We start from the raw sequence: 57,450 nt of genomic DNA, 5'->3' as shown, positions 1-57,450 counted from the left end.
CTTCGCGAGCCCCAGAGCCGAGGCCACATCGGACAGACCGAGCCGTCGCTCACCCCCTGCGAGCAGCCGCAGCATCGCCGCCGCCCGTTCGAGCGACTGGATGGTCCGAGCCATCGAGCAACCTCCTCACATGCCGTTCGGCAATGCTGAACACTATCGGCCGATGCCGACCAAGGGGTAGCTGACCGCGGACCCTTCCATGATCGCTGAGAGCGCGGGGCGGCTCGCACCAGGGCTCCGACCAGCCAGTATCGACCGGCTGTTTTGCGCCGCACCAGTCCGCCCGTCAGGTGAGATGCCCTCTCCCATCCGTGGTGGTGCCAGCTACGCTGACGACGTGCGCCTTCTGCCGGAAGGCGTAAAGCCGACAGCCGTCGCAACCCCGGGAGCACTTCCATGGCCTCGTACACGCCATCGACCGCCAGTTCCGCCCGAGCCTCCGCCCTGCGTGAGGCGCTCGCCACCCGCGTCGTGGTGGCCGACGGGGCGATGGGCACGATGCTCCAGGCGCAGGACCCCAGCCTCGAGGACTTCCAGCAGCTGGAGGGCTGCAACGAGATCCTGAACGTCACACGGCCCGACATCGTGCGCTCGGTGCACGAGGAGTACTTCGCCGTCGGCGTGGACTGCGTGGAGACCAACACCTTCGGCGCCAACCTCGCCGCCCTCGGCGAGTACGACATCCCCGAGCGCATCTTCGAACTGTCGGAGTCGGGCGCGCGGATCGCCCGCGAGGTCGCGGACGAGTTCGCCGCGCGCGACGGCCGCACCCGCTGGGTGCTCGGCTCCGTCGGCCCCGGCACGAAGCTGCCGACCCTCGGCCACGCCCCCTACGTCAAGCTGCGCGACGCCTACCAGCAGAACATCGAGGGCCTGATCGCCGGCGGCGCCGACGCGATCCTGGTGGAGACCACTCAGGACCTGCTCCAGACCAAGGCGTCCGTCATCGGAGCGCGCCGCGCCCTGAAGGCGGCCGGCGCGGATCTGCCGCTGCTGGTCCAGGTGACCGTCGAGACGACCGGCACCATGCTGCTCGGCTCGGAGATCGGCGCGGCGCTCACCGCCCTGGAGCCGCTGGGCATCGACATGATCGGCCTCAACTGCGCGACCGGCCCGGCGGAGATGAGCGAGCACCTGCGCTACCTCTCCCGCCACGCCCGCACCCGGGTCTCCGCGATGCCCAACGCCGGCCTGCCGGTCCTGGGGAAGAACGGGGCGCACTACCCCCTGACGCCCGCGGAGCTGGCGGACGCGCACGAGACGTTCGTCCGGGAGTACGGGCTCTCGCTCGTCGGCGGCTGCTGCGGCACGACCCCCGAGCATCTGCGACAGGTCGTCGAGCGGGTCCGGGACATGCGGCCCACCGAGCGGCAGCCGCGGCCCGAGCCGGGCGCCGCTTCGCTCTACCAGACGGTCCCCTTCCGCCAGGACACCTCCTACCTGGCCATCGGCGAGCGGACGAACGCCAACGGCTCGAAGAAGTTCCGCGAGGCCATGCTGGAAGGCCGCTGGGACGACTGCGTCGAGATGGCCCGCGAGCAGATCCGCGAGGGTGCCCACCTGCTCGACCTCTGCGTCGACTACGTCGGCCGGGACGGCGTCGCGGACATGGCGGAGATCGCGGGCCGGTTCGCCACCGCCTCCACGCTGCCGATCGTGCTGGACTCCACCGAGCTGGAGGTCATCCGGGCGGGCCTGGAGAAGCTGGGCGGCCGCGCCGTCATCAACTCCGTCAACTACGAGGACGGCGACGGGCCCGAGTCCCGCTTCGCCAAGGTCACCGAGCTCGCCGTCGAGCACGGCGCGGCACTCATCGCGCTGACCATCGACGAGGAGGGCCAGGCCCGCACCGTCGAGCACAAGGTCGCCATCGCCGAGCGGCTCATCGACGACCTCACCACCAACTGGGGGGTGCTGGAGTCGGACATCCTCATCGACTGCCTCACCTTCACCATCTGCACCGGCCAGGAGGAGTCCAGGGGCGACGGCATCGCCACCATCGAGGCGATCCGCGAGCTCAAGCGCCGCCACCCCGAGGTGCAGACCACGCTCGGCCTGTCCAACATCTCCTTCGGCCTCAACCCGGCCGCCCGGATCGTGCTCAACTCCGTCTTCCTGGACGAGTGCGTCAAGGCCGGGCTCGACTCGGCGATCGTGCACGCCTCGAAGATCCTGCCGATCGCCCGCCTGGAGGAGGAGCAGGTCAAGGTCGCGCTGGACCTGATCTACGACCGCCGCGCCGAGGGCTACGACCCGCTGCAGCGGCTCATGGAGCTGTTCGAGGGCGTCAACACCAAGTCGATGAAGGCCGGCCGGGCCGAGGAACTCCTCGCCCTCCCGCTGGACGAGCGGCTCCAGCGCCGCATCATCGACGGCGAGAAGAACGGCCTGGAGACCGACCTCGACGAGGCGCTCACCACCCGCCCCGCCCTGGACATCGTCAACGACACGCTGCTGGAGGGCATGAAGGTCGTCGGCGAGCTGTTCGGCTCCGGCCAGATGCAGCTGCCGTTCGTCCTCCAGTCCGCCGAGGTCATGAAGACCGCCGTCGCCTATCTCGAGCCGCACATGGAGAAGAGCGACGCGGAGGGCAAGGGCACCATCGTGCTGGCCACGGTCCGCGGCGACGTCCACGACATCGGCAAGAACCTCGTCGACATCATCCTTTCCAACAACGGCTACAACGTCGTCAACCTCGGCATCAAGCAGCCCGTCTCCGCGATCCTGGAGGCCGCCGAGGAACACCGGGCGGATGTGATCGGCATGTCCGGGCTGCTGGTGAAGTCCACCGTGATCATGAAGGAGAACCTGGAGGAGCTGAACCAGCGCAAGCTGGCGGCCGACTACCCGGTGATCCTCGGCGGGGCCGCACTGACCCGCGCCTACGTCGAGCAGGACCTGCACGAGATCTACGAGGGCGAGGTCCGCTACGCCCGTGACGCGTTCGAGGGCCTGCGGCTGATGGACGCCCTGATCGCCGTCAAGCGCGGCGTGCCCGGCGCGGCGCTCCCCGAGCTGAAGCAGCGCCGGGTGCCCAAGCGCGAGACCGCGGTCGTCGAGGAGGAGGAGCCGGAGGGCTCCGTGCGCTCCGACGTCGCCGTCGACAACCGCGTCCCCGAGCCGCCGTTCTGGGGCACCCGGGTCATCAAGGGCATCCCCCTGAAGGACTACGCGTCCTGGCTGGACGAGGGCGCGCTCTTCAAGGGCCAGTGGGGCCTCAAGCAGGCCCGCGCCGGCGGCCCCACGTACGAGGAGCTGGTGGAGACCGAGGGCCGGCCCCGGCTGCGCGGCTGGCTGGACAAGCTCCACACGGAGAACCTGCTGGAGGCGGCCGTCGTCTACGGCTACTTCCCGTGCGTCTCCAAGGGCGACGACCTGATCCTGCTCCACGAGGACGGCACCGAGCGCACCCGCTTCACCTTCCCCCGGCAGCGCCGCGGGCGCCGGCTGTGCCTCGCGGACTACTTCCGCCCGGAGGAGTCCGGCGAGACGGACGTCGTGGGCCTGCAGGTCGTCACGGTCGGCTCGCGGATCGGCGGGGCCACGGCCGAGCTGTTCGCCGCCGACGCCTACCGCGACTACCTCGAGCTGCACGGGCTGTCGGTGCAGCTGGCCGAGGCCCTCGCCGAGTACTGGCACGCGCGGGTCCGCTCGGAGCTCGGCTTCGCGGGCGAGGACCCGGCGGACGTGGAGGACATGTTCGCGCTCAAGTACCGCGGCGCCCGCTTCTCCCTCGGCTACGGCGCCTGCCCCAACCTGGAGGACCGCGCGAAGATCGCCGACCTGCTGGAGCCCGAGCGGATCGGCGTCCAGCTCTCGGAGGAGTTCCAGCTCCACCCGGAGCAGTCCACGGACGCCATCGTCATCCACCACCCGGAGGCGAAGTACTTCAACGCGCGGTAGCGCGGGGAAGCGGCTGGGGCCCGGGGTTATCCCCGGGTGGGCACGGCAACGCGCGGTAGCGCGGGGAAGCGGCTGGGGTCCGGGGTCATCCCCGGGTGGGCACGGCAACGCGCGGTAGCGCGGGGAAGCGGCTGGGGTCCGGGGTCATCCCCGGGTGGGCACGGCAACGCGCGGTAGCGGCTGCCCTGGAGCCCGCCCGGCCCGACGAGTCCTGAATATCGAAGTGACGCACGGTAATGACCGCCGTACACTTGTCGGTCCGGTGAAGGCCGGTTCGCCCCACGTGGCGGACCGGCCTTCTCGTCCCCCCTGGAGGTGTGCCCGTATGACCAGCAGCATTCCCGCTGTCGACGCCCGCCCGGCAGCCGGCTCGGCCCTTCAGGCCGTCCTTCTCGACATGGACGGCACCCTCGTCGACACGGAGGGTTTCTGGTGGGACGTGGAGGTCGCGGTCTTCGCCGAGCTCGGGCACCAGCTCCTCGAGGAGTACCGCCAGGTCGTCGTCGGCGGCCCCATGACCCGCAGCGCCTCGTTCCTGATTCAGGCCACCGGCGCCAAGATCGCCGTCACCGAGCTGACCGTCCTGCTCAACATGCGCTTCTCCGAGATGATCGGCCAGGGCGTGCCGCTGATGCCGGGTGCCAGACGGCTGCTCGCGGAGCTCGCCGCGCACGGCGTCCCGACCGCCCTGGTCTCCGCCTCGCACCGGCACATCATCGACCGGGTGCTGCTCACCCTCGGTGCGGAGAACTTCGCCCTGACCGTCGCGGGCGACGAGATCGCGCGGACGAAGCCGCACCCGGACCCGTATCTGGAGGCCGCCGCCAGGCTCGGTGTGGACCCGGCGCGGTGTGCCGTGATCGAGGACACCATGACCGGTGTCACGGCCGCCGAGGCGGCCGGCTGCCGGGTGCTGGCGGTGCCGTCGGTGGCCCCGATCCCGCCCGCCGCGGGGCGCACGGTGGTCGGTTCGCTGGAGGAAGTCGATCTCACTTTCCTGCGCGGACTGATTACGGGAATGCACTGAACCATGCACTGAGCGTGCCCCGCGTAATGACCAAGGAACTCTCGGCGCCGGAGTGATTGTTTTCCGTGACGAATGCGCTGGCTGAATTCCCGTAGCCGGCCCTGAAGCCGAATGAGTGACGTTCGTCACCGGATTCGGGGGTGTCCGGCATGCCTCCGGCCCCCCGGAAGTGCTCCCGTGGGGGCCGGAGCGCACCCTTGTGTCCCGATTAATGATCTCCTGCGTGAATCGTTCCGGCGTCCGGATATCGGTGATCCGTCGGCTGTTATCACCGCGTGATATTCCTTCAACTTCGCCGTGTTCCGGGGGCAGTGGCCTCGCGCACTAATCTTTTCGCGAGAACTTCACGGCTGCCCGGGTGACCAGCACAACCGACATCGGTATGGTCCCGGGACCGATCGCATCGCAGGGAGAACCCCAGACAATGAACCGCAAGACGTTGGTGCTGCCGACCGTGGCAGGCCTGCTGGCCCCCGTCCTCGTCGCATGTGGCGGGACCGACGGAGCCGGAGCGGGCAAGAGCGCCATCGTCATCGGCACCACCGACCGGTTCGAGGAGACGACGGACGCCCCGGCGCCCTTCGACCCCGCCGTCGCGTACGACATCGGCGCCTGGAACGTCCTGCACAGCACCTTCCAGACACTGCTGCGGCTGCCCCGCTCGGGCACCGCCCCGATCGCCGACGCCGCCTCCAAGTGCTCCTTCGGGGACCGCCGCAACGAGCAGTTCCGCTGCACGCTGCGCAGCGGGCTGAAATTCTCCAACGGCCACGCGCTCACCGCCGAGGACGTCAAGTTCTCCATCGACCGCGCCCGCGCCATCAACTTCGAGAACGGCCCGGTCTCGCTGCTCAACAACATCGACTCGGTGGAGACGCCGAGCGAACTCGAGGTCGTCTTCCACCTCAAGTCGCCCGACGCGACGTTCCCGCAGAAGATCGCCACTCCGGCCGCGGCCATCGTCGACAGCGAGAGCTACTCCAAGAACAAGCTCGACAACGGCTTCAAGGTGACCGGCTCCGGCCCGTACACCCTGGAGACCGAGCAGAAGGACGGCCGGGTCGTCAAGGCCGTCTTCAGCAGGAACAAGGACTACCAGGGCCCGCTGAAGCTGCAGAACGACAAGGTCGAAATGCGCTTCTACGACGACTCGCAGTCGATGGAGAAGGCGCTCAAGTCCGGCGACATCGACATCATCAACCGGACGCTGTCCCCGCAGCAGATCAGCCGGCTGCGGTCCACCACGACCAAGGGCGTCCGCTTCATCGAGGCCCCGGGCCAGGAGATCAGCATCCTCGCGTTCAACACCGAGGACGCGGCGGTCAAGCCGAAGGCCGTGCGCCAGGCCATCGCCCAGCTGGTCGACCGGCAGTCGCTGGCCAAGGAGGACTCCGACCGCACGAACGACCCGCTGTACTCGATCGTGCCCAGCGGCATCACCGGTCATCAGAACTCCTTCTCCAACCGGTACGAGGCGCCCAGCGTCGACAAGGCCCGCGCCATCCTGCGCGCCGCGCACATCGACGCCCCGGTGCCGCTGACCCTCTCGTACACCACGGACCACTACGGCGAGGCCACCGGCAAGGCCTTCAAGAACCTGCAGAAGCAGCTGAACTCCAGCGGGCTCTTCAAGGCGAAGCTCCAGGGCGTGAAGTGGTCGGAGTTCCGCCCCAACGCCTCGGCCGGCAAGTACGCCGTCTACGGCATGGGCTGGTTCCCCGACTTCCCGGACCCGGACAACTTCGTCGCGCCGTTCATCGGCAAGGACAACTTCCTGCAGTCCCCGTACCGGAACGCGAAGATCAGCAACGAACTGATCCCGCAGTCCCGTCAGGTGACCCAGCGGGACGCGGCAGCCAAGTACTTCCAGCAGGCCCAGGACATCGTGGCCGAGGAAGTCCCGGTGCTGCCGCTGTGGCAGGGCAAGCAGTACGTGGCCGCCCGGGACCGGGTCACCGGTGCCGAGTGGGCGCTCAACTCCGCCTCCGAGATGCAGCCGTGGGAGCTCGGCCGCGGCAAGTGAGGCACAGCTGTTCAGTCCCATCCTTCCGATCTCTTCAGACGATCAAGAAACTGTGAGGAACGTGCACGTGAGGAAACGTGACCAGTGGCTTGCCGCCCCGCTCGGCGCGGGGCTCGCCGCCGCCCTGCTCACCGGGTGCGGTTCGGACGACGGCGAGGCGGCCGGCACCGGTGAGTCGGTGGTCATGGGGATGTCCGACGAGGTCGTGTCCACCGACCCGGCCTCCGGCTACGACCCGGGCTCCTGGCTGCTCTTCAACAACGTCTTCCAGTCGCTTCTGAGCTTCCCCAAGGGCAGCACGACGCCCCAGCCGGAAGCCGCCAAGGAGTGCAGCTTCAAGGACGGGGGCAGCACGGTCTACCAGTGCAAGCTCCGGGACGGCCTGAAGTTCAGCAACGGCCACGACCTCACCTCCGAGGACGTCGCCCACTCCTTCCGCCGCACCCTGAAGATCAACGACAAGAAGGGTCCGGCGTCCTCCCTGCTCTCCTCGATCAAGGAGATCAAGACCCCGGACAAGGCGACGGTCGTCTTCCAGCTCAAGCGGCCCGACGCGACCTTCCCGCAGAAGATCGCCTCCGGCGCCGGCTCCATCGTGGACCACCACGAGTACCCGATGGACAAGCTGCGCACCGACGGCAAGGCCGTCGGCTCGGGTGTCTACAAGCTCGAGTCGTTCGACAAGCAGCAGGCCAAGTTCTCGGTCAGCAGCACCTACCAGGGTGCCGCGAAGGTCCAGAACCGCGGCGTCACGATGAAGTTCTTCCACGGCCAGCAGGAGGAGCTGAAGAACGCGGTCCAGAAGGGCGACGTCGACATCGCCTACCGTGGTCTGGCCATGAAGGACATCGCCGACCTCGAGGCCGCCGAAGCCGGCGACAAGAAGAACCTCGAGGTCGTCGAAGGCAGCAGCGCCGAGGTCCAGCACCTGGTGTTCAATACCAAGGACCCGGTGGTCGGCAAGGTCGGCGTGCGCAAGGCCATCGCGTACCTGATCGACCGCAGCACCCTCGTCCGTGACGTCTACAAGCGGACCGCCGAGCCGCTGTACTCGATCGTCCCGAGCGGTATCACCGGCCACAAGACGCCGTTCTTCGAGGCCTACGGCGACCGCCCGCAGCCCGAGAAGGCCGCCGCGGCCCTGCGGTCCGCGAACGTCTCCGGCAAGGTCAAGCTCACCCTGTGGGCCACGCCCATCCGTTACGGCCCGGGCACCGTGCCCGCGTTCAAGGAGATCGCCAAGCAGCTCAACGCGAGCGGCCTCTTCGACGCGGACGTCCAGAGCGTCCCGTTCGACGAGTACGACAAGGGCATCACCGAGGGCAAGTACGGCGTCTACGTGAAGGGCTGGGTCCCCGACTACCCGGACCCGGACAACTTCACGGCGCCCTTCTTCGGCAAGGACAACGTGCTCTCCAACAACTACGAGTCGAAGGAGATCACGGGGAAGATCCTGCCGACGACCGCCGCCCAGGGCAGCCGCCCGGCGACCGTCCCGGACTTCGCCCGTCTGCAGACCACCGTCGCCCAGGACCTGCCGATCCTGCCGCTGTGGCAGGGCAAGCAGTACGCGGTGGCCAACAAGCGGATCACCGGTCTGCAGTGGACCCTGGACTCCTCGACCGTCTTCCGGTTCTGGGAGATCAGCAAGTCCGCCAAGGACTGACCGAGCACGACTGAGAGGGGCCGGATACGCCGTCGACGGCGTATCCGGCCCCTCTCGGTTTTCCCGCTCCGCTACGAGCTCCCCGCGGTCCGGAACGCGTCCGGACCACTGCCCGCCGGGCGGCTACTGCGCGCCGGGGCGCACCAGGCCGCTCTCGTAGGCGTAGACCGCGGCCTGGACCCGGTCCCGCAGCCCCAGCTTCGTCAGCACATGCCCCACGTGCGTCTTGACCGTCGTCTCGCTGACGAACAGATCCGCCGCGATCTCCGCGTTCGACAAGCCGCGGGCCACCAGCTTCAGGACCTCGACCTCGCGGTCGGTCAGCGTGTGCAGCGTGTCCGGCAGCGGCTCCTCGCCCGACGGCAGATGCCCGGCGTACTTGTCCAGCAGCCGCCGGGTGATGCTCGGCGCCAGCATCGCCTCGCCGCCCGCCACCACCCGGATCGCCTGCACCAGCTCATGGGCCGGCGCGTCCTTGAGCAGAAAGCCGCTGGCCCCCGCCCGCAGCGCCTCCACCACGTACTCGTCGAGGTCGAAGGTGGTCAGCACCAGGACCTTGGCCGGGCCGTTCCGCTCGGGGCCGGTGATCTGCCGGGTCGCCTCGACGCCGTCCATCCGCGGCATCCGGATGTCCATCAGCACCACATCGGGCTGCAGCGCCCGGACCTGGTCCAGTGCCTGGAGACCGTCCCCGGCCTCGCCGACGACCGCGAGGTCCTGCTCGGCCTCGAGGATCATGCGGAAGCCGGTGCGCAGCAGCGGCTGGTCGTCGACCAGTAGGACGCGGATCGCCACAGGAACTCCTTCGCTAGACCGGGTCCATTCTGCCCTGAGCCTCCCCGTCGGCCACCACCCGGCCGTCGGCGTCCGCCCCGGTCTCCCCAGCGGCCTCGGCACCGGTCTCCCCAGCGGCCTCGGGGGCGCGCTGTGCGGGCAGGGGCAGCGGGTACGGCGGGGGAGTGCCCCCGAACTCAGGACAGACGGCCTGGTGGTCGCACCAGCCGCACAGCTTGGTGGGCCGCGGCCGCCAGTCACCGGTCTCCGTCGCCAGCGAAATGGCCTCCCACAGCGCGCGCAGCCTGCGCTCCACGGCCAGCAGCTCCGCCTCCGTCGGGTCGTACGTCAGCACATCGCCACTGCCCAGGTAGACCAGCTGGAGCCGACGCGGGACCCGCCCGCGCAGCCGCCACATCACCAGGGCGTAGAACGTCATCTGGAACAGGGCCTCCGACCGGTACTGCGGAGCGGGGGCCTTGCCCGTCTTGTAATCGACGATCCGCACCTCGCCCGACGGCGCCACGTCCACCCGGTCGATGAAGCCGCGCAGCGTCAGCCCCGCCTCCCCGGCGGCCCCCTCGCCCCCGCCGCCCTCGAGCACCGTCTCCACATACAGCTCACGGTCGGCGGGCTCCAGGCGCGTCGGGTCCTCCAGCGTGAACCACCGCTCGACCAGCCGCTCCGCGTCCGCCAGCCAGCGGGCCAGCCGCTCGCCGTCCTGCTCCCCGTCCTCCCCCTGGAACAGCTCCGCCAGCTCCGGCCGGGCCGCCAGCAGCTTCTCCCACTCGCCCGGCACCAGGCCCTTGGCCCGCCCGGCCGTGCGCTCGGCCGCCGGGGCGTCGAAGAGCCGCTCCAGCACCGCGTGCACCACCGTGCCCCGCGTCGCCGCCGCGCTCGGCTTCTCCGGCAGCTTGTCGATCACCCGGAAGCGGTAGAGCAGCGGACACCGCATGAAATCGGCCGCGCGCGACGGCGACAGCGCGGCCGGCCGCGCCGCCCCGGCAGGCCTGGCGGCAGGCCCGGCGGACCGGTCGGCCGCGCGCTCGGAGCCCGGCCCGGTGGAATTGTCGGTGGCGATACCCATGACAGAGAACCCTACGGCCCGTCACTGACAGCCGGGCGAATACCATCGACGACAGACCCCCTCGCACTGCATGATCAGTGAACGGCACCAGCGGTGCGGGGGCCGCAGCCGACGAGGGGACACCGTGGACAACAGCGGGAAGGGCCAGTCCGGCGGGGGCGCCGGTCACGGGGCCGGGCCCGGCGACGGCAAACCGGGACGGCCGCGGACGGGCGGCGGCATCCTCATGGGCCGCCCCTTCGGCGTCCCCGTCTACGTCGCCCCCAGCTGGTTCCTCGTCGCCGCCCTCATCACCTGGGTCTTCGGCGGCCAGCTCGACCGGGTGCTGCCCGAGCTCGGCCGCGCCCGCTATCTCGTCGCCCTCTTCTTCGCCGTGGCCTTCTACGCCTCGGTGCTCGTCCACGAACTCGCGCACACGGTCGCCGCCCTCCGCTTCAAGCTCCCGGTGCGCCGCATCCAGCTCCAGTTCTTCGGCGGCGTCTCCGAGATCGAGAAGGAGACCGAGACCCCCGGCCGCGAATTCGTCCTCGCCTTCGTCGGCCCGCTGCTCTCCCTCGTCCTCGCGGGCGTCTTCTACCTCGGCATGCAGGGCGTCGAGCCCGGCACCGTCCCCGGCGTCCTGCTCGCCGGCCTGATGATCTCCAACCTGCTCGTCGCGGCCTTCAACCTGCTGCCCGGCCTGCCGCTGGACGGCGGCCGGATGCTCCGCGCCGTCGTCTGGAAGATCAGCGGCAAGCCCATGACCGGCACCGTCGCCGCCGCCTGGGTCGGCCGCGCGCTCGCCGTCGCCGTGCTCATCGGCCTCCCGCTCCTCACCCACGCCCGCGGCGGCCTCGGCGACGGCGACTCCGAGAGCCTCGGCGGCCTCGACTCGCTCACCGACGCCCTGCTCGCCGCCATCCTCGCCGCGATCATCTGGACCGGGGCGGGCAACGCCCTGCGCATGGCCCGGCTGCGCGAGCGGCTGCCCCACCTCAGCGCCCGCACCCTCACCAGGCGAGCCGTGCCCGTGGAGGCCGCCACCCCGCTCTCCGAGGCCCTGCGGCGGGCCAACGAGGCGGGGGCCCGGGCCCTGGTCGTCGTCGACGGACAGGGCCGGCCCGCCGCCCTCGTCCGCGAAGCCGCCATCGTCGGTGTCCCCGAGCACCGCCGCCCCTGGGTCGCCGTCAGCGGCCTGGCCACCGACCTCAAGGACGGCATGCGGGTCTCCGCGGAACTCTCCGGCGAAGAGCTCCTCGACACCCTCCGAGCCACCCCCGCCACCGAATACCTCGTGGTCGAGGAGACCGGCGAGGTCTACGGCGTCCTCGCCACCACCGACGTCGAGCGGGCCTTCGTCTCCGCCATGGCGCGGCCCTCCTCCTGACACCCGCCGACGGCCCCGCGGCGGCCCCGCGACGCCCCCGCGGCGGCTCGGCGGCGGCTCGGCGGCGGCTCATGCGGGCCGGCCACCCCCGCCGTGGTCAACAGGCGCCGCGCACGCCCGGTAGTCTGGTCACATGTCCGAACCGACCGGTGCCGCCCGCCGACGCGGGCCCTTCCAGGTCGGGGACCAGGTCCAGCTCACCGACCCCAAGGGACGCCACTACACCTTCACGCTCGAAGCCGGGAAGCAGTTCCACACCCACAAGGGTGCCTTCCCACACGACGAGCTGATCGGTGCTCCCGAGGGCAGTGTTGTCCGTACCACGGGAAACGTCGCCTACCTCGCGCTGCGCCCCCTGCTCCCCGACTATGTCCTGTCCATGCCGCGCGGAGCCGCCGTGGTCTACCCCAAGGACGCGGGGCAGATCCTGGCGATGGCCGACATCTTCCCCGGCGCCCGCGTCGTGGAAGCGGGTGTCGGCTCCGGCTCCCTCAGCAGCTTCCTGCTGCGCGCCATCGGCGACCAGGGCATGCTGCACTCCTACGAGCGCCGCGCCGACTTCGCCGAGATCGCCACACAGAACGTGGAGCGCTACTTCGGCGGCCCCCACCCCGCGTGGCAGCTCACCGTCGGCGACCTCCAGGACAATCTGTCCGACACCGACGTCGACCGGGTCATCCTCGACATGCTCGCCCCCTGGGAGTGCCTGGAGGTCGTCCGCAAGGCACTCGTGCCCGGCGGCATCCTGTGCTGCTACGTGGCGACCACCACGCAGCTCGCCCGGACCGTCGAGTCCATCCGTGAGATCGGCTGCTTCGCCGAGCCGTCGGCGTGGGAGTCCATGGTCCGCACCTGGCACGTCGAGGGCCTGGCCGTACGCCCCGACCACCGGATGATCGGCCACACCGGCTTCCTGCTCACCGCCCGCCGCCTCGCGGACGGCGTGGAGCCGCCGCTGCGCCGCCGCCGTCCCGCCAAGGGCGCCTACGGCGACGACTACACCGGCCCCGGCAGCGCCAGCGGATCCGCCGAGCGCTGACCCCTCATCGACCCCGGTGCCGCCACCGGGTTCCGCACGCCTCCCGCGCGCGGAACTCGGCGGCGGCACTTCTGCGTTGAGGCGCGCCGAAGGCACATCCGCGGCGGCACCTCCACGGCGCCCGGCCGAGGAAACCCCATCGGGCGGCACCCCGCGCCCGCTGTTCCCCGGCACCGGACCGTATGGCACGATGCTGGGCACCCCCCGCAGCCACAGCTCTCACAGGAGTTCAGCCCGCGTGCAGCCTCCGGCCGGCCCCGAATCCTTCCCGCCGCCCCACTCTGCGTCCTTCCCGCCGCCCCGCCCTGCGTCCTTCCCGCCGCCTTCCGCCCCGCCGGCCCCCGAAAGACCCGCGCACAACCGCAGCCGCCCCGTGCACTGGATCGCGACCGCCGCGGCACTGGCCGCCGTGCTCCTCGGCGCCGCGCTCCTCGGCCCCGGCGACGCGACGGCGACCACCACCGTCACCGCTTCCGCGCCCGGTTCGGCGCCCGGCTCCGTGCCCGGTGCGGGCGCCCCGCCCGCGGCGGCCCCCGATCCCCGGGCGGCGCGCTATCCGGTCGACTGCGGCGGAACACCGGTGGACGTCGTGCGACAGGCCGCGGCCGACCTCGACGGCGACGGACGGCCGGAGACGGTCGCGGTGGTGCGCTGCCACTCGGAGACGGGCACCCGGCCCAGTGGGATCTACGTCCTCGCGCCGCCGCCCGCGCGGGGCGCCGCGCCGCGTGTCACGGCGACCCTGGTCGACCCCGGGCAGCGGATGAGCGTCACCGGCTTCGCGGTGAGCGGCACCGGTACGGTTTCGGCCACGCTGCTCGGCTACTCCGACGGGAAGGTGCCGCGTTGCTGCCCGGATCTGCGCCGGGCCGTCGAATGGCGGTGGAAGGGCGGCAAGTTCGCCCTCACGGCACTCCCCGTCGCGGGGAGTGTGTGAGACGTCACTCGGCGTCGGGGCCGTAGACCTCGACCTTGTCGGCGACGCGGCGGACGTGGATGCAGTCCCCCGGGCACTCCTTCGCCGAGTCCCTGACATCGCTCAGCAGCGGCAGCGGCACGGGCGTGGTGGCACCCTTGTCCTGCAGCAGCTCGTCGTCCGCGCTCTTCACATACGCCAGCCCGTCGATGTCCAGCTCGAAGACCTCGGGGGCGTACTGCACGCAAATGCCGTCGCCCGTGCACAGGTCCTGGTCGATCCAGACTTCCAGCTCGTCGAGGCCTTCGTTCCGCACGGTCATCTCGCCTGCCGTTTCCTACCTACGTGAACCAATTGGAGCCAGCACTGACGGGTGTTGACCGACTCGACGATACAACCGCCCGCTTTCCGATGTTGATGGGTGGGTATTCCCCTGACGTGAGGACGTGCGCAAGGGTGAAGATCGGACACACTCCGACCGGGTTTGTGATCTAGGGGTTTCAACCTGCACCAGCCCAGGTAGGGTCTGGAAGCGTCCAGCTCCCCTTGGAGGAGGTGAGGACCGTGGCAGCCCACGACGACGACATGAACCGCGGCATCCGGCCCGGGCGAGGGTCTGACGACCCCGCGGGCCAGGTTGCCTATCTCGAGCAGGAGATCGCCGTCCTGCGGCGCAAGCTCGCCGACTCTCCGCGTCACACGAGGATTCTCGAAGAGCGGATCGTCGAGCTCCAGACCAACCTGGCCGGGGTGTCCGCTCAGAACGAGCGGCTCGCCAACACCCTCCGCGAGGCCCGCGACCAGATCGTGGCCCTCAAGGAGGAAGTGGACCGGCTCGCACAGCCGCCGGCCGGCTTCGGCGTCTTCCTGCAGACCAATGAGGACGGCACGGCGGACATCTTCACCGGAGGCCGGAAACTCCGGGTCAATGTCAGCCCGAGCGTCGAGGCCGAGGACCTCAGGCGTGGCCAGGAGGTCATGCTCAACGAGGCGCTCAATGTGGTCGAGGCCATGGCCTTCGAGCGGGCCGGGGACATCGTCACCCTCAAGGAGATCCTCGAGGACGGCGAGCGGGCCCTGGTCATCGGGCACACCGACGAGGAGCGGGTGGTGCGGCTCGCCGAGCCGCTGCTGGACGTCACCATCCGCCCCGGCGACGCCCTGCTGCTCGAATCCCGGTCCGGCTACGTCTATGAGGTCATCCCGAAGAGCGAGGTCGAGGAGCTCGTCCTCGAAGAGGTCCCGGACATCGACTACACGAAGATCGGCGGACTGGGAAACCAGATCGAGCTGATCCGCGACGCGGTCGAGCTGCCGTACCTCTACCCCGACCTCTTCAAGGAGCACGAACTGCGCCCGCCCAAGGGCGTGCTGCTCTACGGCCCGCCCGGCTGCGGCAAGACGCTCATCGCCAAGGCGGTGGCCAACTCCCTTGCCAAGAAGGTCGCCGAGGTCACCGGCAAGCCCGCGGGGAAGAGCTTCTTCCTCAATATCAAGGGCCCCGAACTGCTCAACAAGTACGTGGGGGAGACCGAGCGGCACATCCGGCTCATCTTCCAGCGCGCCAGGGAGAAGGCGAGCGAGGGCACGCCCGTCATCGTCTTCTTCGACGAGATGGACTCCCTCTTCCGCACCCGCGGCTCCGGAGTCAGCTCGGACGTGGAGAACACCATCGTCCCGCAGCTGCTCTCCGAGATCGACGGCGTGGAGGGCCTGGAGAACGTCATCGTCATCGGCGCCTCGAACCGCGAGGACATGATCGACCCCGCGATCCTGCGGCCCGGCCGGCTCGACGTCAAGATCAAGATCGAGCGTCCGGACGCCGAGGCGGCCAAGGACATCTTCTCCAAGTACCTCACCGAGACCCTGCCGGTCCACGGGGACGACCTGGCCGAGCACGGCGGGTCGGCCAGGGCCGCCGTCGCCGGCATGATCCAGTCGGTCGTCGAGCAGATGTACGCGGAGTCCGAGGAAAACCGCTTCCTCGAGGTCACGTACGCCAATGGCGACAAGGAAGTCCTGTATTTCAAGGACTTCAACTCGGGCGCGATGATCCAGAACATTGTGGACCGGGCGAAGAAAATGGCCATCAAGGCATTCCTCGACCAGAACCAGAAGGGCATTCGCGTCTCCCATCTGCTCGCCGCCTGTGTGGACGAGTTCAAGGAGAACGAGGACCTTCCCAACACCACCAACCCGGACGACTGGGCCCGGATCTCCGGCAAGAAGGGCGAGCGGATTGTCTTCATCCGCACCCTCGTCACCGGAAAGCAGGGCGCGGACACCGGTCGCTCGATCGACACCGTGGCCAATACCGGCCAGTATCTGTAACACCGTCGTCCGGCTGCGGATGTCCTCGTCCCGCCCTTGGCGCCCCGGTGCCGGGGCGGGGTGCTCCGGGGGCGTCCGCAGCCGGACGCTTTTGCGCCGGTCGGGCCCCGGCGCGTCCGGAAATCACCCGGGAGGCCCCGGCGGGCACGAGGCGGCCCGGCCGGGCCGGGCGCGGCACGAACCGGAGCAATGACTGTAATGATCTCCCCACCGCCGCAAAGCCGTTCTAGGCTCTTCGGTACCGGGCCACGAAGCACGTGGGGGAAGCGCACGGACCGGAAGAGCAGCGGTACTTGAGCGGCGACCCCACCACGGGGCGCCGCCGGGCTAGGAGGGCCGCATGACCGTACGGCGAGTAATGGGCATCGAGACGGAGTACGGGATCTCCGTCCCCGGTCACCCGAACGCCAATGCCATGCTCACCTCGTCCCAGATCGTCAATGCCTACGCGGCTGCGATGCACCGGGCGCGACGAGCCCGCTGGGACTTCGAGGAGGAGAACCCGCTGCGGGACGCCCGCGGCTTCGACCTCGCCCGCGAGGCCGCAGACTCCAGCCAGCTCACCGACGAGGACATCGGCCTGGCCAATGTCATCCTCACCAACGGCGCGCGGCTGTACGTGGACCACGCCCACCCCGAGTACAGCTCGCCGGAGATCACCAATCCGCGTGACGCCGTGCTGTGGGACAAGGCGGGCGAGCGCATCATGGCCGAGGCCGCCGAGCGCGCCGCCCAGCTGCCCGGCGCGCAGCCGATCCACCTCTACAAGAACAACACCGACAACAAGGGCGCCTCCTACGGCACCCATGAGAACTACCTGATGAAGCGGGAGACCCCCTTCTCGGACATCGTGCGCCATCTGACGCCGTTCTTCGTCTGCCGGCAGGTCGTCACCGGCGCCGGCCGCGTCGGCATCGGCCAGGACGGCCGTGAGCACGGCTTCCAGCTCAGCCAGCGCGCGGACTACTTCGAGGTCGAGGTCGGCCTGGAGACCACCCTCAAGCGGCCCATCATCAACACCCGCGACGAGCCGCACGCCGACGCCGAGAAGTACCGCAGGCTGCACGTCATCATCGGTGACGCCAACCTCTCCGAGATCTCCACCTACCTCAAGCTCGGCACCACCGCCCTGGTGCTGTCGATGATCGAGGACGGCTTCATCGCCGCCGACCTGGCGATCGACCAGCCGGTCCGCACCCTCCACCAGGTGAGCCACGACCCCACGCTGCGCCGGCTCATCACGCTCCGTAGCGGCCGTACGCTCACGGCCGTACAGCTCCAGATGGAGTACTTCGAGCTGGCCCGCAAGTACGTCGAGGACCGCTTCGGCGCGGACGCGGACGAGCAGACCAAGGACGTCCTCGGCCGCTGGGAGGACGTGCTGAACCGGCTGGAGCGCGATCCGATGAGCCTCGCCGGCGAGCTGGACTGGGTGGCCAAGCGCGAGCTGCTGGAGGGCTACCGCCGCCGGGACACCCTGGACTGGGACGCCGCCCGGCTGCACCTGGTGGACCTCCAGTACGCGGACGTACGCCCCGACAAGGGCCTGTACAACCGGCTGGCGGCCCGCGGACGGATGAAGCGGCTCCTGGAGGAGGACGAGGTCCAGCGGGCCATCACGGCCCCGCCGGAGGACACCCGGGCCTATTTCCGCGGCCGCTGCCTGGAGCAGTACGCGGACGACGTGGCCGCCGCCTCCTGGGACTCGGTGATCTTCGATCTGCCCGGTCGTGACTCTCTGCAACGGGTGCCCACGCTGGAGCCACTGCGGGGGACCCGCAATCACGTCAAGGAGCTCCTGGACCGCTGTCGCACGGCCGAGGAACTGGTCCGCGTCCTGTCCGGGGGCTGAGGGGGGTCTGAGGAGACTGCGTTCTGGGAATCATCACGGTGGTCCCGGGATGTTGTAGCAAGTGCGGGGCCGATCGCGGACCCTGCTTGTAGGGTCTGAACAGGTACATCCGATCTTGTACGTCGAACCGAGCGGGGTGAGGGATATGGCGACCAAGGACACCGGCGGCGGGCAGCAGAAGGCCACGCGTTCCACGGAGGAGGTCGAGGAGCAGGCACAGGACGCGCAGGCTTCGGAAGACCTCAAGGAACGCCAGGAGAAGCTGTCGGACGACGTGGACTCCGTGCTGGACGAGATCGACGATGTCCTCGAGGAGAACGCCGAGGACTTCGTGAGGTCATTTGTCCAGAAGGGTGGAGAGTAGTAGGTAATGTCCGAATTGCATCCAGGAAAGAAATGCTCCCGATGCAAGCGGACGTTGCCTCGTGATGCCTTCGCCTCCAACCAATCGATCAGTGACGGCCTTCAGTCGTACTGCCGAGTGTGCTCTGCCGACTACTACAAGCGGCGTCAGGAAGCCAAGGGGCGCGTGGTGCGGGTTAAGGTGCCCGTTCCGCGGGGGCACAAGCGGTGTCCACAGTGCGAGAAGGTGAAGCCGCACAGTGAGTGGGAGCGAAACAAGACATCTTCGGACGGCTGGTCGAGCTACTGCCGCGAGTGTCGGGCGGGGCGTAACCGGGATAGCTGCTTCCGCCGCAAGTACGGCTTGAGTCAGGACCAGTTGCGTGACTTGGTGAAGCGGCAGGGCGGTGTGTGCGTGATCTGTCTCGTTGCCCCGGCCGAGCATGTGGATCATGATCACGAGACGGGTAAAGTCCGGGGCGTACTGTGCTTCAACTGTAATTCGGCACTCGGCAAGTTGAGAGATGATCGTGGCGCGATGCGTCGGGCGATCGCTTATCTGGAAGGAAACGCGTGGAAGCCAACACTCGTAGCATCGGGCGTCTGCCGGCTGCCTTCCTGACGCCCGGCTCGTCGTCCTTCATGGACTTCCTCGGTACGCACCAGCCGGACCTGCTGCCGGGCAATCGGCAGCTGCCTCCGCTGAAGGGCGCCGTCGAGGCGCCGCACGGCACGACGATCGTCGCCGCGTCCTTCCCCGGCGGTGTGGTGCTCGCCGGCGACCGGCGGGCGACGATGGGCAATGTCATCGCGCAGCGGGACATCGAGAAGGTCTTCCCGGCCGACGAGTACTCGGCCGTCGGCATCGCCGGCACGGCCGGGCTGGCCGTCGAGATGGTCAAGCTCTTCCAGCTCGAGCTCGAGCACTTCGAGAAGGTCGAGGGCGTCCAACTCTCCCTGGAGGGCAAGGCGAACCGGCTGTCCACCATGATCCGCAGCAATCTCGGCATGGCCATGCAGGGCCTCGCCGTGGTGCCGCTCTTCGCCGGCTGGGACGTCGATCGCAACAAGGGTCGCATCTTCTCCTACGACGTGACCGGCGGGCGCTCCGAGGAGCACGGCTTCGCGGCGACCGGCTCCGGCTCGGTCTTCGCGCGCGGTGCGCTGAAGAAGCTCTTCCGGGAGAACTTGACGGAGGATCAGACCACCACGCTCGTCGTCCAGGCGCTGTACGACGCGGCCGACGACGACTCGGCGACCGGTGGGCCCGACCTCGCCCGCCGTATCTATCCGATCGTCACCGTCATCACCGACGAGGGGTTCCGGAAGCTGACCGACGCCCAGTGCGCCGAGGTCGTCCGCGCGATCCACGAGCGGCGCCTGCAGGAGCCGGACGGTCCGCGGGCCGCACTGCTCTGACGCCCTACGGAACCTTTACCCGCCACTGACAGAAAGGGACGGACAGCCGGTGTCGACGCCGTTCTATGTCTCACCCCAGCAGGCCATGGCCGACCGCGCCGAGTACGCCCGCAAGGGCATCGCCCGCGGCCGTAGCGTCGTCGTACTCCAGTACACCGACGGCGTTCTCTTCGTCGCCGAGAACCCGTCCCGCGCCTTGCACAAGGTCAGCGAGATCTACGACCGCATCGCCTTCGCCGCGGTGGGGAAGTACAACGAGTTCGAGAACCTGCGGATCGGCGGGGTGCGCTACGCCGATCTGCGCGGCTACACCTACGACCGCGACGATGTGACGGCCCGCGGTCTCGCGAACGTCTACGCCCAGACGCTGGGCACGATCTTCTCCAGCGCCGCGGAGAAGCCCTACGAGGTCGAGCTGATCGTCGCCGAGGTCGGGCCGGGCCCCGAGGACGACCAGATCTACCGGCTGCCGCACGACGGCTCGATCGTCGACGAGCACGGATCGGTCGCGGTCGGTGGCAACGCCGACCAGATCAGCAGCTATCTCGACCAGCGGCACCGGGACGGGATGACCCTCGCCGAGGCGCTCAAGCTCGCCGTCGAGTCGCTCACCCGTGACAACAACGGCGGTGAGCGCACGCTGACCGCCGAGCAGCTCGAGGTGGCGGTCCTGGACCGGACGCGACCGCAGCAGCGGAAGTTCAAGCGGCTGCTGGGCCGTCAGCTCTCGCGTCTGCTCGAGGGGCACGCCACGGATGTGAGCGTCGACGAATCGGAGGAGGCGGCTCCCGGGCCGGGGGCGGACGAGGCGCCGGGCGCGTCCTAGGACGGCGGTGCCCTCGAACGCCGGACGGGCTGGTTGGCTGAGTTCAGCCAAAACCAGCCCGTCCGGCGTTCGAGGACGTGCCCTCAGGGCGCCCGCCGCCGCAGGCGGCAAAGACGTGCCCGCAGTCGCAGACACGCCGGACGCCGCCTAGCCCGCCGTTACTCCCTCGCCAGTGCGAGCGCCATCGTGGGAGGACGAGCCCCGGGCGATGAGCTCCACCGGCAGCGTCGTGGGGGCGGCGGGCCGGCCGTCCAGGACGGTCATCAGGGCCCGCATGCCCGCCTCGCCCACGGCCTCGGCCGGCAGCCGCACCGTCGTCAGTTCCGGCTCGACGGCCGTCGCCAGCGGAAGATCGTCGAAACCGGTCACCGAGACGTCGTCGGGCACGCGCAGCCCCAGCCGCCGGGCCGCCTTGCAGGCGCCCGCCGCCAGGATGTCGCTGTCGCAGATCAGCGCGGTGGGCCGCGGCCCGGGGCCGGTCAGGGCCCGCTCGGCGGCCGCCCGGCCCGCCCGCACATCGAGGGCCGCGGGCTCCGTCGTCAGACCCGCGTCCGCGACCCCGCTCAGGGTGCCGGCCAGCGCCCGGGCCCGTTCGTGGAAGGTCCAGGAGTCGACGTCGGCCGCGAGGTGGGCGAACCGGCGGTGGCCGAGCCCCAGCAGATACTCGGTGACCTGGCGCATGCCGTCGGCGATGTCGAGGTTGACGGTCGCCGACGCCTCCGTCCGCCCGGGGTCGCTGTCGAGCATGACCAGCGGCAGATCGCCGTCGCGGATGTCGGCCAGGGCATCCACCGCCATGGAGGAGGCGATGACGCCGTCGAGAGTCGCGCGGGCGGAGGCGAAGGGGTCACGGGCGGGCCCGATGCCCTCCGGGGAGGGGTAGAGGACCACACCGACGCCGTGCTCGGCCGCGGCCCGGGCGGCACCGGTGTAGACGCGGGCGAAGAATTCATTGGTGAGCGCGGGGACCACCAGCAGCGCCGTGCGGGTGCGGCCCAGCCGCAGATTGCGCGCCGCGAGATTCGGCCGGTAGCCCAGCTCCCGCGCGGCGGTGCGCACGGCCTCGGCGGTCCGCTCGGAGACCCGGCCGCGCCACTTGTCGCCCATGACCAGCGAGACGGTGGCCTGTGACACCCCCGCGGCGCGCGCCACGTCCCGGCTGGTGACCCGTGCGCGCGGCTGGCCCAGCTCCCGGACGTTCGGCCACCGCTCGTCACCGCGCGCCGCCGCCCGCCCGCGCCACGACCCCTGCTCTGTCTCCGCCACCGGTCCGCGCCCCTTTTCCCGTTCCCCGCCTGATTCCCGCCTCCCCGCGAGTGGACCCGCGGGTTGCCGACATGGTACGTATAACGCCGAAGGTTATACGTAAAACCCGAGGGTGTCTCGGTCAGCGAAGGTGGACAGATGATGGCGGCCGGCTACGGCGAAATGCTCAGGACGCGGCACGCGGCGCGCTTGCTCGCGGGCACGCTGGTGGGGCGGCTGCCGAGCGCCACCGCCGCTCTGGCGATCGTGCTCTTCGCCCGTGCGGAGGGCGGCAGCTACGCCCTCGCGGGCGCGCTGTCGGCCGTCTACGGCGTGGGCAACGCCATCGGCCAGCCGCTGCTGGGCCGGGCCGTGGACCTCTTCGGCCAGCCCCGGGTGATGCTGCCCTCCGCCGTGCTCTCCGCGCTCGGCATGGTGCTGTTCTGCCTGATCGGCCTGGAACCGCTGCCGCTGGCCTACGCGGCCATGGTCGTCGCCGGATTCTTCACCCCGCCCCTGGAGGGCGGTCTGCGCGCCCTGTGGCCGGACGTCCTCAAGCGCGAGGACCGCATCCACGCCGCGTACGCGCTCGACGCCATCGCCCAGGAGGTCATGTACGCGGTCGGCCCGCTGGCCGTCACCCTGATCGTCGCCGCCTGGTCCGAGGCCGCCGCGCTGCTCGTCATCAACGCGATAGGCGTCCTCGGCGCCCTGGCCGTGGTCACCTCCCCGCCCTCCCGCAAGTGGCGCAGCGCGCCCCGTGAGGCGCACTGGCTCGGGGCGCTGCGCTCGCGCGGGCTGCTCGTGCTGCTCGGCGCGTTCTTCTTCGTCGGCTCGGCCCTCGGCTCGATATCCGTGGCGTCGGTGGCGTACGCCGACGAGCACGGCGGCGGGATGGTCTCCAGCTATCTGCTGTCCGCCCTCGGTGTCGGTGCGCTCATCGGCGGTGTCGTCTACGGCGGCCGGCAGTGGGCGGGCGAGCCCGAGCGCCGGCTGCGGATGCTCGTCGCGGGCCTCGCGGTCTGCTATCTGCCGCTCCTGCTCGTCCCGGGCGTCGTCGCCATGACCGTGCTCGCCGGTGTGGCCGGAGTCTTCCTCGCGCCGTCGCTCGCGTGCGCGTTCGTCGTCGTGGACCGCCACGCGCCGCGCGGCACCGTCACCGAGGCCTTCTCCTGGCTGGTGACCGCCTTCGGTGTGGGCGCCTCGATCGGCATCGCCGTCGTCGGCCCGGCCGTGGAGTACGGCGGCTCGAAGGCCGGTTTCGCGGTCGCCGTCGGCGGCGGCGCGGTCGCCCTGCTGGTGCTCCTGGCGGCGCAGCGCTCCTTCGGACCGCCCGTCGCCGTGGCCGAAGCCGGTGCGTTGCCGGAAAATGATCGAATCGGTGCTGTCGAACCCGGTTTCAGCGCAGGGCATCAGGCGTAATGTTCAGACATGGATCGCCGCATTTTCGGGCTGGAGAACGAGTACGGCGTCACGTGCACGTTCAGGGGACAGCGCCGACTGTCACCTGACGAAGTGGCGCGCTACCTCTTCCGCCGTGTCGTTTCCTGGGGCCGCAGCAGCAATGTCTTCCTGCGGAACGGCGCCCGCCTCTATCTGGACGTGGGATCGCACCCGGAATACGCAACACCCGAGTGCGACAACGTGATCGAGCTGGTCACGCACGACAAAGCGGGCGAGCGCATTCTCGAAGGTCTGCTCGTCGACGCCGAGCGCCGCCTGCACGAGGAGGGGATCGCGGGCGACGTCTATCTGTTCAAGAACAACACGGACTCCGCCGGAAACTCCTACGGATGCCATGAGAACTACCTCGTGGCCCGGCACGGGGAGTTCTCCCGGCTGGCGGACATCCTCATCCCCTTCCTCGTCACCCGGCAGTTGCTGTGCGGGGCGGGGAAGGTGCTCCAGACCCCGCGCGGCGCGGTGTACTGCGTCAGCCAGCGCGCCGAGCACATCTGGGAAGGCGTCAGTTCCGCCACCACCCGTTCGCGCCCGATCATCAACACCCGGGACGAGCCGCACGCGGACGCCGAGCGCTACCGCCGGCTGCACGTCATCGTCGGCGATTCGAACATGTCCGAGACGACCATGCTGCTGAAGGTCGGTGCCACCGATCTCGTCCTGCGCATGATCGAGGCGGGCACCGTGATGCGGGACCTGACCCTGGAGAATCCCATCCGGGCCATCCGCGAGGTCAGCCACGACACCACCGGCACCCGCAAGGTGCGCCTGGCCAGCGGCCGGGAGGCCTCCGCCCTGGAGGTCCAACAGGAGTACTACGAGAAGGCCGTGGACTTCTGCGAGCGCCGGGGCATCCGCACCGGCACGGTCGAGCGCGTCCTGGAGCTGTGGGGCCGCACGCTGGAGGCCATCCGGGACGAGGACCTGGACCGGATCGCCACCGAGATCGACTGGGTGATGAAGTACCAGCTGATCGAGAAGTACCGCGCGAAGAACAACATCACCATGTCGCATCCGCGGGTCGCCCAGATAGATCTGGCCTACCACGACATCCACCGCCGCCGGGGGTTGTACTACCTCCTGGAGCGGCGCGGCCAGGCCGCCCGGGTCTGCAACGACCTCAAGATCTTCGAGGGCAAGTCCGTGCCTCCGCAGACCACCCGGGCCCGGCTGCGCGGCGACTTCATCCGCCGTGCGCAGGAGCAGCGCCGGGACTTCACGGTCGACTGGGTGCATCTCAAGCTCAACGACCAGGCGCAGCGCACGGTGTTGTGCAAGGACCCCTTCCGGTCGGTGGACGACCGGGTGGAGAAGCTGATCGCCGGCATGTGAGCCCGGGCTCCGCATGAAGGTTGTATGAGAGTGGTACGAGCGCGGTCGGTGCCGGGCCCCGGGGTCCGGCATCCGACCGTGTCGGGCAGGGTTGATCGACAGAGCACAAGCCGTAAAGTGGCGGACACTGCCAAGCCACCCCCCTAGCCCGAGTTGGACTGATGCTGCAATTCCTCGGGGGCCGACCCCCGCTCTCTCGCTCGTACTCGAAGAACCCGCGTCGCTTCGCCGTCGCGTTGGCCGTGCCCGCCCTGCTCTTCGCCGCCACGGCGTGCGGGTCGGAGGACGGTGGCTCCTCCGACGCGCAGGTGAAGGTGGAGGGGAAGTTCGGCGAGAAGCCCGAGATCTCCACCCCCAAGGACGCGAAGCCCGCCGACAAGCTCGTCGTCAAGACGATCACCGAGGGCTCGGGCGAGAAGGTGGAGAAGGGCGGCTTCGTGCGGCTCGACTTCGCCGGGCAGACCATGAAGGACAACAAGTCCCTCGGCGGCACCTGGACGACCCAGCCGGGCGCCAAGGGCCCCCGGCGCCAGATGGTGGCCCAGGTCGGCCAGCCCAGCCAGGAGATGCCCGCCAAGGTGCTGGACGAGGTGATCGGCAAGAAGGCGGGCACCCGCTTCGAGGTCGAGGGCACGGCGAAGGCGCTGATCGGTGATCAGCTCAACCCGCAGGCGGGCGTCAAGCCGGAGGACGGCCTGGTGTGGGTGATCGACGTCGTGGCGACGAAGAAGATCGACCCCAAGAGTGAGGTCAAGGGCGACCAGGCCGCCCCGGCCGCGGGCATGCCCGAGGTGAAGTACACCTCCCAGAAGGCCGCGAGCATCACCATCCCCAAGGGGGAGAAGGCGCCGACCGACCTCAAGGAGCAGGTGCTGATCAAGGGCAGCGGCCCGGAGGTCAAGGCGGGCGACGGCCTGATCGCGCAGTACACCGGTGTGAAGTGGGAGAACGGCGAGAAGTTCGACTCCTCCTGGGACCACAACGGCGCTACGGCCTTCCAGATCGGCACCGGCTCGGTCGTCCAGGGCTGGGACAAGGGCCTGGTCGGCAAGCGCGTGGGGGACCGGGTCGAGCTGGTCATCCCGCCGAAGCTGGGCTACGAGGGCCAGCCGCAGAGCGGTCTCGACAAGAACACGCTGGTCTTCGTCGTGGACATCGTGGGCAAGGTCTGACCGACCCGGGTCGGAGATCTGCCAGAATTGCACGGTTGTCTGCAAGATTCTTTCGTAGGAGCACTCCGTGAGCATCGACAAGCCCGAGATCGACTTCCCCGAGGGCGAGCCGCCGGCCGACCTTGTGATCAAGGACATCTGGGAGGGCGACGGCGCTGTCGCCAAGGCCGGCGACTTCGTCAAGGTCCACTACGTGGGCGTGGCGTTCTCCACCGGCGAGGAGTTCGACGCGAGCTGGAACCGTGGCAACCCGCTGGAGTTCAAGCTGGGTGCCGGCCAGGTCATCCCGGGCTGGGACCAGGGCGTCCAGGGCATGAAGGTCGGCGGCCGCCGCCGGCTGACCATTCCCGCGCACCTCGCCTACGGCGACCGTGGCGCGGGCGCCGGTCTGATCGCCCCGGGCGAGACGCTGATCTTCGTCTGTGACCTGATCGCGGTCTGAGACGGTCGTAAGTGAAGGCCGAGGGCCCATGCCTCCTGGCATGGGCCCTCGGCTTTTGCCGTACGACGCGCGAGCGGTACGGTCAACGGTTGAGAGCACAAGTAGAGAGGGCGTCGATGGCGATTGCCAAGGCCGAGCGGCTGATGAACCTGGCGCTGTGCCTGTTGGGCACCCGCCGGCCGCTCAGCAAGCGGGAGTTGCGGGGCTCGATCGAGGCTTACCTCGAAGCCTTCGGGCCGGGAAACGCCGCGGCCTTCGGGCCGGGGAGCGCCGCGCCTGCCGGTCAGCCGGGGGAGTCCGGGCCGGAGGCCGTCGCCGGCTCCGCACCGGGCAAGCGCTCCGGGGCGGGCAGCTCCGAGGATGCCTTCAACCGGATGTTCGAGCGCGACAAGGACGATCTGCGCGAGCTGGGCCTGATCATCGAGACCGTCGAGGGCATCGACGGGGAGATCGGCTATCTCGCCCGCCGTGACAGCAACCGGCTGCCTCCGATCACTCTCGACGTGGAGGAGGCCGCCGCCCTGGGCCTGGCCGCGAAGGTCTGGCAGCAGGCCCGGCTCGCGGGTGCCGCCAGTGGCGCGCTGCAGAAGCTGCGGGCGGCCGGGATGCCGCTCGCGGAGGACACGTACGAGAGCCAGAGCGCCCTCGAGCCGCGCATCCCCGTGCACGAGGCGGCCTTCGAGCCGCTGATGCTCGCCGCCCGTGACCGCCGGACCGTCGTCTTCGACTACCACAAGGCCAACGCCGCCCGTCCCGAGCAGCGGCACGTCGAGCCGTGGACCCTGGAGTGCTGGCGCGGCCACTGGTACCTGGCCGGCTGGGACCGGGACCGGGGTGCCGAGCGGGTCTTCAGGCTCTCCCGGATCACGGGGAAGGTCCGTTCGCGGGCCGTGCCGTTCACCGTCCCGGTGCCGGACCACGTCACCGTCCGCGAGACGGTCGAGAGCTGGTCGGGCGAGACGGCCACCCGTACCGCCCGGATCACCGTGCGGGCCGGCCACGGCTATCCGCTGCGGGCCCGTGCCACCGTCACCCGGGATCTGGGCGACGGCTGGGACGAGCTGGAGATTCCGTACGGGCACGGGCTGGACGCGTGGCTGGTGGAGTTCGGTCCCGATGTGAAGGTGCTCGAACCGGCCGAGCTGCGGGCCGATGTCCTCGACCGGCTGCGCGCCGTGGCCAAGGGCTGACACCGGCGCACCCGAGCGGGACCAGTTCGGACCAGAGTTGACCAGAGTGGAAGGGCACGGACCGACTTCTTATGGCCGGCAACGCCATTGACCAGACCCGGCGGATGCTTTCGCTGGTGACCTATCTGCGCGAGCGCCCCGGCGCCCGTGTCACCGATGTGGCCCGCGCCTTCGGCATCACCGAGGACGAGCTGATCGGTGACCTCGACGTGCTGCCGATGTGCGGGACGAGCTTCCGCGGCGGCGACCTGCTGGACATCGACACCGACGGCGACCGCATCTGGTGGCACAACCCCGACGCCTCGGGCACCAGCACGGGCGAGCCGCTGCGGCTGGCGGCCGACGAGGCCACCGCGCTGCTGGTGGCCGCGCGCGCCGTCGCCACCCTCCCCGGGCTGCGCGAGGGCGACCGGCAGGCCCTGCTGCGCGCCACCGCCAAGCTGGAGGCCGCGGCCGGGGAGGCCGCGGGCGCCAGCTCCCGCCTCTCGGTCACCTTCGAGTCCGAGGGCGGGGTCTTCGCGGACGTCGACCGGGCCATCGCCGAGCGCCGCCGGCTGTGGCTGCGCTACTACTCGCCCGCGCGGGACGAGCTCACCGAGCGCGAGGTCGACCCGATCCGGCTGTTCGCCGTGGGCCACACCTACATGGAGGCGTGGTGCCGGCTCTCGGAGGCCCGCCGCACCTTCCGGCTCGACCGGGTCGCCGAGATCAGGCTGCTCGACGAGCCCTCCGACCCGCCGCCGGTCGAGCTGCGCGATCTGTCCGAGAGCCTGGTGCAGCCCGCGGCCGAGGACCCCGAGGTGGTCGTCGAGGTCGGCCCCGGCGGGCGCTGGGTCGCCGAGTACTACCCCCACGACAGCGCCGAGGAGCTGCCCGACGGCGGACTGCGGATCACGCTGCGCACCCCCGACCCGGCCTCGCTGCGCCGGCTGGCGCTGCGGCTCGGCCGGGACGGGCGGATCGTCTCCCCGCTCGCGCTGGCCGACAGCGCGCGGGACGCGGCCCGCGAGGCGCTCGCGGCGTACGGAGAGTAGGAGGGCGGGTCCAGGTGAAAGCGACAGGGGACGTGATGAACGTGAGGACCACGGCCGCCGCCGTCTTCAAGGCGGCCTGCCCCGACTGTCGGGGATGCTTCGAGCTGGCCGCGGGTGCGCTGCGGCTGGCGATCGGGGCCAGCCACCGGACCACCTTCTACTCCTTCACCTGTCCGGACTGCGGCTCCGCGGTCCGCAAGCCGGCCGGGGAGCGGATCGTGGAGCTGCTGACCGGTGGCGGCGTGCGGACGCTGCGGCTGCACTCGACGGTGTGACCCGCGACTTCCAGCCGGCTCCCGGCTCTTTCCCGCCCGTTTCGCGTCCCTTTCCGGCGGTGCCCCCGCCTCGCCGCCGGTCCTTTTCCGCCCGATAGGCTCCTCCCATGCTCTGGCCCATGCTCTGGCCCATGCTCGCCATCGCCCTCGCCTTCTGCGGCATCGCCGTGCTGGGTGTCCTCGCCGCACGGGTGTTCGTCGAAGTGCGCCGGCTGGCCCGGCAGGTGGCGACGAGTTCGCAGCGCATCACCCGCGCCGCCGAGGACCTCGAACGGGCCGCGACCCCGCTCGCCGCGCAGACCGCGCACACGCTGCGTCAGGACGGATGACCGTAGGTCAGCGGGCTCGCACGGCCCCTGCTGGGGTTTCGGACCGGGCGGTAGTCTGGTCCGGATGGCCCTGAGGCGAGGCGCAGGGTCACGTACGGGAGTACGCACAGGGATTGCCCAGCGTTTACCCCTGCGCGTTACGATCGCTGACGTACGCCTGGTGGACATATGTCCGATCAGTCGGCCAGCCCCACACCCATGCCGCTTCGGTGAGAAGGTAATCGCTTATGTTCGGAAGGCTCGGCGCCCCCGAGATCATTCTCATTCTCGTCGTCATCGTCCTGCTGTTCGGTGCGAAGAAGCTTCCGGACATGGCGCGCTCCCTCGGCAAGTCCGCCCGGATCCTCAAGAGCGAGGCCAAGGCCATGAAGTCCGAGGGCCAGGACAACGCCTCCGCCCCGGCCGACCCGCCGGCCACCGCCACGCCTCGTACGATCAAGGCCGCTCCCGGTGATGTCGCCGGTGCCCGCCCGGTGACCGAGCCGAGCGACCGCACCACGCAGCACTGAGCAGCCGTACAGACCCAGCACTGACCGAGGGATCGGGCCGGCCGTCCTTGGCGTCCGCCTGCCGCACGAGATAGGGACGTGGGTTGCTCAAGTCTGCCCGCAAGAAGGAGAAGGACCCCGAGGGGCGGATGCCGCTCGCGGAGCACCTGCGGGAACTGCGGAACCGCCTGGCGAAGGCGGTGCTGGCCATTGTCGTGGTGGCGCTCCTCGCCGCGTTCTACAACACGCAGCTCATGGACTTCCTGTCCAGCCCCGTTCCCAAGTGCCCCGACCGCGACCTGGCCCAGAGCCACGGCGGCAACTGCGCGGTCCTGACGTTCAACTCCTTGGGAGCGCCGTTCGGGACGGTGGTGAAGGTGTGCCTGCTCGCGGGCGTCACGATCTCCTCCCCGGTCTGGCTCTACCAGCTGTGGGCGTTCCTCGCCCCCGGTCTGCACAAGAACGAGAAGAAGTACACGGTCGCCTTCGTGGCGACGGCCGCTCCCCTCTTCGTCGCGGGCGCCTACCTCGCCTACCTGATCATGCCCATGAGCATGCGGGTGCTGCTCAGCATCACCCCGGAGACCGCGGCCAACACCCTCAGCCTGAACGACATCCTCGACTTCACGGTCCGGATGATCCTGGTCTTCGGCCTGGCCTTCGAGCTGCCCCTGATACTCGTCATGATGAACATGGTGGGCATGGTCACGGGCAAGACCATGGCCACGTGGTGGCGCGGCGTCGTGATGGGCATCTTCGTCTTCGGCGCGATCGCCACGCCCAGCACCGATCCGTTCGGCATGTGCATCCTCGCCGTTCCGATCATCATTCTGTACTTCTGCGCCGTCGGGTTCTCCCTCCTCAACGACAAGCGGCGGGCCAGGAACAACCCCGACGCCCTGCTCGACGACGACGAGGCGTCCCCGCTGGACCTCACCCCGCTGCCCCTCGGCGACTCCGAGCCGATGCCGGCCCTCCCGGGGCAGGCCGGGGCCGGTTCGAGCGGTGACGCGGGCGGCGAGCGGCCCACCCGCCGGGGCGGCTACGACGACGTGACCTGATCCGGGCGCGGACGGCCGACGGACACCGACGCCGCGGGGCGGTCGCAAGGACGGCGACCGCCCCGCGGCGTTCGCGCGCCCGGCGGTCGCAAGGTCTCGGCCAGGCGGTCGGCGGGCCGCCGACGAGCCGGTAGTGTCCCGGCGTGACCAGCGACATCACGCTCTTCGTCAACCCCACGGCGGGCCGCGGCCGGGGCGCCCGCGCCACCCGGCCCGCCGCCCGGGTGCTCCGCGCCGCGGGCTTCGGTGTCCGTACGGTCCTGGGCGAGGACGCGCCCGACGCCCTGCGACGGGCACGGCAGGCGGTCGCGGCCGGTACGGACGCGCTGATAGCCGTCGGCGGGGACGGCGTGGTCTCCCTCGCCCTCCAGGCCGTCGCCGGGACCACGACCCCCCTCGGGGTGGTGGCCGTCGGCACCGGCAATGACTTCGCCCGCGCGTGCGGCCTGCCCGTCCGCGACCCCGAGGCGGCGGCCCGGATCGTCGCGGGCGCCCTCAAGGAGGACGGCGGGCGGCCCGTCGATCTCGGCAGGGTGGTCCGCGGCGACGGCACCGGCCCGAGTGGCTCCATGGACGCCGGCACCTGGTTCGGCACCGTGCTCGCCTCCGGCTTCGACTCCCGGGTCAACGACCGGGGCAACCGCATGCGCCTGCCCATCGGGCGGCTGCGCTACGACGTGGCCGTGCTGGCCGAGCTGGCGGCGCTGCGCCCCCTCCCGTACCGGATCCGCCTCGACGACGGGCCGTGGCAGCAGGTGGCGGCGACCCTGATCGCGGTCGGCAACGGCGATTCCTACGGCGGCGGCATGCGCATCTGCGGGGACGCGCGCATGGACGACGGGCTCTTCGACATCACGATCGTCGGCCCCTGCAGCCGCTCGACCCTGCTGAAGGTCTTCCCCCGGGTGTACAGGGGCACCCACCTCGACCACCCCCGGGTGACCGTGCACCGGGCGGCGAAGGTGACGCTGGAGGCCGCCCCCGACGGCCCCCTCCGCACCGGCCGCGCGGCAGGCCCCGGCATCACCGGATACGCCGACGGCGAGCCGCTCGGACTACTGCCGCTCACCGCCGAGACGGTGCCCGGGGCCGTGCGGCTGCTGGGAGCTCAATAAAGATCGGGTGCGCTGTCAGGGGTCCCCGGTAGGCTCGTACACAAGATGACCGACGACACCATGTCCCCTGCTGAGCGCTACGCCCTGTCCCGGGTGCGCGCCGCGGAGCAGGCCACCGCGCTCGCTCCCTTCCGCGAGATGTACGACTTCGAGCTGGACCCCTTCCAGATAGAGGCCTGCCGGGCCCTGGAAGCCGGGAAGGGAGTGCTGGTCGCGGCGCCGACCGGCTCCGGCAAGACCATCGTGGGCGAATTCGCCGTCCACCTGGCCCTGTCCCAGGGCCGCAAGTGCTTCTACACCACCCCCATCAAGGCGCTGTCGAACCAGAAGTACAGCGACCTCGTCAAGCGCTACGGCGCCGACAAGGTCGGCCTGCTCACCGGCGACAACAGCGTCAACGCCGACGCCCCGGTGCTCGTCATGACCACCGAAGTGCTGCGCAACATGCTCTACGCGGGCTCCCAGGCGCTGGCCGGCCTCGGCCATGTGGTGATGGACGAGGTGCACTACCTCTCCGACCGCTTCCGCGGCGCCGTCTGGGAAGAGGTCATCATCCACCTCCCGGATTCGGTGACCCTGGTCTCCCTGTCGGCCACCGTCTCCAACGCCGAGGAGTTCGGCGACTGGCTGGACACGGTGCGCGGCGACACCGAGGTGATCGTCTCCGAGGAGCGGCCCGTCCCCCTCTGGCAGCACGTGCTGGCCGGCCGGCGGATGTACGACCTCTTCGAGGAGGAGACCGATCACGGCGGCCGCGGTGCCGCCCGGCGTGAGGTCAACCCCGACCTGCTGCGCATGGCCCGCATGGAGAACAGCCGCACCTACAACCCGCGCGAGCGCCGCCGCGGCAAGATGGTGCGCGAGGCCGACCGCGAGCGGGAGCGCCGTCAGCGCAGCCGGATCTGGACCCCCGGCCGCCCCGAGGTCATCGAGCGGCTCGACTCCGAGGGCCTGCTGCCCGCCATCACCTTCATCTTCAGCCGCGCGGGCTGCGAGGCGGCCGTGCAGCAGTGCCTGTACGCGGGCCTGCGGCTCAACGACGACACGGCCCGGGCCAGGGTCCGGGAGATCGTCGAGGAGCGCACCGCCGCCATCCCCGACGAGGACCTGCACGTCCTCGGATACTTCGAGTGGCTGGAGGGCCTGGAGCGGGGCATCGCCGCGCACCACGCCGGCATGCTGCCGACCTTCAAGGAGGTCGTCGAGGAGCTCTTCGTCAAGGGCCTGGTCAAGGCCGTCTTCGCCACCGAGACCCTCGCCCTCGGCATCAACATGCCCGCCCGCACCGTCGTGCTGGAAAAGCTCGTCAAGTGGAACGGCGAGCAGCACGCCGACATCACCCCCGGCGAGTACACCCAGCTGACCGGCCGCGCCGGGCGGCGCGGCATCGACATCGAGGGCCACGCCGTCGTGCTCTGGCAGCGCGCCATGGACCCCGACGCGCTCGCGGGCCTCGCCGGTACGCGCACCTACCCCCTGCGCTCCAGCTTCAAGCCGTCGTACAACATGGCGGTCAACCTCGTCTCGCAGTTCGGCCGGCACCGCTCGCGGGAGCTGCTGGAGACCTCCTTCGCCCAGTTCCAGGCCGACAAGTCGGTCGTCGGGATCTCCCGGCAGGTGCAGAAGAACGAGGAGGGCCTGGCGGGGTACCGCGAGGCCATCGAGTGCCACCTGGGCGACTTCGAGGAGTACGCGCGGCTGCGCCGCGAGCTGAAGGACCGCGAGACCGAGCTGGCCAAGCAGGGCGCCAACCAGCGCCGGGCCGCCGCAGCGGCCGCGCTGGAGAAGCTCAAGCCCGGTGACGTCATCCACGTCCCCACCGGAAAGTTCGCGGGGCTGGCCCTGGTACTGGATCCCGGTCTGCCCGCCGGGCGCACCGACCCCCGCCGCGGCTACGACCCGCACGACGGGCCGCGCCCGCTCGTCCTCACCGCCGAGCGGCAGGTCAAGCGGCTCGCCGCGATCGACTTCCCGGTGCCGGTCGAGGCGCTGGAGCGGATGCGGGTGCCCAAGTCCTTCAACCCGCGCAGCCCGCAGTCGCGCCGCGACCTGGCCTCCGCGCTGCGCACGAAGGCCGGGCACATCGAGCCCGACCGGCACCGCAAGCAGCGCTCCGCCGCCGCCGACGACACCGAGATCACCCGGCTGCGCACGGCCCTGCGCGCCCACCCCTGCCACGGGTGCAGCGACCGGGAGGACCACGCCCGCTGGGCCGAGCGCTACCACCGCCTGCAGCGCGACACCCGCCAGCTGGAGCGCCGCATCCAGGGCCGGACGAACACCATCGCCCGCACCTTCGACCGCATCTGCGCGCTGCTGACCGACCTCGGCTATCTGCGGGCCGACGAGGTGACCGACGACGGCCGCCGGCTGGCGCGGCTCTACGGCGAGCTGGACCTGCTGGCCTCCGAGTGCCTGCGCGACGGCGTCTGGGACGGCCTGGGGCCGGCCGAGCTGGCGGCCTGCGCCTCGGCCCTGGTGTACGAGGCCCGCGCGGCCGACGACGCGGTGGCGCCGAAGCTGCCCACGGGCGCCGCGAAGGACGCCCTCGGCGAGATGGTCCGGATCTGGGGCCGGCTGGACGCCCTGGAGGAGGAACACCGGATCAACCAGGCGGAGGGCGTCGGCCAGCGCGAGCCCGATCTCGGCTTCGCGTGGCCCGCGTACCGCTGGGCGTCGGGGCACGGGCTGGACGAGGTGCTCCGCGAGATCGAGATGCCCGCGGGCGACTTCGTGCGCTGGACCAAGCAGCTGATCGACGTCCTCGGACAGATCGCCGCGGCGGCCCCCCAGGGCAGCCCGGTCGCGCGCAACGCCCGCAAGGCGGTCGACGGTCTGCTGCGTGGGGTCGTCGCGTACTCGTCCGTGGGCTGAGCCTGCCTGTTGCCTGTCCGGCGGATTTCGGGTGGCAGGCCGTGTTTGCCGCCTGCGGAGGCGGGCGCCCTGCGGGCGCGTCCTCAATCGCCGGACGGGCTTTCAACCCGTCCGGCGACTGGGCTGCGCCAACTGTTCGGCGAGCCGCAAAAATTCGGGCAGACGCAGGACCCGGTCCCCGAAGCCCGGCAGCGGCAGATGCAGGGCCGCCGTCCATCGCTCGGGGATCGCCTCATAGCCGTACACCGCCCCGGCCAGGCCGCCCGTGACCGCCGCGACGGTGTCCGTGTCGCCGCCGAGGTCGATGGCCGCGCGCAGCGCGTCCTCGAACGAACCCGTCGTCCGTACCGCCCACAGGGCCGAGCCGAGGCAGGGCCAGACCGCGCCGTTGACCTCCGTGGCGTCCGCGGGGTGCCAGCCGGGGGCCAGGGCCGTCGCCCAGCGGGCGCGGTGATCGGCCTCGACGGCGGCGAGGGCGTCGGGCACGGCGGCCGACAGGTCGCCGCCGTCGAGCGCGACGCGCACCAGGTCGTGGAAGACGGCGGTGCCCTCCCCGGTGGCGGGATCGCCGTGGGTGAGGGCCGAGATGCGGCGGGCCGCGTCCATGGTCGCCGCACGCCCGGCGCCCGCGAAGTGGACGGCCGAGGTGGCGGCGCGCATCAGGGAGCCGTTGCCGGCGGCGCGCACATTGATCCGGAAGTGCAGGGCCGCGGCCCGGTCCCAGGGCTGACCGTTGGTGAGGACGTCCTCGGTCTGCAGGCCGATGTCCTTGGGGGAGCCCGCCGCCCACCGCTGGAAGCGCCCGAAGATGTCGGGCAGGTCCAGCCCGCCCCGTTCGACGAGGGATTCGCCGACGAGGACGGCCATCTGTGTGTCGTCGGTGGCCTCACCGGGATCCCAGCCGCCGCCCCCGCACATCTGCCCGCGGCCGTCGGGGAAACGGGCGGTGTACGCGCCGGGCGGCCCGAACTCGAAGGGTGCGCCGAGCGCGTCCCCGACCGCCGAACCGACGACGGCCCCGATGGCCCTGCTGCTGCGATCCATCCGCGGACGCCCCTTCCCTCGATGATCCGGTCATCATGCCGCACGCCGGAAGCCCGGCGCCGGGCGATGACCGGACGCACCGCCGGGGCCGGCCGCGGCCCTTACGCGGAGGTGCCGGGGCCGCTGCCGCCGGTGCCCGGGGCGCGTCGGCGCCGGGCCAGGGCGTACGTACCGGCGGCGGCCAGTACGGCGGCACCGACGCCCACGCCGGCCACCGTGCCGACGCCGAAGCCGCCCTCGTCGTCGTCCTCGCCGTCCTCGTCGTCCTCCGCGCCCAGGGCGGACTCGCTGGTCTTGTCCTTGACCTCGTCGTAGTCCTTCGGGCCGGCGCAGAACTCGCGGTTGCCGGGGTCCATTTCGGCCACCACGGTCAGATCGACGGTGTCCACGGCCTCGCCCTGGCCGTGGTCCTTCAGCTCCACCGGATACGTGCCGGGCTTGATGTCGCAGAGGACCATGCCCCGCCCCGAAGCGCGGGGCGTGCCGTCCTTGCCCTCGCGGAACTCCTCCGCCTTGATCTTGACCGGTTCGACGAAGGCGGGTGATTCGAGGGTCACGTAGCCCTTGTCGTCGTCGAGCGTGGCCTCTTCGATCGTCACGACGAACTCGGCCTCACGGCCGCGCTGGGTGGGATCGCTGTTCGAGACGGTCCAGTAGGGGTCCTCCGCCGAGGCGCCCGCGGCACAGGTGAGGACGAGGGCCGCGGCGGCCACGCTCGTGAGGGCTATCCGGACACGCTTCATGGGCCGAGGATATCCGTGACCTGGGGCCGCTCCCCGCCCAGGAGCCGGAGGCGGCGGCGCCGCTGTTGTCCGCCGCGGATCAGGCCGTGGATCCTGCCTCTTGTTCCGCCTCCACCTGCTGGTTCCACTCGCGCTTCGAGGCCTGCCAGCCGTCCTCGTCGTGACCGCGACGCCAGTAGCCGGAGATGGACAGGCGCTCGCGCGGCACCTCGCGCTCCATGCGCAGATGGCGGCGCAGTTCCTTCACGAAGCCCGCCTCGCCGTGCACGAAGGCCTGCACGTCGCCGGGCGGGAACGCGAGCGCGCGCACGGCCTCGACGAGGGCGTCGCCGACGGGTGCCGCGCCGCGGTGCAGCCAGGTGATCTCGACGCCCTCGGGCAGGGTCAGCTTCTGCTCGTCGGCCGCGTCCGCGACCTCGACGAAGGCGGTGACGCGGGCGCCCGCGGGCATCCGCTCCAGGGCGGCGGCGATCGCGGGCAGCGCGCTCTCGTCACCGGCCAGCAGATGCCAGTCGGCGGCCGGGTCGGGGGAGTAGGCGCCGCCCGGGCCGAGGAAGTAGATCTCCGCGCCCGCCTGGACGCCCGCGGCCCAGGGGCCGGCCAGGCCCTCGTCGCCGTGGACCACGAAGTCCACCGCCAGCTCGCGCGTGGCGGGGTCCCAGGAGCGCACGGTGTAGGTGCGGGTGCTGGGCCACTGGTCGCGGGGAAGGTCGCGGCGGATGACCTCCATGTCGAACGGCTCGGGGTAGCTGACGCCCGGGACGGGGAAGAGCAGCTTGACGTAGTGGTCGGTGTGCTCGCCGGCGGTGAAGTCCGCCAGCCCGTCGCCGCCGAGGACCACGCGCACCATGTGGGGGGTCAGCCGCTCGGTGTGGATCACACGCGCGCGGTGGAGCATCGGCTTCTTGCGAACGGGACGGTCTGCCATGGATGTCTCCCCTGAACACTGCTAAGTAAGGTACGCCTAACCTAACAGCTCTTCCGGTGGAAACGGTGGGAATAGGGGCTCAGCGGGCGAGAACGGTGACCAGCCGCTGCAGGGACCCGCCCAGACCCCAGCGCTCCGCGAGGGCGAGCAGCGCCTCCGGGTCGCGCGGGACGTGCGGCAGCCTGGCGTCGAAGGGGGCCAGCGACACCTCGGAGGCGACGCGCACCACCTTCGGCGCGACCGCCAGATACGGCCGGGCCTCGTCCAGCCGCTTGCGCTGGGTGGGGGTGAGCCTGCTCGCCGGGTCGTCGACCGCCGCCATGATCCCGGCCAGGTCGCCGTAGGCGGCCAGCAGCTTCGCGGCCGTCTTCTCGCCGACCCCCGGCACGCCCGGCAGTCCGTCGCTGGGGTCGCCGCGCAGCAGCGCCAGGTCGGCGTAGCCGGGCCCGTCCACCCCGTACTTCTCCCGCAGCAGCGCCTCGTCGACGATCTGGAGCGTGCCGACGCCCTTGAGCGGATACAGCACCCGCACCCCGCGCCGGTCGTCGACGAGCTGATAGAGGTCGCGGTCGCCGGTGACGATGTCCACCGGGCCCGTCGCCCGCCCGGCGAGCGTGCCGATCACATCGTCGGCCTCGAAGCCGCGCGCGCCCACGCGGGCGATGCCGAGCGCGTCGAGCACGCTGTCGATGACCGGCACCTGGGGGGAGAGGGTGTCGGGGATCTCCTCCTCGTCCGGCGCGCCGGTGAGCTCCTCCGCGACCCGGTGCGCCTTGTACGACGGGATCAGCTCGACCCGCCACTCCGGCCGCCAGTCGAAGTCCATGCAGGCCACGAGGTCGTCGGGGTGATGGTCCTGGACGAGCCGGGCGATGAAGTCCAGCAGGCCGCGCACCGCGTTCACCGGGGTGCCGTCGGGGGCGCGGACCGAGTCGGGCACCCCGAAGTAGGCGCGGAAGTACAGGGAAGCGGTGTCGAGGAGCATCAGGCGTCGCGTCACGGGGTCGATGATGCCGCACGCCTGTGACAGCCGGTCGCAGGCCCACCGCCCCCGCCCGCCCCGGACGGGCCCGAGTGTGAGGCCGGTCACTGTTCGGTTTGCGGTGAATGCGCCTGGGCAGGCGCGGCACTGGAGCGGACCCCGGTCACACGCGACTCATGCGTTACCCGGGCGCGCGGACCGATACCGCACCGCTCCACGGCCCGTCACCCGCCATGCGGGGGCGCCCCACCGGGGGCGGCGGACCGTCCTGAGTTCGACCCGAGAGGTGTATGTGTCCAGGCTGCACGTCGAGCACTTGTACAAGGTGTTCGGCAGACGACCCGAAGCCGCCGTGAAGCGGCTCGAGAGCGGCACCGGCCGCGACGAGCTGCGCGCCGACGGCACCACCGCGGCGGTCATCGACGCCTCGTTCGATGTCGAGGCGGGTCAGATCTTCGTGGTCATGGGCCTTTCCGGATCCGGCAAGTCCACGCTGCTGCGCATGCTGAACGGACTGCTGGAACCGACCGCCGGGCGCGTGCTCTTCGACGGTCAGGACCTGACCGCGCTGCCCCCCGCCGAGCTGCGCTCGGTCCGCTCCCGGAAGATCAGCATGGTCTTCCAGCACTTCGCCCTCTTCCCGCACCGCAGCGTGCTGGAGAACGCCGCGTACGGCCTGGAGGTGCAGGGCGTGCCCCGCGCGGAGCGCGAGAAGCGCGCCACCGAGGCCCTGGAGCTCACCGGCCTCAAGGGCTGGGAGACCTCCTGGCCCGACGAGCTGTCCGGCGGCATGCAGCAGCGCGTGGGCCTCGCCCGCGCGCTCGCCACCGACGCCGACCTGCTGCTGATGGACGAGTCCTTCAGCGCGCTCGACCCGCTGATCCGCCGCGACATGCAGGACCAGCTGCTGGAGCTGCAGACGCGGCTGAAGAAGACCATCGTCTTCATCACCCACGACCTCAACGAGGCCATGCGCCTCGGTGACCGGATCGCGGTCATGCGCGACGGCCGGATCGTGCAGAACGGCACCGCCGAGGACATCCTCGTACGGCCCGCCAACGACTACGTCGCCTCCTTCATCCAGGACGTGGACCGCTCCCGGGTCCTCACCGCCGGATCGATCATGGACGAGCCGGACAGTGCCCGGGCGGCCGACGGCACCACCCGCAGCGCGCAGGACGTCCTCGACGCCGCGCCCGCGACGGTGGACGCCGACACCCCCGTCGCCGAGCTGTTCACCCCCTTCTCGCACAGCGGCGACATGGTCGCCGTCACCGATGCCGACGGCACGCTGACCGGGGTCGTCACCCGCGACCGGATGCTGGCCGCGCTCGGCGACCAGCCGCGAGGCCGGCAAGCGCCCCTTGCGAAGGAGTCCGAGCAGGAGGTGACCGCCCGTGCCTAGGATCAACCTCGGTGACGGCGTCGAGAACGCCGTGGACTGGCTCCAGAACCACCTGGGCTGGCTGTTCGACTTCATCAACACCGTCCTGACCGGGATGTACGACGGTGTCGAGGCCGTGCTCGGCGCGCCCCACGCGCTGCTCATGGCCGGCATCCTGGCCGTCGTCGCCTGCTGGCTGCGCGGACTGCTCGCCGGTGTGTGCACCTTCGCCGGCATGGCGCTCATCGACTCCTTCGGCCTGTGGGACGAGGCGATGGCGACGCTGTCGCTGGTGCTCGTCGCCAGCGTCATCACCCTGCTGGCCGCCGTGCCGCTGGGCATCTGGGCGGCGCGCAGCCGCACCGTGAGCGGTGTGCTGCGGCCCGTGCTGGACGTCATGCAGACGATGCCCGCCTTCGTCTATCTGATCCCCGGCGTGATGTTCTTCTCCATCGGGCCCATCCCGGGTCTGATCGCGACCATCGTCTTCTCGATGCCGCCCGGCGTCCGGATGACCGAACTGGGCATCCGGCAGGTCGACGGCGAACTCGTCGAGGCCGCCCGGGCCTTCGGCACCACCCCGCGCGACACCCTCACCCGGGTGCAGCTGCCCCTCGCCCTGCCCACGATCATGGCGGGCGTCAACCAGGTGATCATGCTGGCGCTGTCCATGGTCGTCATCGCCGGCATGGCGGGCGCGGGCGGTCTCGGTGAGTCCGTGTACGCGGCCGTCACCCAGGTCCAGATCGGTGGCGGTGTCGAGAGCGGCCTCGCCGTCGTCGTCCTCGCCATGTACCTGGACCGGATGACCGGCGCCCTCGGCCAGCGGGTCTCCCCGATCGGCCGCCGGGCCGCCGCCAAGGCCGCCGCGTCGGTGCGGGGCCTGGCCTTCCTGCGCTACCGGCCCGGCACGGCGGTCGCCACCGTCGGCATCGTGGTCCTCGCGCTCGTCGCCGGCGGTATGAACCTCACCCACGGCGACGACCGGGAGACCACCGCGAGCGGTCCGAACGTCGGCCGGGGCAAGCAGATCAAGCTGGGCTACTTCCCGTGGGACGAGGCCGTCGCCTCCACCTACCTCTGGCAGAACATCCTGGAGGACCGGGGCTACAAGCCGACCGTCCAGCAGCTCGACCCCGGCCCGCTGTACACCGCGCTGGCCCAGGGCCAGATGGACGTGCAGTTCGACTCCTGGCTGCCCACGACCCACAAGCAGTACATGGACCGCTACCGCGACAAGCTCACCGACCTCGGCGCCTGGTACGGCCCGACGTCGCTGGAGCTGGCCGTGCCCGAGTACGTCAAGGACGTCGACTCGCTGGAGGACCTGAAGGGCAAGGGCGGGCAGTTCGGCGGGAAGATCGTCGGCATCGAGTCCAGCGCCGGGATGATGGGCACGCTGAACGACAAGGTGATGGGGGCGTACGGCCTGGACGGCGAGTACAAGGTGCTCTCGTCCTCCACCTCCTCGATGCTCGCCGGGCTGGACCGGGCGTACAAGAAGCAGGAACCGATCGTCACCACCCTGTGGTCCCCGCACTGGGCGTACGGGAAGTACAAGCTGAAGAAGCTCAAGGACCCCAAGGGTGCCTGGGGCAAGGGCGAGGAGATCCACGCCGTCGCCAAGAAGGACTTCGGCTCGGACTTCCCCGACGTCACCCGGTGGCTGAAGAAGTTCAAGATGTCCGAGAAGGACCTCGCCTCGCTGGAGGTCGAGATCCAGAACGGCGGCAAGGGCAAGGAGAAGGAATCCGCCCGCCGCTGGATGGACAAGAACCCGGACGCGGTCGACAAGCTCGCACCGGTTGCCGGCGCGGCGTCGTAGCCCGGCGGGACAGCGGGGCGCCCTGCGGGCGCGTCCTCAATCGCCGGACCGGCTTGAACGAGCCGGTCCGGCGATTGAGGACCAAAGGGGCTCGTACGGACGTACGGTGGACGGATGGCCGGTCGCAGCGCCGTACGGCGCGTCGTCTCCCTCGTCCCCTCCCTCACCGAGGCCGTGGCCGCCGGTGCGCCCGAGCTGCTCGTCGGGGCCACCGACTGGTGCGAGCACCCCGCCGGGCTCGACGTCGTCCGGATCGGCGGCACCAAGAACCCCGACCTGGGGCGGATCGCCGCCCTCGCGCCCGACCTCGTCATCGCCAACGAGGAGGAGAACCGCGCCCCCGACCTCGGCGCGCTGCGCGCCGCCGGGCTGGAGGTGCTCGTCACCGAAGTCCGTTCGCTTCCCCAGGCGTTCAGGGAGCTGGAGCGGGTCCTGGTGCGCGGCTGCGGGCTGGCCCGGCCTACATGGCTGGGCGACGCGGAGGACGCGTGGCGGGACGTCACCGCCCCGGCCCCGCCCCGCCGGGCGGTGGTGCCGGTATGGCGGCGGCCGTGGATGGTCCTCGGCCGGGACACCTTCGCGGGCGACGTGCTCGCCCGGCTCGGTGTCGTCAATATCCACGCCGGGCACGGCGAGCGCTATCCGCGGATCCCGCTGGAGGAGCTGAACGCCTGCGGCGCCGACCTCGTCGTGCTGCCCGACGAGCCGTACCGCTTCAGCGCCGACGACGGCCCGGAGGCGTTCCCCGGGCTGCCGTCGGCGCTGGTCAGCGGCCGTCATCTCACATGGTACGGACCGTCGTTGACCCGGGCACCGCAGGTGCTGGGAGCGGCGCTCGCAGCAGCCGGCCGCTGAGCAGCCCCCGCAGCGTGCCCGCCGCCGCGACGGCCCACGCCACGACGAGCAGGACGTAGAGCCCGGCCGCGAGGCCGGTGAAGGCGGTCAGCCCGGTGTGGCGGGCGAGTCCCGCGGCGCCCGTCACACACGTGCCGACGGGGAAGGTGAAGCCCCACCAGGTCATGGCGAAACGCATCCCGCCCCGGAAGGCGCGCACCGTCATGGCCGTGGCGAGCGCGAGCCACAGCAGCGCGAAGCCCATCACCGGGACGCCGTACAGCACGGCGAAGGAGGCCGCCGCGTGCGCGTGGGGCGCGGCGACGGCGCCGGGGGCCGCGTCGGCGAGGTTGCCCACGGCGGTCGTCGACTGGCCCAGCGGGCCGAGCACGAGGAAGAGCGTCGGGGTCAGGGCCAGCGGCAGCGGGCCGTGGTGCACGAGCCGGCCGAAGACGGCCGGCAGCATCAGCAGGACCGCCAGCAGGCTCATGCCGAACAGCGCGTAGCAGCCCAGCAGCATGGCCTCCCGCCACTGCCCGGCGGGCAGCCGCGGCACCAGGGCCGGGCCGAGCGCGGCGGACACCATGGGGGCGACGACCGGCAGCAGCCACACCGGGGAGGCGGTGCCCGGCGCTATCGAGTGCCGGGTCACCATCAGGTACGGAATGCCCGCCGCCGCGGCCAGCCCGATCAGCGTGCCGCCCACCCAGAGCACGGCGTCGACGGCCACCGCCGCGGGTTCGCCGATGACGTCCGCCCCCACCGAGAGCGTGGCACCGCCGACGGCGAGGAGCGCCATCGCCAGGCAGCCGTAGAACGGGGCGACGGCCGGATCGGCCAGATGCCGCCTGGCCTGGTCGGCATGGCGCCCCCAGTGCGCGGCCCGCGCGGCGAGGAGCACGATCAGGGCCAGCGCGGCCAGGGCCCACACCATCTCCAGCGCCCCGCGCAGACCGGGCACCCGCACGGGCAGTGCCGCCCCGGACGCGGCCACGATCGCGGTGCCCATCACGGCGGCGTACCAGTTCGGCCCGAGGTGCCGGACCCCTGGGCGGGGCCGAGGCAGGACGAGCGGACTGGGACGCGGGTGCGTGAGCGTGGTCATGGTTCAACGGTGCGGCCCGCGCGGGGCTGCCACCAGGGACCACGGACCTATGAGGGCATAAAGTGGCTTTATGAGCGAAGCGGGTGCGGGCAGCGGACGGGCACCGTCGGGGACCACCGCCACGCCCGGCGGGACGCTCGCGCACCGGGTGCCGGACCTCGGGGCGCTGGAGCTGCTGCTCGCCGTGGCGCGGCTGGGGAGCCTCGGGCGGGCGGCGCGGGAGCTGGGCATCACCCAGCCGGCCGCCAGCAGCCGGGTGCGGACCATGGAGCGGATGCTCGGCGTCGCGCTCGTCGAGCGGTCCCCGCGCGGCTCCCGGCTGACCGACGCCGGGGTACTCGTCACCGACTGGGCCCGGCGGATCGTGGAGGCGGCCGAGGCCTTCGACGCCGGGGCGCAGGCGCTGCGGGGCCGCCGGGACTCGCGGCTGCGGGTGGCGGCCAGCATGACCATCGCGGAGTACCTGCTGCCGGGCTGGCTGATCGCCCTGCGGACGAGGCGGCCCGGCACGGCGGTCTCGCTGTTCGCCGGGAACTCGTCCGCCGTCGCCGAACGGCTGCTGGCCGCCGAGGCCGATCTCGGCTTCGTGGAGGGCCTGGCCGTGCCGCCCGGCCTGGACGGCGCGGTCATCGGCCACGACCGGCTCGTGGTCGTCACCGCGCCCGGCCACCCGTGGGCCCGCCGCCGCACCCCGCTGGACGCGGCGGAACTGGCGGCGACCCCGCTGATCCTCCGCGAGCGCGGCTCGGGCACCCGGCAGGTCCTGGACGCGGCGCTGGCCTCGCAGGGGGGCGTGGCGGAGCCGCTGCTGGAGCTGGCCTCGACGACCGCCGCCAAGGCGGCCGTCGTCAGCGGCGCCGGCCCCTCGGTCCTCAGTGAACTGGCCGTCGGCGAGGAGCTGGCGGCCCGCCGGCTGGTGGAGATCCCGGTGCCGGGCGTCGGCCTCCGCCGCGATCTGCGTGCCGTCTGGCCCACGGGCCACCGCCCCACGGGCCCGGCCCGGGACCTTTTGGGGCTGACGCGCTGAGCCCGGCCCGTCCGGGAGCTCAGCCCCGCTGAGCCGCGGCGCGCACCAGGGCCTCGATCAGCCGCAGGTCGTCCCGGGCCTCCGGGTGCCACTGGACGCCCACCCGGAAGGAATCGCCCGGGTACTCCAGGGCCTCGACCGTGCCGTCCTCCGCGTGGGCCGTCACGACGAGGCCCTCGCCGAGGCGGTCCACCGCCTGGTGGTGGTGGGTGGCCACGTCGCACCGCTCGGGCAGCAGACCGCCGGTGCGGGTGTCCGGCACCGGCTCGACCGGGTGGTCGGTGAAGGAACCCGCCACCGGGTTGTGGTCCTCGTGCCCCACCTCGTCCGGCAGGTGCTGGGTGAGCGTGCCGCCCGCGTGGACGTTCATCAGCTGCATGCCGCGGCAGATGCCGAGCACCGGTACGTCCTCCTCCAGCGCGGCAGCCAGCAGCGCCAGCTCCCAGCGGTCCCGCTCGGGCACCGGGGCACCCGCGCGGGGGTGCGGCTCCTCGCCGTACAACGCCGGGGCCAGGTCCTCGCCGCCGGCGAGGACCAGACCGTCGAGGCGCCGGACCACCGCGGCGGCGGTGTCCGGGTCGTCGGGCGGCAGCATCACGGCCAGGCCGCCGGCCCGCTGGACGTACCGGGGGTAGGCGGCCGGCAGCAGCGCGGCCGGCAGGTCCCAGGCCACCCCCCAACGGGCCTGTGTGAGATACGTGGTGACACCGATCAGAGGCCTGCTGTCCAACGTTCTTCCTCTCCACTCCCCGCCCGCATCCGTACGCGGCGCTGTGATCATTCGCGTGCCAACTCTGCCTCGGCCGCGGCCAGGGCGGCGAATTCCTCCTCCGGCGCGCTCGCCACCAGCCGGTGCCGGCTGTAGAAGGCGAAGTAGCCCGCGGCCACGGCGTACACGCCGAGGGCGATGACCGCCGCGGTGACGTCCACCAGGAAGGTGGCCACCAGCGCCGAACAGGCCAGCACGAAGGCGATGGTCGAGGTGACGACGCCGCCGGGGGTGCGGTACGGGCGGGCGAGGCCGGGTTCGCGGCGGCGGAGCACGATGTGGGAGAGCGACATCAGGGCGTAGGAGATGGTGGCGCCGAAGACGGCGACGTTGAGCATGCGCGCCCCGTCCCCGCTCGCCGCGGCCAGGGCGAAGCCGAGCGCGCCGGGTACCAGCAGACCGAGGTAGGGGGCCTTGCGGCGGCTGGTGAGGGAGAGGAAACGGGGGAGGTAGCCGGCCCGGGAGAGGGCGAAGAGCTGCCGGGAGCCGGCGTAGATGAGGGAGAAGAAGGAGGCCACGAGCCCGGCGAGCCCCGCGTAGTTGACGATGCGGCCCAGCGTGGTGGGGTGCCCGTCGTCCTGGAGCGCGGCGACGAGCGGATTGCCCGCGTCCTTCATGGCGTCGGCGCCGCCCGCGCCGGTGGAGGCGAGGAAGGTGAGCAGGGCCAGGAGCAGCAGGATGCCCATGGCGGTGGCCATGGCGCGCGGCAGGGTGCGCGCGGGGTCCTTGGTCTCCTCGGCGGCCAGCGGCACGCCCTCGACGCCCAGGAAGAACCACATGCCGAACGGGAACGCCGCCCAGATGCCCAGCAGCCCGAACGGCAGCCAGGAGGAGGCACCGAACGCGTCCGGGTCGACGGGGATGTCGTGCAGCCGCGCGGCGTCGAAGTCGGTGAACGCGCCGACCGCGAAGACCAGCAGCGCGGCGACGGCGATGCCGGTGACCACGAAGCTGAAGCGCAGGGCCTCGCCGACGCCCCACAGGTGGATGCCGATGAAGAGGACGAAGCAGGCCAGGTACACCGGCCAGCCGGAGGTCAGGCCGAACAGGTGCAGCGATTCGACGTAGTCGCCGATGAAGAGGGAGATGGCGGCGGGCGCGAGGACGTACTCGATGAGGATCGCGGTCCCGGTGAGGAAGCCGCCCCAGGGGCCGAGTGCGCGGCGGGCGAAGCCGTAGCCGCCGCCGGCGGTGGGCAGGATGGACGCCAGCTCGGCGAGCGCGAAGACCATGCAGGTGTACATCAGCCCCATCAGGACGGCGGCGATGGCGAGTCCGCCGAAGCCGCCGTGCGCGAGGCCGAAGTTCCAGCCGGAGAAGTCACCGGAGACGACGTAGGCCACGCCCAGGCCGGTCAGCAGCAGGGGGCCCGCGCTGCCCCGGCGCAGGGTGCGTTTGTCCAGATACGCCTGTGAGTCGGAGCCCTCCCCGGACGGGGCGGCGGGCGGTGCGCTGGGTGACTCCGTGCGATCGGCCATGAGCCGCTCCTGCCTCGGGGGTAAAGGTTTTGCGCCATACCTTTGCCGTGGCGTCGGCGGAAAAGCAACCCCCTTGCGTAAAACGCTGGTTACCAGCGCGTTACTCAGCCGAGAAATCCCCGCAGAAGGGCCGCCGTGCCACAGCAGTGCTCCCGCATCACCTCGCGCGCCCCGTCCGCGTCCCCGTCCAGGACCGCCTCGACCAGCGCGGTGTGCTGCGCCTGGGAGTGCTCCAGGTTCCGCACCAGCAGGGGAATGCAGTCCAGCAGGTCGTTGACGGACGCCCGGACCGCGGCGTACCGGGCGGCGAGGGAGGGGGAGCCGGACAGTTCGGCGAGGGTCAGGTGCAGCATCGTGTCCAGCCGCCGGTAGTCGGCGAGCGGCGCGTCGTGGGTCGCGGCCAGCGCCCCGCGCAGCCGGGCGGCCTGCTCGTCGGACAGCCCGTGCGCGGCACACAGCCCGGCCGCGCCCACCTCCAGGACCTCGCGGAAACGCAGCGTGTCCTCGACGTCCACCGTCGCCACCCGCCGCCGCAGCTCCGCCGCGCCGGTCGCGGCCGGCGCGGCCGCGCGGTCGAGGACGAACGTGCCGCCGTACCGGCCGCGCCGGCTCTCCACCAGCCCCTGGTCCTGGAGCACCTTCAGCACCTCGCGCAGCGTCACCCGGCTGATCTGGAGCCGCTCGGCCAACTCGCGCTCGGCGGGCAGTCGTTCGCCGTGCGCGACCAGGCCCAGCCGCACGATCTGGAGTATCTGCTCCAGGGCCTCCTCGAAGCCGTTGCCCGCGCGGACCGGCCGCAGCACCGGCGCCAGCCGGTCCGCACCGCTTCCGCCCATCGCGTCCATCGAGTTCATGAAGCCCCTTCCCAATCAATGGTCTACGGGCCTACCTTAAGACCTCCGGTCGCACCGACAGGAGGCAACACTGTGGCAGACCGCACGCCCCCGCTCGCCGTCGAGGAGCTGCGCATGCTCGTCGACCGCGGGGAGATCGACACTGTCGTCCTCGCCTTCACCGATATGCAAGGAAGGCTCCAGGGCAAGCGGTTCGCGGCCCGGTACTTCCTCGATCAGGTCCTCGAGCACGGCACCGAGGGGTGCAACTACCTCCTCGCCGTGGACGTCGACCTCAACACCGTCGCCGGCTACACCATGTCGTCCTGGGAGCGCGGCTACGGCGACTTCGCCATGCACGCCGACAGCGCCACCCTGCGCCTCACCCCCTGGAACCCCGGCACCGCGCTCGTCACCGCCGACCTCGCCTGGCACGACGGCTCACCCGTCCTCGCCTCGCCCCGGCAGATCCTGCGCGGCCAGCTCGACCGGCTCGCCGAACGCGGCTGGAGCGCCTACGCGGGCACCGAGCTGGAGTTCATCGTCTTCAAGGACACCTACGAAGAGGCGTGGGGCCGCGGCTACCGCGGCATGACCCCCGCCAACCAGTACAACGCCGACTACTCCGTGCTCGGCACCGGCCGCGTCGAGCCGCTGCTGCGCCGCATCCGCAACGAGATGGGCGCGGCCGGCATGACGGTGGAGTCCGCCAAGGGCGAGTGCAATCTCGGCCAGCACGAGATCGTCTTCGTCTACGACGACGCCCTGACCACCTGCGACCAGCACTCCGTCTACAAGACCGGGGCCAAGGAGATCGCCGCCCAGGAGGGCATGGCGCTCACCTACATGGCCAAGTACGACGAGCGCGAGGGCAACTCCTGCCACATCCATCTCTCGCTGCGCGACGAGACCGGGGCACCGGTACTGGCCGACGACGACGGTCCGTACGGCATGTCGAAGGCCATGCGGCACTTCCTCGCCGGACAGCTCGCCGCCCTGCGCGACTTCACCCTGCTCTACGCGCCGAACATCAACTCCTACAAGCGCTTCCGCCCGGGGTCCTTCGCGCCCACCGCCGTCGCCTGGGGCCCGGACAACCGCACCTGCGCCCTGCGCGTCGTCGGCCACGGCCCCTCGCACCGCTTCGAGAACCGGCTGCCCGGCGGTGATGTGAACCCCTACCTCGCCGTGGCGGGCATGGTCGCCGCCGGTCTGTACGGCGTCGAGAACGAGCTGGAGCTGCCCGAGGCCTGTACCGGCAACGCCTACACCGGCGACGCCGCCCAGGTGCCGACGACGCTGCGCGAGGCCGCCGAACTGTGGGGGAAGAGCCCCATAGCGCGCGCCGCGTTCGGCGACGAGGTGGTCGAGCACTACCTGCACATGGCGCGCGTCGAGCAGGACGCGTACGACGCGGCCGTCACGGACTGGGAGCGGTTCCGCTCCTTCGAGCGGATGTAAGGACCACCACGTTGCACGAGATCATCAACCCGGCGACCGAAGAGGTCATCGCCACCGTTTCGGCCAGTACCCGCGAGGACGTCGACGCCGCCGTGGCCCGGGCGAGTACCGCCCAGCGGGCGTGGGCCGCGCTCGCCCCCGCCGACCGGGCCCGGCAGCTGCGCCGCTTCGCCGCCGTCGTCGACCAGCACATCGAGGAGCTGGCGCTGCTGGAGGTCCGGGAGGCCGGCCACCCCATCGGCAACGCCCGCTGGGAGGCGGGCAACGTCCGTGACCTGCTCGACTACGCCGCGGGCGGCGTCGAGCGGCTCACCGGCAGCCAGATCCCCGTCACCGGCGGGCTGAACGTCACCTTCCACGAACCGCTCGGCGTCATCGCCGTCATCGCCCCGTGGAACTTCCCGATGCCCATCGCCGCCTGGGGGCTCGCCCCCGCGCTCGCCGCGGGCAACGCCGTGCTTCTCAAGCCCGCCGAGACCACCCCGCTCACCGCCCTGCGGCTGGCCGATCTCGCGCTGACGGCCGGACTGCCCGAGGGTCTCTTCCAGGTCCTCCCGGGAGACGGGCCCGTCGTGGGTGACGCCCTGGTGGAGCACCCCGGCATCGCCAAGGTCGTCTTCACCGGCTCCACCGCCGTCGGCAAGCAGATCATGGCCAAGTGCGCGGCGAACGTGAAGCGCGTGACCCTCGAACTCGGCGGCAAGAACCCCAACATCGTCTTCGCCGACGCCGACATCGAGCAGGCGGCCGCGAGCGCCCCCGGCTCGTTCCTCGACAACACCGGCCAGGACTGCTGTGCCCGCAGCCGCATCCTCGTGCAGCGCAGCGTCTACGACCGCTTCATGGAACTGCTGGAGCCCGCGGTCAAGGCCTTCGTGGTGGGCGACCCCACCGACCCGGCCACACAGATGGGCCCGCTCGTCTCGGCCGCGCACCGCGAGCGCGTACGGTCCTTCGTCCCCGAGACCGCGCCCGCGGCCATCCGCGGCGAGGCCCCCACGGGCAAGGGCTTCTGGTACCCGGCGACGGTCCTCACCGGTGCCCCCGACGACCGCGCGGCCGTCGAGGAGGTCTTCGGCCCCGTGGCCGTGGTGCTGCCCTTCGAGGACGAGGCGGACGCGGTACGGATCGCCAACGCCACCCCCTACGGGCTGTCCGGGTCGATCTGGACCCGGGACGTGGGCCGCGCCGTCCGTGTCTCGCGGGGCGTCGCCGCGGGCAACCTCTCCGTCAACTCCCACAGCAGCGTCCGCTACTGGACGCCGTTCGGCGGCTTCAAGCAGTCCGGCCTCGGCCGGGAACTGGGCCCCGACGCGCTGGCCGCCTTCACCGAGACCAAGAACGTGTTCCTGAACACCGAGGCCTGAACACCGAGGCCTGAACACCGAGGCCTGACCGTCGGGGCCTGACCATCGGGGCCCGAGCCCGCAGGGCTCCGGGACGGCCACATCGGCGGCCGTCCCGGCCCACCCCTCCCCACGCACGCATCGCCCCACCCGCTGACCCAGCCAGAGAAAGGCCACTGCCTTGACCGACCAGACCCCCGTCTGCCGCCGACTCGTCGGCCGCACCGCCGTCATCACCGGAGCCGGCAGCGGCATCGGCCTGGCCACCGCCCGACGGCTCGCCTCCGAGGGCGCCAACGTCGTCTGCGCCGACATCGACGAGACCGCCGGCAAGGCGGCCGCCGCCGAGGTCGGCGGTCTCTTCGTCAAGGTGAACGTGACCGACCCCGACGAGGTCGAGGCGCTCTTCAAGGCCGCCTTCGACGCCTACGGCTCGGTCGATATCGCCTTCAACAACGCCGGCATCTCGCCGCCCGACGACGACTCCATCCTCACCACCGGACTCGACGCCTGGAAGCGCGTCCAGGAGGTCAACCTGACCTCCGTCTACCTCTGCTGCAAGGCGGCACTGCCCTACATGCAGCGCCAGGGCAAGGGCTCCATCATCAACACCGCCTCCTTCGTCGCCCGGATGGGCGCCGCCACCTCGCAGATCAGCTACACCGCCTCCAAGGGCGGGGTGCTGGCCATGTCCCGCGAGCTGGGCGTGCAGTTCGCCCGCGAGGGCATCCGCGTCAACGCCCTGTGCCCGGGGCCGGTCAACACCCCGCTGCTCAAGGAGCTCTTCGCCAAGGACCCCGAGCGGGCCGCGCGCCGGCTGGTGCACGTGCCGGTGGGCCGGTTCGCCGAGCCCGACGAGATCGCCGCCGCCGTGGCCTTCCTCGCGAGCGACGACTCGTCCTTCGTCAACGCCGCCGACTTCCTCGTCGACGGAGGCATCGCGGGCGCGTACGTCACCCCGCTGTAAGGTCCATGATCAGTACCGGGACCGGCCCCCCGGCCGGTCCCGGTGTGTGTCCTGCCCCCATGCGCCAATGAGGACGTATGCGTAACAAGCACGCCATAGTCATCGGTCTCGCGATCACCGCGGCCCTCACCGCCTCGGTGCCCGCCACCGCCGCGGCCCCCGTCTCCGCGCCCCGGTCGCACTGCCCGCAGCTCGACAAGAACATCAAGTGGTTCGGCGACAACCGCGCCAAGCTCCAGAAGATGATCGACGAGCGCGGCACCTGCTCCGGCAAGGGCGGCCCCCGCCCCGTCGCCGCCTTCGACTGGGACAACACGGTCGTCAAGAACGACATCACCGATGCCACCCTCGCCTGGGCCCTGAAGCACGACAGGATCCTGCGGCCGAAGAGCTGGAAGGACACCAGCGTCTGGCTCACCCCGGCCGCCGACAAGGCCCTCACCAAGGCGTGCGGCACGTCCGTGCCGGTCGGCAAGCCGCTGCGCACCTCGAAGAACACCGCCTGCGCCGACGAGATCTTCGAGATCCGTGAGAAGTCGCAGACCATGGCCGGCGAGGCGGCCTTCGCCGGCGACTGGAACCACCGGCGCACGGTCCCCGCGTACGCCTGGATCCCGCAGCTGTTCAGCGGCCACACCCCGGCCGCGCTGACCTCCTTCGCCAAGAAGGCGCGCGCCGAGCAGCTCGCCGCGCCCATCGGAACCAAGCAGACCGTCGGCACGCACACGCTCGCCGGCTACATCCGCTACTACGACCAGCAGAAGGACCTGATCCGTACGCTCAAGGCGGCCGGCTTCGACGTCTACATCGTCTCCGCCTCCGCCGAGCCGATCGCCGAGGCGTGGTCCAGCGGTGTCGGTCTCGACCGCAAGCACACCATCGGCATCCGCAGCATCCTCGACCGCGGCCGCCTCACCCCCGGGATCAAGGGCTGCGGCGGCGTCGCGGACGGCCCCGGCGGGGCGCTCCCGTACATGGACGGCAAGCGCTGCATGATCAACCAGGAGATCTTCAAGATCAAGGGAGCGAAGGCCTGGAAGCAGCAGGACCACGCGCACCGCATCGCGCTCGGCGCCGGTGACGCCGACACCGACGTGACGTTCGTGAACGACGCGACCGGCGCCCACGTCGCCATCAACCGCAACAAGTCCGAGCTGATGTGCCGCGCCTTCGACAACGCGGACGGCCGCTGGGTGGCCAACCCGATGTTCATCGAGCCCATGCCGCGCAAGTCCGGCAGCTACCCGTGCGCGACCGCCGGCGCCACGAACGAGGACGGCACGCACGGCCCGGTGCGCCGCGCCGACGGCTCGGTCATCCCCGACCAGCTGGACCTCGCGTACTGAGCACGAGCGGAAACGAGGAGAGGGGCCGGCGTCGACCGACGCCGGCCCCTCCCCGTACCGGCCCTCAGACGAAAGTGCGGCCCTCGCCCCGGTAGGTGGGAACGCTCTCCACCACCCGGTCGCCGTCGACGAGCCGCAGCAGCGCGAAGCGCTCGCACAGCTCCCCGGCCTTCGCGTGCCGGAACCACACCTTGTCGCCCACCAGCAGATCGTCGGCGGGCTGCCCGATCAGCGGCGTCTGCACCTCGCCCGCGCCCTCCCGCGCGTCCAGGCGCAACCCCGCCGGCAGATACGGCACCGGCAGCCGGTCCGCGCCCGCGGCCCCCGACGCCGGAAGGCCGCCGCCCAGCACGGTCACCACCCCCACCCCCGGGCGGCGCACCACCGGCAGGGCGAACAGGGCGGCGGGCCGGCCCCTGAAGGAGGTGTAGTGGTCGAACAGCCGCGGCGCGTACAGCGCCGACCCGGCCGCCACCTCCGTGACCGCCGCCTCCGCCGCGGTGTGCTGCACACTGCCCGAACCACCGCCGTTGACGAACTCCAGCTCCGCCACGGCCCGCACCGCCCGCACCGCCTCGGCCCGACGGACCGCCAGCTCCCTGCGCGCCGCCTTCTGCATCAGCCGGATCGCCCGCGACCGCACCGGCCGCCCCGCGACCGCGTCACCGACGCCCGCCACATGTGCCTCGTACGCCATCAACCCCACCAGCCGGAACCCCGGCCGACGGTCGATCAGCCGGGCCAGCTCCGCCAGCGCCCCCGGCTCCCACAGCGGCGAGCGCAGCGCCCCGATCCGCACCCGACCGCGCCACAACCGCAGCGAGGTGTCCAACTCCAGGCACACCCGCACCTCTTCGGTCCGGCCCAGCCCGGCCCGCGCCGCGTCGATGAGCGCCAGCTGCGCCGGGTCGTCCACCATCACCGTGACCGCGCCCGCGAGCTTGGCGTCCGAGACCAGCTCGGCGAAGCCCTCCCGGTCGGCCGACGGATAGGCCAACAGCACATCGTCGAAGCCCGAACGCGCCAGCCACAGCGACTCCGCCAGCGTATGGCTCATCACCCCCGCGAACCCCTCGCGCGCCAGCACCCGCTCCAGCAGCGCCCGGCAGCGCACCGACTTGCTCGCCACCCGGACGGGCTTGCCCCGCGCCCGCCGCACCAGCTCCCCGGCGTTGGCGTCGAACGCCGCCAGGTCGACCACGGCCAGCGGGGCGTCCAGATGGGCCGTCGCCCGGTCGTAGCGGACCCGGTCGGCGGCGGAACCGACGGTGTGAGCAGCCATGGCGGGCAGCCTGCCAGAGGCAATCACCCCTGAACAGAGGGCCGTCACTGGCGAATGGCCCGTGCGGCTCCCCGCCCCGTAGAGTGTCCGCGCACGCCACGGGCCACCCGCCGGTGGCGGGTTGTACGGATTCGAACCGGCCTGTCCCGAGGGCGGTACGGCGAGCCGGCTCGCGAGGGGGAGCGCAAGTTGAGCACCGAAGCGGACCCCATGCTGCCGTCCGCCCCCTTCGCCCGGACCCCCCTGCCCGCCATGGCGCCGGACGCCTGGCAGGCCCCGCCATGGCGGGGCGCCCCCGGGCCGCCGCCGGACGGCACCGAGCCCGGCGCCCCCCGCAGACGCCCCGGGCGCGGTGCCGCGGCCGCCGCGTGCGCGGTCCTCGGCCTCGGCCTCATCGGCGGCGCCGTCGCCGGCACATGGCTCACCGCGCCGGGGGAGCGCGGCGCGGCCGAAACCGCCTACGCGCGCGGCGCCGACCTCTGGCGGACCGTGCCCGTGGACACCCTCTTCCCCCGGACCGTGCACAACGCCACGGCCGGCCCCGGAGGCGCTGCCCGCCACTGGACCCGCATCGGCGTCGCCGCCGACGCCGACTGCAAAGGCGCCTTCGACCCCCTGCTGGCCAGGGCGTTGGCACCGGCCGGCTGCAAGCGGCTGCTGCGGGCCGCGTACACCGACGCCACCTCGACCCGCGTGACCACCGTCGGACTGCTCGTCACCGACACCGACGCCACCGGCATGCGTGCCCTGCGCAAGCGGTTCACCGGCGAACGCCTCGGTGAGCGCCCGGATCTGATGCCCCGCCCGTACGCGCCGAAGGGCACCGCCGCCGAACGCTTCGGCGACGCCCAGCGCGCCAGCTGGCACATCAGCGTCCTGACCGACGCCCCGGCCGTCGTCTACGCCGTGACCGGCTTCGCCGACGCCCGTACGGGCACCCCGCCCCAGCCGGCCGAACGTGCCGTCCGCCCCGGCGCGACCTCCGCCCCCGCCCAGGCGGGCCTCGGCCACGACGCGAACGCGCTCGCCGACCGACTGGAGCAAGGCGTCCGGCAGGCCGTGACACGACCTCAGGAGACCACCCGATGACGGTGCCCCACGGCGTCCGCCGGGCCGCCACCGCGCTGGCCGCCGCCACGCTCGTCGCCCTGCCCGCCGGGTCCGCCCGGGCCGACACCATACGGGCCCAGGAGTGGGCCCTCGACGCCCTGCGCACCCAGGAGGCGTGGAAGACGACCAAGGGCGCGGGCATCACCGTCGCGGTCCTCGACACCGGTGTCGACGAGGGACACCCCGACCTGGCGGGCCAAGTCCTGCCCGGCGAGGACCTCGTCGGCTTCGGCGCCCGGCGCGGCGACCGGGCGTGGGCCCGGCACGGAACCGCCATGGCGGGCATCATCGCCGGGCGCGGCCACGGCGACGACAACGCCGACGGCGTCCTCGGCATCGCCCCGGAAGCGAAGATCCTGCCGGTCCGGGTGATCCTGGAGGACAAGGACCCGGCCCGCCCCCGGGCCCGCACCGCACGCGGCGGCGCCCTCGCCGACGGCATCCGCTGGGCCGCCGACCACGGCGCCGACGTGATCAACCTGTCCCTCGGCGACGACAGCGACTCCGCCCACCCCGAACCCCGCGAGGACGCCGCCGTCCGGTACGCCCTGAGCAAGGGCGCCGTCGTCGTCGCCTCCGCCGGCAACGGCGGCGAGCACGGCGACCACGTCTCCTACCCCGCCGCATACCCCGGGGTGATCGCCGTGGCCGCCGTCGACCGCTACGGCAGCCGCGCCGCCTTCTCCACCCGCCGCTGGTACGCGACCGTCAGCGCGCCCGGCGTCGACGTCGTCATCGCCGACCCCGACCGCCGCTACTACGAGGGCTGGGGCACGAGCGCCGCCGCCGCGTTCGTCTCGGGCGCCGTCGCCCTCGTCCGCGCCGCGCACCCGGGCCTGAGCCCGGCCCAGATCCGCGACCTCCTCACCTCCACGGCCCGGGACACCCCACGCGGCGGCCGCTCGGACGCGCTGGGCGCGGGGCTGGTCGACCCGGCGGCTGCGATTGCGCGGGGTTCGCGTCTGCGTCCCTCGGCGAGTGGTCCGCGTGTCGCACGCGACTACACGGGCCGGTACTTCGGGCCCGGCCCGCACTCGTCGGACTCCTCCGAACCCGGAATCCCTGTGCCGGCCTTGGCGGCGGGCGCGGTGGGTGTGGCGCTGCTCGCCGCAGCGGTGGTGCTCCGGCGTGGACGTCGCCGTTCGTGACGCTGCCGCTGCGCGCAGCCGGACCCGCACCCGGCAAACCCCCCGGTAGGGGCCCCGTGCCGGGCCGGTAGGCTCAAACCGTGGAGCGAAAGAACATCCCGGACCCCGGTTTTTCCGACGACAACGGCTCCGCCGACCCCGCCCTCGCGGCGGCGCTCGCTGCCTGGTCGGCCGATCCTTCCGCCGACGGCGCCGAGGCCGGTGTCCTTGTCGCCCTGCGAGCGGCACGGCTGCTCGTGCCGGTGGTCGCCGTGCTCGGTGAGGTGGAGACCGGGCCGGACGGGTTGCGGCGCGAGAAGACCAGTGACATGGCCGTGCCGACGCTCCAGGCGCCGGACGGGCGGAAGGCGCTGCCCGCGTTCACCTCCATCGAGACCCTGGCCCGCTGGCGCGCGGACGCGCGCCCCGTGGCCGTGCCCCTGCACCAGGCGCTCCAGGCGGCCGCCCATGAGAAGGCGGACACGATCGTGCTGGATCTCGCGGGACCCGTGCCGTACCAGCTGACGGGCCCGGCCCTGCTGGCGCTGGCGGAGGGACGGGACAGCGGGGACCCGGCGGCCGACCCGGCCGTCACCGACGCCCTGCGGTCCGTGCTGGCCGGCGAGGTCGGCGTGCTGCGCGCGCACCTCGCGCCCTCGACGGACGCCGACGGCACCCTGGCGCTCGCCCTGGCGGACGGCGCCGTCCCCGCCGAGGTGGTCCGGAAGGTCGCGGAGGCCCTCGCGGCGGACGACGTGCTGCGCGCCCGGCTCGTCAAGGGCCTGGACCTGGCCCTGCTGCCGCCGGGGGCGGCGGTCCCCGGGGAACCGCTCTTCAGCCGCTGATCCCCTGCGGGGTGCTCCGCACTGATTCGGTGCCGCCTGCGGCGGCGAGCGCCCTGCGGGCGCGTCCTCAAACGCCGGACGGGCTTGTTGTGGCTGAGCTCAGCCGCCAAGCCCGTCCGGCGTTTGAGGGCACAGCACAGCAGCCCGTCCGGCGATTGAGGACACTGCCGCGCAGCGGTGGTGCGGGACAAGACGGGCCCTTCGTGCCCCCCCGGCTGCCAAGCCGACAGGCGCCCGGCCTGAGACCGTCCGACAATGCGAGGACAGTCCACGAGATCCCCGGGAGGACGCCATGGACGCCGTGAAACTGGGATCACTACGGCTCGACCGGCTCGACCCCGTGCAGAAGCGGACCGTCGCGGCCGAATTCCTCGGGACCCTGCTGCTGGTCTTCTTCGCCGTCGGATCCGCGGTCCTCGCGGCCG

50 protein-coding genes and 2 pseudogenes (2 of these 52 only partly in view) are annotated in these 57,450 nt (G+C 71.6%); 38 read left to right on the top strand and 14 right to left on the bottom strand.

What is annotated here, in order from left to right; translation table 11 throughout:
* On the bottom strand, positions 1 to 114 hold the 5' end (the start) of the coding sequence (locus tag JO379_RS07565; RefSeq protein WP_130876996.1) for an IclR family transcriptional regulator. 651 nt of this gene lie to the left of the window's left edge; the window shows 114 of its 765 coding nt (coding positions 1-114); the start codon lies at positions 112 to 114; its stop codon lies off the left edge, out of view.
* Positions 115 to 396: 282 nt separating this feature from the next.
* Here JO379_RS07565 and metH point away from each other — a divergent pair, with 282 nt between their 5' ends.
* The 4 genes from metH (at position 397) to JO379_RS07545 (ending at position 8,619) form a co-directional block, all read left to right on the top strand.
* On the top strand, positions 397 to 3,903 hold the full coding sequence (gene metH / locus JO379_RS07560; RefSeq protein WP_130876995.1) for a methionine synthase: 3,507 nt from the start codon (positions 397 to 399) through the stop codon (positions 3,901 to 3,903).
* Between the two features lie 325 nt (positions 3,904 to 4,228).
* Positions 4,229 to 4,930 (top strand): HAD family hydrolase, encoded by a 702-nt coding sequence (locus tag JO379_RS07555; RefSeq protein ID WP_130876994.1) that lies wholly within the window; start codon positions 4,229 to 4,231, stop codon positions 4,928 to 4,930.
* A gap of 424 nt (positions 4,931 to 5,354) precedes the next feature.
* The gene (locus JO379_RS07550) at positions 5,355 to 6,953 is read left to right on the top strand and encodes an ABC transporter substrate-binding protein (RefSeq protein ID WP_130876993.1); all 1,599 of its coding nucleotides are present in this window, start codon (positions 5,355 to 5,357) and stop codon (positions 6,951 to 6,953) included.
* A gap of 67 nt (positions 6,954 to 7,020) precedes the next feature.
* A complete protein-coding gene (locus JO379_RS07545; protein ID WP_130876992.1) occupies positions 7,021 to 8,619 on the top strand; it encodes an ABC transporter substrate-binding protein in 1,599 nt (532 codons plus the stop codon).
* Positions 8,620 to 8,742: 123 nt separating this feature from the next.
* Here the strand turns inward: JO379_RS07545 and JO379_RS07540 are convergent, their stop codons facing one another.
* Together JO379_RS07540 and JO379_RS07535 are read right to left on the bottom strand one after the other, a co-directional pair.
* Positions 8,743 to 9,414, bottom strand: coding sequence for a response regulator (locus JO379_RS07540; RefSeq protein ID WP_087928839.1), 672 nt, complete (start codon positions 9,412 to 9,414; stop codon positions 8,743 to 8,745).
* 13 nt (positions 9,415 to 9,427) lie between these two features.
* Positions 9,428 to 10,480: a RecB family exonuclease gene (locus JO379_RS07535; RefSeq protein ID WP_130876991.1), complete on the bottom strand. Its 1,053-nt coding sequence runs from the start codon at positions 10,478 to 10,480 to the stop codon at positions 9,428 to 9,430.
* A 124-nt stretch (positions 10,481 to 10,604) separates the two neighbouring features.
* Between JO379_RS07535 and JO379_RS07530 the strand changes: the two genes are divergently transcribed.
* The 3 genes from JO379_RS07530 to JO379_RS07520 all read left to right on the top strand — a co-directional run bounded on the left by JO379_RS07530 (position 10,605) and on the right by JO379_RS07520 (position 13,822).
* Positions 10,605 to 11,846, top strand: coding sequence for a site-2 protease family protein (locus JO379_RS07530; protein ID WP_242625959.1), 1,242 nt, complete (start codon positions 10,605 to 10,607; stop codon positions 11,844 to 11,846).
* Between the two features lie 133 nt (positions 11,847 to 11,979).
* Entirely contained in the window at positions 11,980 to 12,885 is a 906-nt protein-coding gene (locus JO379_RS07525) for a tRNA (adenine-N1)-methyltransferase (protein ID WP_130876989.1), read from the top strand.
* Between the two features lie 373 nt (positions 12,886 to 13,258).
* Complete coding sequence (locus tag JO379_RS07520; RefSeq protein WP_209514397.1) at positions 13,259 to 13,822, top strand: hypothetical protein; 564 nt, start codon at positions 13,259 to 13,261, stop codon at positions 13,820 to 13,822.
* Positions 13,823 to 13,826: 4 nt separating this feature from the next.
* On the opposite strand, the gene JO379_RS07515 is transcribed toward JO379_RS07520, so the two are convergent.
* Positions 13,827 to 14,123 (bottom strand): ferredoxin, encoded by a 297-nt coding sequence (locus tag JO379_RS07515; protein WP_130876987.1) that lies wholly within the window; start codon positions 14,121 to 14,123, stop codon positions 13,827 to 13,829.
* Positions 14,124 to 14,365: 242 nt separating this feature from the next.
* On the opposite strand from JO379_RS07515, the gene arc reads away from it, so the two are divergent.
* From arc to prcA, 6 genes are all read left to right on the top strand, one after another.
* Complete coding sequence (arc, locus tag JO379_RS07510; protein ID WP_130876985.1) at positions 14,366 to 16,132, top strand: proteasome ATPase; 1,767 nt, start codon at positions 14,366 to 14,368, stop codon at positions 16,130 to 16,132.
* A 340-nt stretch (positions 16,133 to 16,472) separates the two neighbouring features.
* Entirely contained in the window at positions 16,473 to 17,984 is a 1,512-nt protein-coding gene (gene dop / locus JO379_RS07505) for a depupylase/deamidase Dop (protein ID WP_372449055.1), read from the top strand.
* 145 nt (positions 17,985 to 18,129) lie between these two features.
* Positions 18,130 to 18,348, top strand: a complete 219-nt coding sequence (locus tag JO379_RS07500; protein WP_011027899.1) for a ubiquitin-like protein Pup — start codon at positions 18,130 to 18,132, stop codon at positions 18,346 to 18,348.
* 6 nt (positions 18,349 to 18,354) lie between these two features.
* Positions 18,355 to 18,948: an endonuclease VII domain-containing protein gene (locus JO379_RS07495; protein WP_130876984.1), complete on the top strand. Its 594-nt coding sequence runs from the start codon at positions 18,355 to 18,357 to the stop codon at positions 18,946 to 18,948.
* The gene (gene prcB / locus JO379_RS07490; RefSeq protein WP_130876983.1) at positions 18,900 to 19,745 is read left to right on the top strand and encodes a proteasome subunit beta; all 846 of its coding nucleotides are present in this window, start codon (positions 18,900 to 18,902) and stop codon (positions 19,743 to 19,745) included. Before JO379_RS07495 ends, prcB begins: the two co-directional genes overlap by 49 nt.
* A 49-nt stretch (positions 19,746 to 19,794) precedes the next feature.
* Positions 19,795 to 20,571: a proteasome subunit alpha gene (gene prcA / locus JO379_RS07485; RefSeq protein ID WP_130876982.1), complete on the top strand. Its 777-nt coding sequence runs from the start codon at positions 19,795 to 19,797 to the stop codon at positions 20,569 to 20,571.
* A 147-nt stretch (positions 20,572 to 20,718) separates the two neighbouring features.
* On the opposite strand, the gene JO379_RS07480 is transcribed toward prcA, so the two are convergent.
* Positions 20,719 to 21,723: a LacI family DNA-binding transcriptional regulator gene (locus JO379_RS07480; RefSeq protein ID WP_130877087.1), complete on the bottom strand. Its 1,005-nt coding sequence runs from the start codon at positions 21,721 to 21,723 to the stop codon at positions 20,719 to 20,721.
* Positions 21,724 to 21,978: 255 nt separating this feature from the next.
* Here JO379_RS07480 and JO379_RS07475 point away from each other — a divergent pair, with 255 nt between their 5' ends.
* From JO379_RS07475 to JO379_RS07420, 13 genes and pseudogenes are all read left to right on the top strand, one after another.
* Positions 21,979 to 23,238, top strand: coding sequence for an MFS transporter (locus JO379_RS07475; protein WP_130877086.1), 1,260 nt, complete (start codon positions 21,979 to 21,981; stop codon positions 23,236 to 23,238).
* A 9-nt stretch (positions 23,239 to 23,247) separates the two neighbouring features.
* The gene (gene pafA / locus JO379_RS07470; RefSeq protein WP_130876981.1) at positions 23,248 to 24,609 is read left to right on the top strand and encodes a Pup--protein ligase; all 1,362 of its coding nucleotides are present in this window, start codon (positions 23,248 to 23,250) and stop codon (positions 24,607 to 24,609) included.
* A 161-nt stretch (positions 24,610 to 24,770) separates the two neighbouring features.
* Entirely contained in the window at positions 24,771 to 25,781 is a 1,011-nt protein-coding gene (locus tag JO379_RS07465; protein WP_130876980.1) for an FKBP-type peptidyl-prolyl cis-trans isomerase, read from the top strand.
* 67 nt (positions 25,782 to 25,848) lie between these two features.
* Positions 25,849 to 26,223, top strand: coding sequence for an FKBP-type peptidyl-prolyl cis-trans isomerase (locus tag JO379_RS07460; protein WP_130876979.1), 375 nt, complete (start codon positions 25,849 to 25,851; stop codon positions 26,221 to 26,223).
* Between the two features lie 116 nt (positions 26,224 to 26,339).
* Positions 26,340 to 26,453, top strand: a pseudogene (locus tag JO379_RS34085) (WYL domain-containing protein); the annotation flags it as partial.
* A gap of 120 nt (positions 26,454 to 26,573) precedes the next feature.
* Positions 26,574 to 27,413 (top strand): annotated as a pseudogene (locus JO379_RS07455) (helix-turn-helix transcriptional regulator); the annotation flags it as partial.
* A 71-nt stretch (positions 27,414 to 27,484) separates the two neighbouring features.
* The gene (locus JO379_RS07450) at positions 27,485 to 28,447 is read left to right on the top strand and encodes a helix-turn-helix transcriptional regulator (protein ID WP_130876977.1); all 963 of its coding nucleotides are present in this window, start codon (positions 27,485 to 27,487) and stop codon (positions 28,445 to 28,447) included.
* Between the two features lie 35 nt (positions 28,448 to 28,482).
* Positions 28,483 to 28,722 (top strand): hypothetical protein, encoded by a 240-nt coding sequence (locus JO379_RS07445; RefSeq protein WP_130876976.1) that lies wholly within the window; start codon positions 28,483 to 28,485, stop codon positions 28,720 to 28,722.
* Positions 28,723 to 28,841: 119 nt separating this feature from the next.
* Positions 28,842 to 29,051 (top strand): hypothetical protein, encoded by a 210-nt coding sequence (locus JO379_RS07440; protein ID WP_130876975.1) that lies wholly within the window; start codon positions 28,842 to 28,844, stop codon positions 29,049 to 29,051.
* Positions 29,052 to 29,278: 227 nt separating this feature from the next.
* Entirely contained in the window at positions 29,279 to 29,560 is a 282-nt protein-coding gene (tatA, locus tag JO379_RS07435) for a Sec-independent protein translocase subunit TatA (protein WP_130876974.1), read from the top strand.
* Between the two features lie 83 nt (positions 29,561 to 29,643).
* Positions 29,644 to 30,600, top strand: coding sequence for a twin-arginine translocase subunit TatC (tatC, locus tag JO379_RS07430; RefSeq protein ID WP_245381407.1), 957 nt, complete (start codon positions 29,644 to 29,646; stop codon positions 30,598 to 30,600).
* 143 nt (positions 30,601 to 30,743) lie between these two features.
* Positions 30,744 to 31,715, top strand: coding sequence for a diacylglycerol kinase (locus JO379_RS07425; protein ID WP_130876973.1), 972 nt, complete (start codon positions 30,744 to 30,746; stop codon positions 31,713 to 31,715).
* Positions 31,716 to 31,760: 45 nt separating this feature from the next.
* Positions 31,761 to 34,589, top strand: coding sequence for a DEAD/DEAH box helicase (locus tag JO379_RS07420; protein WP_130876972.1), 2,829 nt, complete (start codon positions 31,761 to 31,763; stop codon positions 34,587 to 34,589).
* 102 nt (positions 34,590 to 34,691) lie between these two features.
* Here the strand turns inward: JO379_RS07420 and JO379_RS07415 are convergent, their stop codons facing one another.
* The 4 genes from JO379_RS07415 to JO379_RS07400 form a co-directional block, all read right to left on the bottom strand.
* Positions 34,692 to 35,633: an ADP-ribosylglycohydrolase family protein gene (locus tag JO379_RS07415; protein WP_209514395.1), complete on the bottom strand. Its 942-nt coding sequence runs from the start codon at positions 35,631 to 35,633 to the stop codon at positions 34,692 to 34,694.
* A gap of 101 nt (positions 35,634 to 35,734) precedes the next feature.
* Positions 35,735 to 36,376: a hypothetical protein gene (locus tag JO379_RS07410; RefSeq protein ID WP_209514393.1), complete on the bottom strand. Its 642-nt coding sequence runs from the start codon at positions 36,374 to 36,376 to the stop codon at positions 35,735 to 35,737.
* Between the two features lie 79 nt (positions 36,377 to 36,455).
* Complete coding sequence (locus tag JO379_RS07405) at positions 36,456 to 37,304, bottom strand: siderophore-interacting protein (protein WP_209514391.1); 849 nt, start codon at positions 37,302 to 37,304, stop codon at positions 36,456 to 36,458.
* A gap of 79 nt (positions 37,305 to 37,383) precedes the next feature.
* A complete protein-coding gene (locus JO379_RS07400) occupies positions 37,384 to 38,289 on the bottom strand; it encodes a 5'-3' exonuclease (protein WP_130877084.1) in 906 nt (301 codons plus the stop codon).
* A 289-nt stretch (positions 38,290 to 38,578) separates the two neighbouring features.
* Here JO379_RS07400 and JO379_RS07395 point away from each other — a divergent pair, with 289 nt between their 5' ends.
* The 3 genes from JO379_RS07395 to JO379_RS07385 all read left to right on the top strand — a co-directional run bounded on the left by JO379_RS07395 (position 38,579) and on the right by JO379_RS07385 (position 42,350).
* Positions 38,579 to 39,691, top strand: coding sequence for a quaternary amine ABC transporter ATP-binding protein (locus JO379_RS07395; RefSeq protein ID WP_130876968.1), 1,113 nt, complete (start codon positions 38,579 to 38,581; stop codon positions 39,689 to 39,691).
* Positions 39,684 to 41,495 (top strand): ABC transporter permease/substrate binding protein, encoded by a 1,812-nt coding sequence (locus tag JO379_RS07390; RefSeq protein ID WP_130876967.1) that lies wholly within the window; start codon positions 39,684 to 39,686, stop codon positions 41,493 to 41,495. Before JO379_RS07395 ends, JO379_RS07390 begins: the two co-directional genes overlap by 8 nt.
* A 114-nt stretch (positions 41,496 to 41,609) precedes the next feature.
* Positions 41,610 to 42,350, top strand: a complete 741-nt coding sequence (locus JO379_RS07385) for a helical backbone metal receptor (RefSeq protein WP_130876966.1) — start codon at positions 41,610 to 41,612, stop codon at positions 42,348 to 42,350.
* Here JO379_RS07385 and JO379_RS07380 read toward each other — a convergent pair.
* The gene (locus JO379_RS07380; RefSeq protein ID WP_130876965.1) at positions 42,277 to 43,434 is read right to left on the bottom strand and encodes a TDT family transporter; all 1,158 of its coding nucleotides are present in this window, start codon (positions 43,432 to 43,434) and stop codon (positions 42,277 to 42,279) included. The two genes, JO379_RS07385 and JO379_RS07380, sit on opposite strands and share 74 nt — an antisense overlap.
* 70 nt (positions 43,435 to 43,504) lie before the next feature.
* Between JO379_RS07380 and JO379_RS07375 the strand changes: the two genes are divergently transcribed.
* Positions 43,505 to 44,461 (top strand): LysR family transcriptional regulator, encoded by a 957-nt coding sequence (locus tag JO379_RS07375; protein ID WP_130876964.1) that lies wholly within the window; start codon positions 43,505 to 43,507, stop codon positions 44,459 to 44,461.
* Between the two features lie 19 nt (positions 44,462 to 44,480).
* Here JO379_RS07375 and JO379_RS07370 read toward each other — a convergent pair whose 3' ends face one another.
* The 3 genes from JO379_RS07370 to JO379_RS07360 all read right to left on the bottom strand — a co-directional run bounded on the left by JO379_RS07370 (position 44,481) and on the right by JO379_RS07360 (position 47,562).
* Positions 44,481 to 45,191 carry a gamma-glutamyl-gamma-aminobutyrate hydrolase family protein gene (locus JO379_RS07370; protein ID WP_242625957.1) on the bottom strand — a complete coding sequence of 237 codons (711 nt, stop codon included), beginning with the start codon at positions 45,189 to 45,191 and terminating at the stop codon, positions 44,481 to 44,483.
* A 47-nt stretch (positions 45,192 to 45,238) separates the two neighbouring features.
* The gene (eat, locus tag JO379_RS07365) at positions 45,239 to 46,708 is read right to left on the bottom strand and encodes an ethanolamine permease (protein ID WP_130876962.1); all 1,470 of its coding nucleotides are present in this window, start codon (positions 46,706 to 46,708) and stop codon (positions 45,239 to 45,241) included.
* Between the two features lie 104 nt (positions 46,709 to 46,812).
* Complete coding sequence (locus JO379_RS07360) at positions 46,813 to 47,562, bottom strand: FadR/GntR family transcriptional regulator (RefSeq protein WP_130876961.1); 750 nt, start codon at positions 47,560 to 47,562, stop codon at positions 46,813 to 46,815.
* Positions 47,563 to 47,634: 72 nt separating this feature from the next.
* Between JO379_RS07360 and JO379_RS07355 the strand changes: the two genes are divergently transcribed.
* The 4 genes from JO379_RS07355 to JO379_RS07340 all read left to right on the top strand — a co-directional run bounded on the left by JO379_RS07355 (position 47,635) and on the right by JO379_RS07340 (position 52,661).
* The gene (locus JO379_RS07355; protein ID WP_209514389.1) at positions 47,635 to 49,002 is read left to right on the top strand and encodes a glutamine synthetase family protein; all 1,368 of its coding nucleotides are present in this window, start codon (positions 47,635 to 47,637) and stop codon (positions 49,000 to 49,002) included.
* Positions 49,003 to 49,013: 11 nt separating this feature from the next.
* Positions 49,014 to 50,369, top strand: a complete 1,356-nt coding sequence (locus JO379_RS07350; protein WP_209514387.1) for an aldehyde dehydrogenase family protein — start codon at positions 49,014 to 49,016, stop codon at positions 50,367 to 50,369.
* Positions 50,370 to 50,529: 160 nt separating this feature from the next.
* Positions 50,530 to 51,315: a 3-oxoacyl-ACP reductase gene (locus JO379_RS07345; RefSeq protein ID WP_130876959.1), complete on the top strand. Its 786-nt coding sequence runs from the start codon at positions 50,530 to 50,532 to the stop codon at positions 51,313 to 51,315.
* A gap of 77 nt (positions 51,316 to 51,392) precedes the next feature.
* Positions 51,393 to 52,661: an HAD family hydrolase gene (locus JO379_RS07340; protein ID WP_130876958.1), complete on the top strand. Its 1,269-nt coding sequence runs from the start codon at positions 51,393 to 51,395 to the stop codon at positions 52,659 to 52,661.
* Positions 52,662 to 52,725: 64 nt separating this feature from the next.
* Here the strand turns inward: JO379_RS07340 and JO379_RS07335 are convergent, their stop codons facing one another.
* Entirely contained in the window at positions 52,726 to 53,943 is a 1,218-nt protein-coding gene (locus JO379_RS07335; RefSeq protein ID WP_209514385.1) for an alanine racemase, read from the bottom strand.
* A 189-nt stretch (positions 53,944 to 54,132) separates the two neighbouring features.
* Here JO379_RS07335 and JO379_RS07330 point away from each other — a divergent pair, with 189 nt between their 5' ends.
* The 4 genes from JO379_RS07330 to JO379_RS07315 form a co-directional block, all read left to right on the top strand.
* Positions 54,133 to 55,032, top strand: coding sequence for a hypothetical protein (locus JO379_RS07330; RefSeq protein WP_245381405.1), 900 nt, complete (start codon positions 54,133 to 54,135; stop codon positions 55,030 to 55,032).
* Positions 55,029 to 56,201 carry a type VII secretion-associated serine protease mycosin gene (mycP, locus tag JO379_RS07325; RefSeq protein ID WP_209514382.1) on the top strand — a complete coding sequence of 391 codons (1,173 nt, stop codon included), beginning with the start codon at positions 55,029 to 55,031 and terminating at the stop codon, positions 56,199 to 56,201. Before JO379_RS07330 ends, mycP begins: the two co-directional genes overlap by 4 nt.
* Before the next feature lie 80 nt (positions 56,202 to 56,281).
* The gene (locus JO379_RS07320) at positions 56,282 to 57,025 is read left to right on the top strand and encodes an SseB family protein (protein ID WP_209514381.1); all 744 of its coding nucleotides are present in this window, start codon (positions 56,282 to 56,284) and stop codon (positions 57,023 to 57,025) included.
* Positions 57,026 to 57,365: 340 nt separating this feature from the next.
* Positions 57,366 to 57,450, top strand: the 5' portion of a protein-coding gene (locus JO379_RS07315) for an MIP family channel protein (RefSeq protein ID WP_130877081.1). Its footprint extends 647 nt past the window's final position; the window shows 85 of its 732 coding nt (coding positions 1-85); its start codon is at positions 57,366 to 57,368; its stop codon lies off the right edge, out of view.

This window comes from Streptomyces syringium (genome assembly GCF_017876625.1).
In the GTDB taxonomy this organism is placed as follows: Bacteria; Actinomycetota; Actinomycetes; order Streptomycetales; family Streptomycetaceae; genus Streptomyces; species Streptomyces syringius.
Note: the sequence above shows the minus strand (reverse complement) of the source record. Positions and strands in the feature narration are given on the sequence as shown.

Excerpts from the sequence above, each read along its gene's own strand:
- metH (WP_130876995.1), top strand. The coding sequence starts at position 397 with ATGGCCTCGTACACGCCATCGACCGCCAGTTCCGCCCGAGCCTCCGCC.
- JO379_RS07555 (WP_130876994.1), top strand. The coding sequence starts at position 4,229 with ATGACCAGCAGCATTCCCGCTGTCGACGCCCGCCCGGCAGCCGGCTCG.
- JO379_RS07550 (WP_130876993.1), top strand. The coding sequence starts at position 5,355 with ATGAACCGCAAGACGTTGGTGCTGCCGACCGTGGCAGGCCTGCTGGCC.
- JO379_RS07535 (WP_130876991.1), bottom strand. The coding sequence starts at position 10,480 with ATGGGTATCGCCACCGACAATTCCACCGGGCCGGGCTCCGAGCGCGCG.
- JO379_RS07525 (WP_130876989.1), top strand. The coding sequence starts at position 11,980 with ATGTCCGAACCGACCGGTGCCGCCCGCCGACGCGGGCCCTTCCAGGTC.
- JO379_RS07515 (WP_130876987.1), bottom strand. The coding sequence starts at position 14,123 with ATGACCGTGCGGAACGAAGGCCTCGACGAGCTGGAAGTCTGGATCGAC.
- dop (WP_372449055.1), top strand. The coding sequence starts at position 16,473 with ATGACCGTACGGCGAGTAATGGGCATCGAGACGGAGTACGGGATCTCC.
- JO379_RS07500 (WP_011027899.1), top strand. The coding sequence starts at position 18,130 with ATGGCGACCAAGGACACCGGCGGCGGGCAGCAGAAGGCCACGCGTTCC.
- JO379_RS07495 (WP_130876984.1), top strand. The coding sequence starts at position 18,355 with ATGTCCGAATTGCATCCAGGAAAGAAATGCTCCCGATGCAAGCGGACG.
- JO379_RS07475 (WP_130877086.1), top strand. The coding sequence starts at position 21,979 with ATGGCGGCCGGCTACGGCGAAATGCTCAGGACGCGGCACGCGGCGCGC.
- pafA (WP_130876981.1), top strand. The coding sequence starts at position 23,248 with ATGGATCGCCGCATTTTCGGGCTGGAGAACGAGTACGGCGTCACGTGC.
- JO379_RS07465 (WP_130876980.1), top strand. The coding sequence starts at position 24,771 with ATGCTGCAATTCCTCGGGGGCCGACCCCCGCTCTCTCGCTCGTACTCG.
- JO379_RS07450 (WP_130876977.1), top strand. The coding sequence starts at position 27,485 with ATGGCCGGCAACGCCATTGACCAGACCCGGCGGATGCTTTCGCTGGTG.
- JO379_RS07445 (WP_130876976.1), top strand. The coding sequence starts at position 28,483 with ATGAACGTGAGGACCACGGCCGCCGCCGTCTTCAAGGCGGCCTGCCCC.
- JO379_RS07440 (WP_130876975.1), top strand. The coding sequence starts at position 28,842 with ATGCTCTGGCCCATGCTCGCCATCGCCCTCGCCTTCTGCGGCATCGCC.
- tatA (WP_130876974.1), top strand. The coding sequence starts at position 29,279 with ATGTTCGGAAGGCTCGGCGCCCCCGAGATCATTCTCATTCTCGTCGTC.
- JO379_RS07420 (WP_130876972.1), top strand. The coding sequence starts at position 31,761 with ATGACCGACGACACCATGTCCCCTGCTGAGCGCTACGCCCTGTCCCGG.
- JO379_RS07415 (WP_209514395.1), bottom strand. The coding sequence starts at position 35,633 with ATGGATCGCAGCAGCAGGGCCATCGGGGCCGTCGTCGGTTCGGCGGTC.
- JO379_RS07410 (WP_209514393.1), bottom strand. The coding sequence starts at position 36,376 with ATGAAGCGTGTCCGGATAGCCCTCACGAGCGTGGCCGCCGCGGCCCTC.
- JO379_RS07405 (WP_209514391.1), bottom strand. The coding sequence starts at position 37,304 with ATGGCAGACCGTCCCGTTCGCAAGAAGCCGATGCTCCACCGCGCGCGT.
- JO379_RS07400 (WP_130877084.1), bottom strand. The coding sequence starts at position 38,289 with ATGCTCCTCGACACCGCTTCCCTGTACTTCCGCGCCTACTTCGGGGTG.
- JO379_RS07385 (WP_130876966.1), top strand. The coding sequence starts at position 41,610 with ATGGCCGGTCGCAGCGCCGTACGGCGCGTCGTCTCCCTCGTCCCCTCC.
- JO379_RS07380 (WP_130876965.1), bottom strand. The coding sequence starts at position 43,434 with ATGACCACGCTCACGCACCCGCGTCCCAGTCCGCTCGTCCTGCCTCGG.
- JO379_RS07375 (WP_130876964.1), top strand. The coding sequence starts at position 43,505 with ATGAGCGAAGCGGGTGCGGGCAGCGGACGGGCACCGTCGGGGACCACC.
- eat (WP_130876962.1), bottom strand. The coding sequence starts at position 46,708 with ATGGCCGATCGCACGGAGTCACCCAGCGCACCGCCCGCCGCCCCGTCC.
- JO379_RS07360 (WP_130876961.1), bottom strand. The coding sequence starts at position 47,562 with ATGAACTCGATGGACGCGATGGGCGGAAGCGGTGCGGACCGGCTGGCG.
- JO379_RS07340 (WP_130876958.1), top strand. The coding sequence starts at position 51,393 with ATGCGTAACAAGCACGCCATAGTCATCGGTCTCGCGATCACCGCGGCC.
- JO379_RS07335 (WP_209514385.1), bottom strand. The coding sequence starts at position 53,943 with ATGGCTGCTCACACCGTCGGTTCCGCCGCCGACCGGGTCCGCTACGAC.
- mycP (WP_209514382.1), top strand. The coding sequence starts at position 55,029 with ATGACGGTGCCCCACGGCGTCCGCCGGGCCGCCACCGCGCTGGCCGCC.